This is a genomic window from Aliarcobacter skirrowii CCUG 10374 (assembly GCF_003544835.1).
Classification (GTDB): domain Bacteria; phylum Campylobacterota; class Campylobacteria; order Campylobacterales; family Arcobacteraceae; genus Aliarcobacter; species Aliarcobacter skirrowii.
This window is the reverse complement of record NZ_CP032099.1, coordinates 1,094,623-1,152,293: the sequence shown is the minus strand read 5'-3', so window position 1 is coordinate 1,152,293 and position 57,671 is coordinate 1,094,623. Positions and strand designations below refer to the sequence as shown.

Here is a 57,671-nt window from a genome sequence, read left to right as displayed (position 1 = left end):
TGACAAAAAATTAAATAGCTCACTAAATGCTCTTGGATTTAAAACTTTAGTTTATAAAACAGATAGTTTAGATGATATTAAATTTGCAATCAAAGATTTAGGAGATGTTTTTAATAGACAAAACGAAGCAAAGATTTTAAATACAAATATTGAAAATAGTTTAAAAAATATTGAAAATATAGTAGAAAATCAAAAAATTTTAATTGTAATTAGTCCTCAAGATACACTCTCTAATCAAATATATGTAACAAACAACTACATATATTTTGAAGATATTATAAAAAAAAGTGGAAATAAAAATGCCTATCAATCAAGCTTAAAATCGCAACCTGCAATAAATAGTGAGAAATTAATACTACTAAATCCAGATATTATTATACTTTTAGCTCCATATTTAAAAAGTGATAAACAAAAAGATGATATGTTAAATCTTTGGAAAAATTTGCCAGTAAATGCAAGTAAAAAAGATAATATCTATATAATAGATAAGACATACTCAGGAATTTCAAGCCATAGAGTACAATATTTAATAGATGATTTTAGAAAGATATTAGAAGATGTTAGAACTAAAAAATTACAGTAATTTTATTTTAAAAGATATAAGTTTTTTGCTAAAAAACAATGAAAACTTATTGATTTTAGGTGAAAATGGAGCTGGAAAATCAACTTTAGCAAAAGTTTTAAGCTCAATAATATCTTCAAATAATCTATTTTTTAATGAAAAAAATATCTCAAAACTATCTGGAATTCAAAGAGCAAAACTAATAAATTACATTCCAAGTAGTTTTGAGATATTTGATGATTATATGACTGTTTTGGAGTATTTAAAACTATCAATAGTTGAAAACAGAAGCGACGAGCAGATTGAAAATATTATAAATATTTTAAAGATAAATCATATAAAAAATAGCTCATGCTCTAGTTTAAGCTCTGGAGAAAAACAGCTTGTTTTATTAGCAAGTGCAATTTTACATGATGCAAAAATCACAATTTTTGATGAGCTTATGGCAAATTTGGATATAAAAAGATTAAGAGATGTTTTTTTGATTTTAAATTCAAACTATTTAAAACAAAAAATTATAATTACTCATAATCTTGATTTTGCTTATGCACTCAAAAACTATAAGGTGCTATATTTAGAAGCTGGAGTTTTAAAATTTTATGGAGATCATGAAGAGTTTTTTTGTAAAGAGAGATTAAAAGAGTTTTACAACGATAGCTTAAGATTTGAAAATAGTCATTTGGTAGTAGATTTATGAAAGTTTTTTTATATATTTTTTCACTGATTTTAATATTTATTTCACCTTTTTTGGGTGAAGTAAATATTGAAATATCTTCGATTTTTTCTTTAGAAAATAGTTTAAATATGGTTTTTTGGGATTTAAGAGTTCCTAGAATTATTTTGGCATTTTTTGTTGGTTCAATCTTGGCTCTTGGTGGACTTATTTTTCAAATTGTTTTTAAAAATGAGTTAATCACTCCATATACTTTGGGAATTGCAAGTGGAACTACACTTTTTACAAGTTTATCAATAGTTTTTTTACCTTTTGTACCACTCTTTTTTTCAAGTATATTTGGCTCAATTTTTACAATTTTAATTCTATTTTTAATTACAAAATCACTAAATAAAAAAAGAGCAATAAGCTCAACAAACTCTATTTTACTAATTGGAATTGCTTTATCATATTTTTATGGTTCAGCTTTAATGCTTGTTTTTTATCTAAGTAATCTTCAAGAGAACTACTCAATTGTAAGATTTACTCTTGGAAGCTTAGATGTTGTTGGTTATATGCCATCTTTAATAGTTTTTATTACAGCAACTATTTTTATTTTTATAATTTATAGCTTTAAACACAAAATCAATCTTTTGTTAATATCAAATGATGTTGCATTTTTAAAGGGATTAAATATAAATAAAACAGTTTTAACTCTTTTAGTAGTTGTTAGTTTAGCAGTTGGTGTTTGTATAAGTTTTACAGGACCAATTGGATTTGTGGGACTTGTGATTCCTCATATAGTAAAATTAATATATAAGAAAACATATACAAAGCTATTTTTTCCAATAATATTTTTTGGTGGAGTTTTTTTGGTATTTTGCGATTTAATCTCAAGAGTAATACCAACAGCTTCAAGCTTACCAATTGGCGTTGTAACTGCTTTTATTGGAGCTCCATTTTTTGTATATTTACTTATTAAAAAAAATAGTACAAAATAGATTATTTAAACATCTTTGGATATTTAAAAAAGATTAATTTTGAATTATCTTTTGAGATATTTTTCCAAGAGTTTGTATCAAAATCTATTTTTAAAACTCCACTTGTAGGAATATTATCTTCAAAACTTCCAAGTAGAAAATTTGCTAAATCATTAAGTCCTGGATTGTGACCTATTAAAAAAATAGTTTTATATTTATCATCAACATTTTTTATAACTTTTAGAAGATTTTCAAATGGTGCTTCATAAATTGATTTCTCAAAAATAACTTCACCTTTATACTCAAACTTTTTTAAAAAATATTCTAAAGTTAGTTTTGTTCTAAATGAAGGTGAAGAGATTATTAAATCTGGTTTTTGTATCTCTTTTTTTAATATTTTTGCCATAAAAGGAGCATTTTTTGAACCTCTTTTATTAAGTGGTCGTTCAAAATCATCTAAAAGAGGATTTGACCAGTCAGATTTTGCATGTCTTATTAAAATTAACTCTCTCATTTTATATCCTAAAAAATAAAAAATATTCTATCTAAAAACTACTGTAAAAGCCTTTTCTTAGCTAATTTTAGCTATTATAGATGCTTAATTAATTAATTGGATTTAAAAATGATAGTAAAAATAGAGCTTGGAAATAGTAACTCATATGAGATATTTATAGAGAGATTAAAAGATTTATACTTTGATAGAAAAGTTGTTGTTGTTACAAATCCAACTGTTAGTAGTTTTCACTTAGAGTATTTAAAAACAAAATTAAGTGCAAGAGAACTTACTATTTGTACAATTGCTGATGGTGAAGAGTATAAAAATATGCAGACCTTAGAGATGATTTTGGACTCTTGTTTTGAAGCAAAACTTGATAGAAAATCTTTGCTTGTAGCTTTTGGTGGTGGAGTTATTGGAGATATGACAGGATTTGCAGCTTCAATTTATCAAAGAGGAGTTGATTTTATTCAAATACCTACAACTTTGCTATCGCAAGTTGATGCTAGTGTTGGAGGAAAAACTGGAATAAATAATAAATATGGGAAAAACCTAGTAGGAACATTTCATCAGCCAAAAGCTGTTTATATTGATTCAGCTTTTCTAAAAACTTTACCAAAAAGAGAGTTCGGTGCTGGAGTTGCAGAGATTATTAAAATGGCTGTTTGCTTTAATAAAGATTTTTTTGAATGGTTAGAAAAAAATGATTTAAATGATGAAAAAAATATAGATCTATCAATTCAAAAATCTGTTCAAACTAAAGCTTGGGTTGTTTCGCAAGATGAAAAAGAGCAAGGATTAAGAGCTGCTTTAAATTATGGGCATACTTTTGGGCATGTAATAGAGAATCTTACAAAATACAAAACTTATCTTCATGGTGAAGCTGTTGGAATTGGTATGTGTATGGCAAACTCTTTGGCTGTAAAACTAGGAATTATGAGTAAAGAAAATGAACAAAGAGTAAAAAATTTACTAGAAAAATATAATATTCCAACAACTTTTAAAATAGATAATGTAGAAGATTTTTATGAGCATTTTTATTTGGATAAAAAATCAAGCAATAGTAAAATAAAGTTTATAGTTCCTATTGAAATAGGTGATTGCAAAATTACAGATGAGATAAAAAAAGAGGATGTAATTGAAGTTTTAAAGGAATTTAAGTGATTAATAGAGTAATTACACTAATAGTTTTTTTGTCAATAACTCTTTTTGCATCACAAGAGATTAAAAATGAAAAGAGTAGTGAGCCTATTTTAGAGATTGAAAGCTTGGTTGAGCAAAATATATTATTGGATAAGATATTAAAAATTCAAAATTCATACAAAGATAATATTCTTATAAAAAGATATTCAAACTATCTTTCATATAGTAAAATTGCAAATGAATTAGATATTTTAAAAGAGAGTTTAAAAACTAAAAAGAAGTTTAATGATGAGCAAGAGTATCAGTTATTAAATAAAATAAGAGTAAAAGAGAATGAACTTGAATTAATAGGTGAGTATAGAGGATCTCCTATTGGAGGATTAATAAATCCACCTGATATTGGAGCTATTGAAAAAATCACAAATCCATTTGGAATAATTGGAGCTTTGTCAAATATTAAAATAATAGAGAGCAATAGAGATCAATTTACAAAATTAGAGCTTCAATTAATTGATTTAATAAAGAGTTTAAAAGAGGAAGAAGAGCTTTATAATCAAATATATTTATTGGATTATAAACCTCAATATGAAGAAAAAATAAACTTTTTAACAAAACAAATAAGAGATTTTGAAATAGTTTTAGATATTGTTGGAACATCATCTGAGGTCTATGATAGAAAAGTTGAACAAGTTATTTTAGAGACAAAAAATCAAATATCTCAACAAGTTGAAAAGATATTAGATATTTTACTAATAATTTTTATATTTTTTGTTGTAACTTTTTTAGTAAAACTAGCTTTAAAAAAATACTTTTTACAAAGTGAAAATTACTATATTGTAAACAAAGTTATAAATTTTACTTTGTTTATATTGATTGTTATGGTTTTACTATTTTCATATATTGATAATGTTGCTTATCTAGTAACAATCCTTGGATTTGCATCTGCTGGTATTGCAATTGCACTAAAAGATTGGTTTATGTCAATTTTTGCTTGGATGGTTATTGTAACTTCTGGATTTATTCAAGTTGGAGATAGAATTAGAGTTACAAAAGGAGATGTTGAGACTGTTGGAGATGTTTTAGATATTTCACTATTTAAAATTACAGTTAAAGAGGATGTTACTTTAGTATCTTATATGAAAAATAGAAGAGCTGGAAGAATATTCTTTGTTCCAAATAACTATATTTTTTCAGAGTTAATTGCAAACTATAGTCATAGTGAATTAAAAACTGTTTGGGATGGTGTAGATATAACTTTAACCTTTGATTCAAACCATAAAAAAGCTCAAAAAATAATTAGAGAGATTTTAAAGCACTACTCAAAAGGTTATAGTGATATTACAAGAAAACAGCTATCAAAAATGAGAAATAAGTATCAATTAAGAGCAACAGGAGTAGAGCCAAGAGTATTTACATTTATAGAGCCTTATGGAGTTGTAATATCAGGTTGGTATCTTACAAACTCTTTTGCTGCTTTGGTTTTAAGAAGTACAATAAGCACAGAGATTTTAGATGCATTTATGAAAGAGGATGATATTAATATTGCATATCCAACGCAACAAATAAATATAAATCAAACAAATAAAGCTTATGGACCATCAAGATTAAAAGAGATTATTGAAGATGAAATTTAGTACAAATAGACCAAAGGTATTTTTTAAAACATTTGGTTGTAGAACAAATATTTTTGATACACAAGTTATGATTAGCAACTTAAAAGATTTTGATGTAACACAAGATGAGAGTGAAGCAAATATTGTTGTAATAAACTCATGTACTGTTACAAATAGTGCTGATACAACTGCAAGAAGCTACATAAATGGTCTAAAAAAGCTTTCAAATAATCCAAAAGTTGTATTTACAGGTTGTGGTACTAGAACTAAAGGTGAAAAACTATTTAGTGAGAATAAAATTGATGCTTTATTTGGAGCTAGTTTAAAAGAGAATATCAATGAACTACTTAAAAAAGATGATAGATTTTTTGAAGAGGGTGATTTAAAATCTTTGGATAAAACTATTGTTGAAGAGTTTGTTGGTAAAAGTAGAGCATTTATAAAAATTCAAGAGGGGTGTGATTTTAGATGCTCTTATTGTATTATCCCATTTGTTCGAGGTGATGCTAGAAGTTATGAAGAGAATGTTATTTTAAATCAAGTAGAAACTTTGGCACAAAATGGTTTTAGTGAGTTTATTTTAACTGGAACAAATGTAGGAAGTTATGGTAAAAAAATGCACACTTCACTAGCAAAACTTCTTAAAAAAATGGCACTTATAAAAGGTGTTAAGAGAATTAGAATGGGAAGTATTGAGCCAATTCAAATTGATGATGAGTTTAAGGAGCTTATAAATGAGCCTTTTATGGCAAAACATTTGCATATAGCACTTCAACACACTTCAAAAGAGATGTTAAAAATAATGAATAGAAGAAACAAAGTTTTAAGTGATTTAGAGCTTTTTGAGTTTTTAAGCCAAAATGGATATGCATTAGGAACTGATTTTATAGTTGGACATCCAGGAGAAACGCAAGAGATTTGGAGTGAAGCTATGAAAAATTTACATAACTTTCCACTTACTCATGTTCATGCATTTACATACTCAAAAAGAGATGGAACACCAAGTGCCTCTATGAAAGATATGATTAAAGGCGATATTGCAAAAGCTAGATATATTGAGCTTGTTGAGATAATTAAGAAAAAAAATTATGAGTTTAGAAAAAACAGTAAATCAAAACTTGAAGTTTTAGTTGAGCAGGAAAAAAATGGAAAATATTTAGGATTTGATCAATTTTTTAATCAAGTTGAAATTTCAAGTAGTGAAGATTTAGTTGGAGATTGGTTGTATTTAGATGATTATTTAGTAAAGGATAATAAAAATGAAGCAAGATTCAAATAATAAAAGTATTGATAAAAACTTTAAGCTTATGATTATGTCAGCAATTGCATTGCTTGTACTTTTTGTTTATACTATTTATAAAAGTAGCTCAAATATTCAAGGAATCTCATACTATGTTGGTTTGGGATTTTTATTTATTTTACTTATTTTATCTTTTATTCTAAGAGCAAATCAAGATAAAATAAGAGATTACTTTTTAAAGAAAAAAGGAAAAAGTGTAGAGAGTAGTTTTGATAGTGAACTTAAAAAAAGTTCTGAAAAAGCAAATGTTGAGCTTGGTATTGAACCTGTAAAATCAAATATTACTTTCAAAGATGTTGCTGGTATTAAAGAGATTAAAGAGGAGCTTGAAGAGATTGTTGATTTTTTAAACAATCCTAAAAAGTACCAAAAGTTTAAAGTAAAACTTCCAAAAGGTGTTCTTCTTGTAGGACCTCCAGGTGTTGGAAAAACTTTGATTGCAAGAGCAGTTGCAGGAGAGGCAAATGTTCCATTTTTCTATCAAAGTGGAGCTAGTTTTGTACACATTTATGTTGGAATGGGTGCGAAGAAGGTGCGAGAACTATTTACAAGTGCAAAATTAAATGCTCCATCAATTGTATTTATAGATGAGATTGATGCTGTTGGAAAGATGCGAAGTGGAAAATCAAATGATGAGAGAGAGTCAACTTTAAATGAACTTCTAACTCAAATGGATGGATTTGATGGAGAGAGTGGTGTAATTGTAATTGCTGCAACAAATAAAATTGAGGTTTTAGATGATGCACTTTTAAGAGCTGGAAGATTTGATAGAAGATTATATGTTGGGCTTCCAAATATTGAAGATAGAAGAAAGATTTTGGAGCTATATTTAAAAGATATAAAACACAATATCAATTTAGATAATCTGGTAAATCAAACAGCTGGATTTAACTCAGCATCGCTTTCAACACTTGTGAATGAAGCACTTTTAAGTATGATAAAAGATAGTAGAGTTGAGCTTCTTGAAGATGATATACAAATAGCTAAAAACAAACTAGAGTTTGGTAAAAAACAAATAAGAATATTAGATGATAGTCAAAAAGAGATTTTAGCAATCTATCAAGCCTGTAAGGCATTTATTGCAAATAAAAAACTAGCACTTTTAGATGAGGGTGTTTCAAAAGATAGTTCTGTTTTTCCATCGTTTCAAGAGTTAAAAAATAGCATTAAAATTGATTTAGCTGGAACTATTGGTTTAGAGTTGTTAAAAAATGAAAAATATTTTGTATCAAATGATGATTTGAAAAAAGCTTATGATTTAGCTTCTAAAATAGTTGAAGAGTATAAAATGGCTCTAAATGCAAATGAGTTAATAGTCTCAATTAAAGATGAACTAAGAGCAACATTATCTCAAAATATTGAAAAAATTGAGAAATTAAAAGATATTATGCTTAAAAATGAGGTAATTACACTTGAAGATTTACAATAATTTTTTTAGTGGATTTTGTTTTTTTAATGAATCTTCGCTTTTTGAAGAGTATTTACAAGATGGTGATTTTGTTGTAAGTGGATTTTCATATGGTGCTATTAAAGCATTTTTACATGTAAAAAATAGTCAAAAAAGAGTTGATAAACTTCAACTTTTTTCACCTGCATTTTTTCAAACAAAAGATGAGAAGTTTAAAAGAATGCAACTTATGTTTTTTAAAAAAGATGAAGATTCTTATATAAAAAATTTCTTAGAAAATCTGAAAGATAAATCAACAAAAAGTATAGAAAACTTCTTTAAAAAAGGAAGTTTTGAAGAGTTAAATGAGCTTTTAAATTTTAAATGGAGCAAAGAAGATTTAGAAGAGTTGATAAAAAAAGGTATTAAAATAGAGGTTTTTTTGGGACAAAACGATAAAATAATTGATAGTTTAGCTGCAAAAGATTTTTTTAAAGAGTTTGCAACTGTTTACTATTTTAAAGATAAAGGACATTTATTATGATTGCAAAAATTGGAATAATTACAACAAGTGATAGAGCTAGTGCTGGAATTTATGAGGATTTATCAGGAAAGGCTATTATGGATACTTTAAATAGTTATTTAAAATCTCCTTGGCAAGAGGTTTATAGATGTATTAGTGATGATAGAGCTACCATTGAAGAGACTTTAATAGATTTAATAGATAATCAAAAGTGTTGTTTGGTTGTTACAACAGGAGGAACAGGACCTTCTCTTAGAGATGTAACTCCAGAAGCAACAGAAGCTGTGTGTGATAGAATGATGCCAGGATTTGGAGAGCTTATGAGAAGTGTAAGTTTACAATATGTTCCAACAGCTATTTTATCAAGACAAACAGCAGGACTTAGAGGAAGCTCTTTAATAGTAAATCTTCCAGGAAAACCAAAATCAATAAAAGAGTGTTTAGATGCAGTTTTTCCAGCAATTCCATACTGTATTGATTTGATGGAAGGTCCATATTTAGAGACAAATGAAGAGATTATAAAAGCTTTTAGACCCAAAAAATAACTAATATAGAAAGATAGGAATATAATCTATTTTCATAAAAAAATTAAGAGCTTTAAGATATAATCCACCTCATGGAAAATTTAATTAAAAAACTAGATCTAAGCGACTATATAACAAGCTTTTCAAAACTTTTTGCAAGAGACAAATCTATAATTTTAGAAGGTGATATAAATATTCACTATAAACTAATAGATGAGTTAGGAAGATTTGATTTTAAAGCTCCTTTGAGTGTTGAAAATCTTGATTCTCAACTGATTCATTTGCAAAAGCAGGGTATTTTAAAAATTTATGAAATATTTGAGTTTGTAAAAATTGTAAACTATTTTTTATATCTAAAAAGATTCAATTTTGAAGGTAAACTTTTTGAGTGGATTGATAAGATTGTAATTCCAAATGATATTTTAAAAATTTGTCAATATTTTGATGATAAATCAAATCTAAAAGAGGGTGTAAATGAAGATTTTGACAATATCAAACACGCTATTTATAAAAATAAAGAGGATATTAAACAAAGTCTTTATAAAACAGTAAACTCTTCAAAACTAAGACCATATTTGGTTGATATGCAAGTTCACTACATAAATGAGCAGGAGTGTTTGCTTTTAAGAGGTGGTTTTAGTAATATTTTAAGTGGAAGCGTAATAGATAGATCAAATAGTGGATTTTTTTATGTAGTTCCTCATAGTATTAGTGAACTTAAACAAAAACAAAATGATTTAAGAAATAAGCAAGAGGAGATTTTATTTAAACTTTGTAAAGAGATATCATCAACTTTTGAAAAAAATCTTCTTTTTTTAAAGTTTATAAATAAAGAGTTTGATAGATTTGATCACTATCAAGCAAGAATATTTTTTGCAAAAATAGGGGATAAAAACTTTATTCTTCCTTCAAAAAGTAGTGTAAACAAACTTGTAGAGTTTTCTCATCCAGCACTAGCAAATGCCAAGCCAATATCAATTGATTTTCCAAAAAGTGTTGTAATGATAACAGGTGTTAATGCAGGTGGAAAAACTATGATGCTAAAATCTATTTTAAGTGCTGTTTTTCTATCAAAATATCTTCTTCCATATAAAGCTCATAAAGATACAAAAGTTAGCAATTTTAAATATATAAATGCTGTTTTAGATGACCCACAAAGTGTTAAAAATGATATCTCAACATTTGCAGGTCGTATGGTTGAGTTTTCGAAACTTTTTTCAAGCAAAAATGCTATTGTTGGAGTTGATGAGATTGAACTTGGAACAGATTCAGATGAAGCTGCTAGTTTGTTTAAAGTTATGATTGAAGATTTAATTCAAAAAGATATAAAAATAGTTATAACAACTCACCATAAAAGATTAGCAGCTCTTATGGCTTCAAATCCTGATGTTGAATTAATTGCAGCTTTATATGATGAGGAGAATCAAAGACCAACTTATGAGTTCTTGCAAGGAACAATAGGAAGATCCTATGCTTTTGAAACAGCTTTAAGATATGGAATTCCTTTAAATGTTGTTAAAAAAGCTAAAGAGGTTTATGGAGATGACAAAGATAGATTAAATGAGTTAATTGAAAGAAGTAGCGAGTTAGAGCGAGAGTATAAACAAAAGATTCAAAAATTAAATAGTGAAATTGAAAACTATCAAAGATTGTCAAATAATTTAAAAGAGCAAAAAGAGCAGCTAGATGAGCATATTTATGTTGAGAAATCAAAACTTCACAAAGAGTATAAAGATGCAAGGGAAGAGGCTAAAAAAGCTATTAAAACAAAGCTAATTGAAGATTCTCATAGACATTTAAATATCTCTCATAAAATTGTAAAAGAGATAGAAGTAGAAAAAGCTGAAGATGAAATTGTTGATTTTAAAGTAAATGATAGAGTTAAATATAGAAATACAAAAGGATCAATTTTATCAATTAAAGGAGCTAAAGCCTTTATTGAAACTGATGCTGGATTGAAGATGCAAGTTTTATTAAGCGAACTAAAAAGAAGTGGAAATCCACTTCCAAAACCTAAGAAAAAAGTATCTTTAAATGTTGCAAAACCTCAAAGTGGTGATATAAAATTAGATCTTCATGGACAAAGAGCAGAAGAGGCTATTGAAAATCTTGATAAATTTATAAGTGATGCACTTTTGGCTGGTTTTGAAGAGGTTTTAGTTTATCATGGAATTGGTACTGGTAAATTAGCATTTGCAGTTAAAGAGTTTTTGAAAAAGCATCCAAAAGTGAAATCTTTTGAAGATGCTCATCCAAGTAGTGGAGGATTTGGAGCTAAAGTAATTAAACTTTAGTCTCTTCCTCTTTTCTCTTTTTTTCACATAAAATTTTTGTAATTCTGTTGTTATTAACAGCTAAAATCTTATATGTACAATCTTTGTCATTAATAGTTTCACCCTCAATTGGTAATCTTCCAATAAGGTTTAAAATTCTTCCACCAATAGTTACAGCTGATAACTCATCTTTTTCAAACTCAATATCTAAAAGTTCTTCAACTTTTTCAATATTTACAATTCCATCAAACTCATAACGATTTTCATCTATTAATAAAATAGATTCATCTTTTGGATCGTGTTCATCAGTTGTTTCACCAATAATCTCTTCTAAAATATCATCCATAGTAATAAGACCAGAAGTTCCACCATACTCATCAACAACCAAAGCTAAATGAATTCTACTTTTATTCATTCTTGTAAGAATTGAAGATATTGAAGTGTTTTCAGGCACCATAATAATTGGTCTTACAAGTTTAGAGATATCAAGTTTTTTACTCTCTAAAACATCATTTAAAATATCTCGTGAGTGAATCATTCCTACAATATTATCTTTACCACCATTGCAGTATGGATATCTTGTATGTTTTGTTGAAATAACTCTTTTTATATTCTCTTCTAAAGATTTTTCAGAGTTCAAACATATCATATCTTTTCTTGGAGTCATAATCTCTTTTGCAACAGTCTCAGAAAAATCAACAGCATTTTTTATTATTTCGCTTTCAACTGAGTCAATATGACCACCTTTAAAACTCTCATTTACAATAATTCTAAGCTCCTCTTCTGAGTGAGCTAGTTCATGTTCTGTAGCTGGTCTAACATTAAGTGCTCTTAAAATAGATGCAGCAACAATATCAAAGAATCTAATTAGTGGATAAAAAACTAACCAAAAAATGTATAGAGGTCTTGCTATATATAAAACCATAACTTCAGCTTTTGCAATAGCAATCGATTTTGGAACAATCTCTCCAAAAACTACATGTAAAAAAGTAACAATAGAAAAAGCAATAATAAAGCTAATAGTATGTAATAAAACTGGGTTATTTGCCAAAAAAGTTACATTTGATTCTATAAGTCTTGCAAGTGCAGGTTCACCAATCCAACCAAGAGCAAGTGAAGAAAAAGTAATCCCAAGTTGAGTTGCACTTAAATAAGTGTCAAGAGAGTTAGACATTTTTAGTGCCAAAGATGCACTTCTTTTTCCTTGTTTTACAAACTCTTCTAACTTTGTTCGTCTGACTTTAACAATAGCAAACTCTGAAAGAACGAAAAATCCATTTAAAAGCACTAATATAAGTGCAACAAGAAGCATAATATAGGATTGTATATCAGGGTCCAATAATTTTCCTTTAATTAAAATTTATTTTAGCTTGAAAATATAAACAATATTGACTTAATTTAAGCTTTTTATTAAGTAACTATTTTGTAATGTTTATTTTAAAAGTTTTATATTTAAATCAATATTTGATTTTGTTTTTACGCTTTGATTATCTATTAAAATTTGTCTCTCATCTACACCTTTTTCTTTGATTAAATACTCTTTTATATTTAAAGCTCTTAAAATTGAGTGCTCCTCTTTCTCCTCTTTTTCATTAAAAGATGCAGAAAAATTGATACCTAACTCTTTTTTACTATTTAATATCATTGCGATTTTATCTAAAGTCTCTTTTTGAACAGGAGTAATCTCATTTTCATTTTTTGTAAAATGAACACTTTTTATCTCATCTTCACTAAAATTAAACATTGAAGCAACAACTGAAAAAGGAGCAGTTGCAACTTTTGTCATTAGATTTAAAAAAGATTTCCATATTATTTTAGCTAGTGAAAATTGTGGATCACTAATATTTCCAGAAACAGGAAGATTAATATCAATTGTTTTTGATAAATCTTCTAGAAGTACAACTGCCAAATCTAAAGGTAAAACTATTGCATTTTCACTAACTACACTATCTGTAAACTCTATGTTTTTTATTATTAGTTCATTTTTAGCTTTTAAATTTGAGTTTTTAATATCATAATCTAAATTCAAATCCAACCTTCCACCATCAAGTTTTCTACCAAGATATTTTGAGCTATAAGTTGAAAAATTACCTATATTGATATTTTTTAAAATAAGTTTAATATCTGAAAACTCTTTAAAATCATGAATATTTAAAAGATTTTTTGAATTTAAAACACCATATCTATCTACTATTGCATCTAAATCAAATTTGTACAATTTATCTTTTGGAGATATATTTGCTTTTATATTTGATATGTCAGTTTCAAATTTATCTGTAGTGCTATTGCTTTTTGTATGAAAAATTATATTTTCATTTGTAAAATTTAAGTTTAAAATATCAAAATCTAAATTTTTGAAATCAAAAGATGAGTTTATAAAATCTATATCTTTTGTATTTAAATTCAAAGAGTCAATTTTTAAACTTGATTTAGTGATATTATCGATTAAATTGTAATTTAAATTTTCAATATTTAAATTTGATATTTTAAAATCCCAAGATTTATCATTTTCATTTTTCTCTTCTTCTAAATTCTCTTGATTCTCCTCTTTTTTACTATTTATCAAATTTGAGAAGTTTGAACCATCTTTATTTAAAATCATATTTGTTGTTAAATCATCAAATTTGATTAAATTTATATCAATATTTTTTAAATCTAAATCTATATTTGTATCTTCAACTGCAAATTTATTTAAATATAAAATCTCATCATCATCTTTTATCACTTTTGTATTATTTATTTCAAATAGTTTACTAAATAACTTTAGTTTTAAATTATCTTCTAAGTTTACATTGTAGTTTAAAATAAGATTGATATTTGATTCATCATTTATTTTAAAATTGAAAAGTTTTTTATCAAAAGCTAAAAGATCATTTATTTTTAAATCATCTATTTTAATTTGACCATCAATATTTAGTGGATTTAATTTAATTCCAGCTTTAATACTAAGTTTGCTATTTTGATTTATAATAGCTTCAAGATTGTTTGATGATAGGTAGTTTTTATATGTTCCAAAGTCGTATATTGTGTAGTTTAAATCTTTTAGGTTTATATTAAACTTCTCATCATCTACAACTTTGCTATAGTCTATTTTTGAGTTTTTTAATGAAATTTTATATACAAAAAAATCAAAGCTATTTTCACTTTTTTTCTCAGTTTCTTTGGTTTCTAAACTCTTTTCATTCTCTTTTAATAAGTGTGCAAAATTTATCTCTGCATTATTATCAACAATATTTATGTATGCTTCATCTAAAGTTATATCTCTTACTCTTAAATGTCTCTCTTCTAGGGATTTTAAAGTTGCTATATCAATATATAGATTTTTTAATGAGAAAATAGTATCTTCTTCATATATTAAAGCAAAATTTTTAATATTTAGTTCAAAGCTAAGTGGATTGAAGTATATTTTATCAATTTTTGTTGTTGTAACTAAGGTTTTATCTAAATTTGAAATAATAAGTTTTTTGGCAATAAAAGGAACTAAAAAAAATCCCAATAATAGATAAAAAACTACTAAAGCACTTAGAATTTTGGCTATTTTTTTCATACTATCTCCTCAATAAAATATCTTTGGTTTTTACTTTTTACTACTAAATTTGTATCAAAAATTGTACTTAAATTTTCGCTAGTTAAAATCTCATCTTTTTTACCACACTTATAAATTGTTTGATTATAGATTAAAGCTACATTTTTTATTTGAGGAAAAATCTCTTCAAGGTGGTGTGTTACTAAAATTATAGTTGCATTTGAAGATAGCTTTTCTAACATTTTTATAAAATTTATTTGTGCTTTTATATCAAGCCCAACTGTTGGTTCATCTAGTACAAAAGCCTTTGGATTGTGAATTAAAGCTCTTGCAACTATACATTTTCGAAGTTGTCCAGTACTCATAGAAGATACTTTTTTATCTTTTAAATCAAAAATATCTAAGAAATTCATAACTTCAAGAGCTTTTTTTATCTGCTCTTTTGTAAAATCTTGATGAGTAAATACTCCTATTGAGCTATAAAATCCACTTAAAACTACCTCAAAACCAGTTAAATATCCAGCCTCTTTTTCAAAATAGTTGTGTAGGTCATTTGTGATTACTCCTAACTCTTTTTTTAAATCAAAAATTGAGTATATACTTTTTCCAAAAATCTCTTTTTTGAACTTTTTTGTATGTCTTGGATGAATTTGTGATTGAATTAGTTTCATTAAAGTAGATTTTCCACTTCCATTTGCACCTAAAATTGCAAAGTGTTCACCACTTTTTATTTTTAAATTAATATTCTTTAAAACAATATTTTCATCATATCCAACATCAATATTTTCAAAATCTATTATATACACAAAAATCTCCTAAATTTTAAAATGCTCATTCTATAATAAACAGACTAACTATTTTATTAAGTTTTTTAATTGTAAAATATTGTCGCAATTTTTTTTGCTAATATTTTTAGCAAAAAATTTACTACCAAAAAAGGAGCGTTTAGCATGAATAATCAAATTAAAGTTGCAATTGTTGGATATGGAAATTTAGGAAGAGGTGTTGAACTTTCTATTTCAAAAAATCCTGATATGAGTTTGGTGGCTGTTTTTTCAAGAAGAGACCCAAAAAGTGTAACTACAATAAACACTCCTGTTTATAGTGTAGAAAATATTTTAGATTTTAAAGATAAAGTTGATGTTTTAATTCTTTGTGGTGGTTCAAAAGATGATTTACCAATACAAGGACCTTTATATGCAGAGCATTTTAATATTGTTGATAGTTATGATAACCACGCAGAAATTCCAAGCTATTTTGCAAGTGTTGATAAAGTTGCAAAGCCTAATAAAAAAGTAGGAATGATATCAATTGGTTGGGATCCTGGAATGTTCTCAATAAATAGACTTTTTGGAGAAGCACTTTTACCAGATGGAGATACATACACTTTTTGGGGTAAAGGTTTAAGTCAAGGACACTCAGATGCTATTAGAAGAGTTGAGGGTGTAAAAGCTGGAGTTCAATATACAATTCCATCAAATAGTGCTATTGAAAAAGTAAGAAGTGGAACAAGACCAAGCTTGAGTACAAAAGATAAACACACAAGAGAGTGTTTTGTTGTTTTAAAAGATGGTGCTGATGCTAAAAAGGTTGAAAATGAGATAAAAACAATGCCAAACTACTTTGAGCCTTATGATACAACTGTAAATTTTATCTCTCAAGAAGAGTTTGATAAAAATCACAACACTATGCCTCATGGTGGATTTGTAATTAGAAGTGGAAATAGTAGCAATGGTATTAATCAAGTAATTGAGTACTCTTTAAAACTTGATAGTAATCCAGAGTTTACAGCTAGTGTTTTAGTTGCTTATGCAAGAGCTACTTATAAGTTGGCTTTAAAAGGTGATTTTGGAGCAAAAACTGCATTTGATGTAGCACCAAATTTACTATCTGCAAAATCTCCTGCTGATTTAGTAAAAGAGCTTTTATAATATTTTAAAATTGGGTAATTCCCAATTTTGAATATCTAACTCAATTGATTTTCAAGCTCTTTTAATAAAAACTCTCTCTCCTTTATTCTAACTTCAATCAAATTTAGTTGAGAATTTTTATCCACAATTTTTCTTTGTAAACTCTCAATTTCATCCTCTTTTGTCAAAATATGAGTAATCAAATCTTGAAACTCTCTATTCTTCTCATCTATTTTATTTGCAATTGAACTTAAAACTGTATGTTTTGATGTAAGTTCTTGATTTAGCTCTTCAAGAAGATGCTCTTTTGCTAAGATTTTATTATTAAGATCAAAAATTAATTGCTTTTTAGAGTCTATTTTAAACTCTAAAGATTTTAAATCTTGCTCTTTAGCTCCAATAATATCCATATTGCTATCCAAAATTTTATATATTTTTTGTGGAGCATATTCAAGTTTTAAAATATCTGCAACTATTTTAAGTCTCTCAACCATATCTTTTTTTTGCATTCTAGCATTTCTTCCAAGTTTAAAGTCAAACATAGAAAAAACAGCATGAGCATGAGGATTTGAAACTTTTACATAAGTTTGAATATCAACAATTTGTGAGAACTCTTCTGGTTTTTCACTTGGATTATCAATACTACAAATATACCAGTTGTCATCTTTTTTTATAATATTTTTATATGGTTTATAAGTTACACCATCTTTTAAAAAATATCCCTCATCTTTATGAATTGTAAGATTTATAAGTTCATGTCCACCAAATTTCTGCTTTAAATCAAAAAATAGATTTACCAAATCATTTTGCGTGTGAGTATCATCTATAGTTATAATTGCCTCTTGAAACATATTTGAAATAGCACTTTGTTGCATTTTTTGTTTTACTGTTTGTTCATACTTTTGTTTTGCAAGTTCTAGAAAATTGTCGTAGTCATAAAAACTTTTGTAGCTGTTGTAGTTGCTATTTTCAAAAATAGCACTATTGTGTCCGTTTAATCTTTGTGTGTGTATATCTGTAAATTCGTCTCTTCTATTTACAGAAAAAGATGCTTTTCTCATTTTACTCTCCCCTAAGTGGTGCTTTAGCACCTACTAATGGGTAAAATTGTTATATGTTTTTTATTAAAATTTGATTAAATTGTCTTAGAAAATCTTCTTTTATCTTCAGGAATTTTGTTTAAATAAGCATCAAAAGGCATACATATATTTCTAATTAGCATAGTTCCTGTGGCAAATACCTCTATTTTGTCATCAAATATTTTAAGAAGTTGTGCATCTTCAAACTCTTTTAAAGCTTTTAGTGCATCATCAAAATACTCTTTAAAGTTAATTTTAAATTGCTCTTCTACTTTTTTGATATTTAAAGAGAAGTTACTCATAAGTTCCATAATTACAAATTGTCTTAAAATATCATCATCTGATAGTTTATAACCTTTAAATACTGGTAAATCTTCATTATCAATAGCCTTTTCCCAAAGTTCCAAATCCTTGTAGTTTTGTGCATAATAATCAACACCATTTCCAATTGATGTAACACCAATTCCAATTAAATCAGCACCACCTTTTGTAGTATATCCTTGGAAATTTCTATGAAGTTCACCTTTTAAAATAGCTTTAAAAAGTTCATCATCTGGTTTTGCAAAGTGGTCCATTCCAACCATTTTATAGCCATTTGATGTGAAAAAATCTATTGTAAATTTTAGCATCTCAAGTTTTTCATCTGGTTTTGGAAAAGTTGTTTCATCAAATTTTCTCATAGTTTTCATAAGCCAAGGAACATGCGCATAATTAAATACAGCAAATCTATCTACATCTAAAGTTAACATCTTCTCTAAAGTAGTTTTAAAACTCTCTTTTGTTTGGTGTGGTAAACCATAGATTAAATCTGTATTAATAGATTTAATTCCAGCATCTCTAGCTATTTTTATAACATTTTGTGTAAGCTCAAATGGTTGAACTCTATGAATTGTTTTTTGTACATTCTCATCTAAATCTTGAACTCCAAAGCTAAGTCTATTAAATCCACCAGCTTTTAAAACATCCATATGCTCTTTTGTGAAATATCTTGGATCTACTTCACAAGATATCTCTGCATCAAGGCTAAAATTTGGAAAAATATCTTTGATTTTTTTTATTAAATCTTCTAGCTGTGATGGTGAAAAATATGTTGGAGTTCCTCCCCCAAAGTGCATTTGAGTTACAACTCTTGAAGTATCTAAATGTTTTTTTAAAATATCAAGCTCTTTTTTAATATACTCAATATATCTTACTTTCTTATCCTCTTTTGATGTAAAAATAGTATTACAACCACAAAAATAACAGGCACTTCTACAAAAAGGAAGGTGAAAATATAGAGATAAATTTCTATTTTTATCTTGATTTTTAAAATACTTTTTTAAATCATCTTGTGTAAAACTTTCACTAAACTCAGGTGCAGTTGGATATGAAGTATATCTTGGTCCTGGTTTTGAGTATTTTACGAATTTGGCGAAATCTATCATCTATTTATTGTCTCTTTTTTTGCTTTTTTTATCTTTTTGTTTTTCATCTCTTTTTTTATCTAACCAAACCATAATACCTTTTTGAGCATGAAGTCTATTTTCAGCCTCTTGGAAAACTCTACTTTGCTCTCCTTCAAGTACAGCTTCACTAACTTCATAATCTCTATAAGCTGGAAGACAGTGTAAAAATATAGCTTTTTTACTAGCAAGTTTCATAATATTCTCATCAACTATAAAACCACTAAAATCTTTTATTCGCATATTTTTTTCAGCCTCTTGACCCATTGAAATCCAAGTATCAGTTGTAACAACAGTTGCTCCAGCAGCTGCCTCTTTTGGATCAAAACAAGTAGAGATTTTTGCACCACTTTTTTTAGCCTCTTTTAAAGCCTCTTTTAAAATATCTTGATCTACTTGATAATTTTTTGGAGTTGCAATTCTTAACTCAAATCCTAATTTTGAAGCCATATTTAGCCATGAGTGAGCCATATTGTTTCCATCACCAATATATGCAACAACTAGATTTTTATCAAGTCCCTCTTCCATTATTGTTAGATAATCTGCCATTAATTGAACAGGGTGAAGTTTATCTGTAAGTCCATTTATAACAGGAACTTTTGAGTATCTTGCAAACTCTTCAAGTTTCTCTTGCTCAAAAGTTCTAATAGTAACCATATCAACCATTCTTGAAATTACTCTAGCAGTATCTTTCATAGGTTCACCTCGACCTAGTTGTATATCATTTGATGATAAAAATAGTCCAACTCCACCCAACTCATAAATACCAGCTTCAAATGAAACTCTTGTTCTTGTAGAGCTCTTTTCAAAAATCATACCTAAAATCTTTTTAGGCATATAATCTTTGTGTTTACCAGATTTTGCATCATTTTTTATCTTTTTTGCTAGATTTAAAATCTCTAAAATCTCCTCTTTTGAGAAGTCCATTAAGCTTAAGAAGTGTCTCATACTATATTCCTTAAATTATTAAAAGTTATTATTTTAGTTAATTTAACTTTATAAACACTTAATATAAAGGAAAAATTGATAAAAAAGTCAAAACCACAAAATAAGCAAGAAATTGATAAAATAACACATTAGAAAAAGGATTATTATTTGAATAAACTATATTATAGTTATGAAATGTGCAAAAATGATACTACAAAACTTGTAAATTTGGTAAAAGATTTTAAAGCAGAAGCTTTTATAAGTGTTGCAAGAGGGGGATTGACTCTATCTCATCTTATGGCACAAGCACTTAATCAAAGAGATATATTTTCTATAAACTCAATATCTTATGATAGAAAAAATCAAAAAGATAGTGTAGAGATTTTTAATATTCCCAATTTATCATCTTATAAAAAGGTTTTAATAATTGATGATATAGTTGATAGTGGGAAAACAATGGTTGAAATATTAAAGCTATTAAATAATAGATTTCCAAATTGTGAATTCAAGCTAGCAACACTTTTTTACAAACCAACGGCTTTGATTAAACCTGATTTTTATATAAATAAAACAGATATTTGGATTGAATTTTTTTGGGAAGTTGATATAAAAGGAGATTAAATGGTATATGATAGTAGGGCTAGAAAATATCTAGCATTTTGTTTTATTCTATTTGCAAGTGCTATTGCACTTGGAGCTTTTGGAGCTCATGGATTAAAAAAAGTATTAACACCTGAAATGCTAAAAGTTTTTCACACAGGTGTAGAGTATCAGTTTTACAACACTTTAGCACTTTTTGTTATAACTTTTTTAACAATGTTAAGAGCTTATAATAGTAAGCTAAAATTGGCACAAAATTTACTTATAATTGGAACTTTGATTTTTAGTGTTTCTTTATATATTTTAACAATTTTCAATATTCCAAAACTTGGAATGATTACACCAATTGGTGGGACTTTACAAATTATTGCTTACATAATTGCTGCTTATGCAGTTTTAAAAGATAATAAATAAAAGGAGAAGATAAAATGGCAGTAAAAGAGCACGCATTTGATATTTCAGCAAAACTTGATATGCAAGAGATGAAAAACGCTGTTATTCAAGCACAAAAAGAGATAGATAATAGATACGATTTTAAAGGAATTAGTAAAGAGATTGATTTAAATATTGGAGCAAAGACTTTAACTCTTATCTCTTCAAGCGATAACAAAATTGATGCAATGCTTGATATTATGATTTCAAAAATGAATAAAAGAGGAATTAGTATAAACTCACTTGAAGAGCTTAAAAAAGAGGATAGTAGTGGTGGGAATAGAAAATATAGTTACAAAATAATTGATAGTATTGAAAAAGATGAAGCAAAAAGAATTCAAACAGAGATAAAAAATCTAAAATTAAAAGTAACTGCTGTAAATCAAGGCGACACAATACGAGTTACAGGAAAAAACATAGATGATTTACAAGCTATTATGAAGCATCTAAAAAGTTTGGATTTAAAAGCTCCTTTGGTATTTGATAATTTTAAATAAAAAGAAAAAAAATGAAAAACCTAATTACAGATTTAAAAGTAAGTGAGTTAAAAGAGTCTAACTATATAAAACCACTCAAAGTAAACTTTACTTTAAATGGAGCAAAAAAGAGTTGGGAAGCTGTAAGAAGCCACGATAGTGTATCTGTGTTACTCTATCATAAAGAGAAAGAGTCATTTTTACTTGTAAAACAGTTTAGAGTTCCTGTCTATTTAAATGATAAAAATATAACTTATACTTATGAACTTTGTGCTGGTCTTGTAGATAAGAATATGACTCTTGAAGAGATTGTAAGTGAAGAGATTGATGAGGAGTGTGGTTATAAAGTAGATAAAAAAGATATCAAAAAAATCACCTCTTTTTTTACAAATGTAGGAATTAGTGGAGCAAAACAGCATCTATATTTTGCAAATATTTGTGAAGAACAAAAGATACATAGTGGTGGTGGAATAAATGATGAGCAAATAGAGCTATATTTTTTGGCTAAAAAAGATGTTGATGATTTTTTATTTGATGAGAATAAGGCAAAAACTCCAGGTCTTATGTTTAGCATATATTGGTTTTTAAAAAATGAGAAAAATTTAGGAATTTAATGAAATTTTTTACTATTTTTTTACTTCTTTTTGCTTTTTTAAAAGCACAAAATGATGACTCTTTGTTTATCACAAAACTTGAATATGGGAAGATGTTATATGAGAATCCAAGAGGAATAGGGTGTAACAGTTGTCATTCAAATAGTGCAAAGGGTAAGCAAATAGTTCAATTTAAACACACTTTTAGAGGTGAAGAGTATTTGTGTACTTTGTATGCTCCAAATATAAAAGATGTCTCTTTCGAAGTTTTTAAAACAAAAGTAAACTCAAAAAGAAATCCAAATAAAAAGTTTAAAGATGATCAAATTTGCGAAAAATTAATTTATAAAGCAAATATAATGCCAACATACTACTTAACACAAGAGGAGATAGAGTCAATCTACTTTTATATACAAAGTTTAAATTAGATTATCTTGAAAATGCTATTCCAAATCCAATATTTGTTATATCTTTGTCATAATCAATAAAACTTTGTCCATATCCTGAAAATATTTGAACCATTCCAAAACTATTTTTAGATTTTAAAAACTCTGGAAGTGGGAATTTCCAATTAAATTCAACAGCACCTTTATTTTGGTCGTTTAATCTTAAATTATTTCTTAATAAAAGTTCAAAAGAGTGTTTTTTATACAAATACATCATATTTAACTCTCCATATCCATAATATTTTGAGTAATCAGGATTATCATCGCTTGAGCTTTTTTCTGGAACTCTATACCAAACTTTTGGACTTATAAAAAAGTTATCAAATTGAAAAATTGATTGTAAATATACTCTATTTGCTGATCTTGATTCGTCTTCTGCTTTTCCATTTGAGAAGTGATTTAAAGATACTTTTAGAAGTTTTAAATGTTTATTATTGATATAAAAATTTGCAAAAATCTCTGGTTCGTAGTTTGTTTCACGAAAAGGAGCCGATGAACTAGCTGTTTGCCAAAAAGATTTTTGTGTATATGCTATATTTATTGAGTCACTATCTGTAAAAACATTGTAAAAAATAGGTTTTTGAGCACTTATTTGAAAAGATGTTTCAAATTTTTTTCTATCATCATCAAAGTTATTAAAACTATATGTTGCTGGTAAAATATATGTTGATTTATAAGTTACTATTCCAAAATCTTTTTTTACCAACTGTTGTAATGACTCATTTGTCTCTTTATCATCAAGTTTTTGAATATAGTTTTCAAAAATATGTTCTCTTTTTTCTCTCTCATCACTTGAATAAGAGAAACAAAATATAATTGCTAATAAAATTAATCTCATTTTTTTACTTTTTTTAAAATTTGAAGATTCTACTTAAATTCTTATTTATAGTTTATAAAAGCGATAAAGTTGTATAATCCTTGCTAATTTTTATAAAAAAGGTATTAAATGTTAGTAGCACCATCTATTTTATCAGCTGATTTTGGGAATTTAGAAAAAGAGATTAAAGCTATTTGTGAAGCTGGTTGTGATTTAGTTCATGTTGATGTTATGGATGGGCACTTCGTACCAAATTTAACAATAGGCCCTGTTGTTGTTGAGCCTGTTAGTAAGCTTAGCTCAAAACCTCTTGATATTCATTTGATGGTTGAAAACAACAATTTTTTTGTTGATCTGTTTGCTTCATTAAAGCCAAAATATCTATCATTTCATATTGAGAGCGAAAAACATCCTCATAGACTTATTCAAAAAATTAGAAGTCTTGGAATAAGCCCAGCAATTACACTAAATCCTCACACAAAGGTTGAAGATATAGAGTATTTATTACAAGATTTGGATATGGTACTTTTAATGTCTGTAAATCCAGGATTTGGTGGTCAAAAATTTATTCCAACAATTTTAGAAAAAGTAAAAACTTTAAAAGAGTTGATAAATAAAAGAAACCCAAACTGCTTAATAGAGGTTGATGGTGGAGTTAGCGATAAAAACATCAAAGAGCTAAAAGATGCTGGAGTTGATATTGTTGTTGCTGGTAGTTTCATTTTTGGAAGTGATGATTATAAAAAAGCTATTAATAGCTTAAAAATATAAGATTAGAGTTTAATTTTATGAGAGTAAAAATTTGTGGAATTACAAATAAAGAAGATGCACATAATGCAACAAAAGCAGGTGCGAGTGCTTTGGGATTTGTATTTTATAAAGACTCCCCTAGATATATAGAACCAAAAGAGGCTTTAAAGATTGTAAACTCTTTGCCACCTTTTATTCAAAGTGTTGCTCTTTTTGTAAATGAAACAACAGATTTTATAAACCAAGTTTGCAAAGATAGCAAGATGCAATTAGCACAAATTATTGATGATGAAAATATTGTAGATTATGAAAATCTTGAAGTAAAGTATCTAAAAGTTTTAAGAGTTAAAACTAAAGAGGATTTAATAAATTTAGAAAACAACTACTATTTAGTTGATGCTTTTGTAGAGGAGTTTGGTGGGGCTGGAAAGAGATTAGCTCTTGAGTGGTTTAAAGATATAGATTGTTCAAAATTTATACTTGCAGGTGGATTAAGTAGTGAAAATTTAAAAGAGTTAAATGGTTTTAATTTTTTTGCTGTTGATGTAAGTAGTGCTGTTGAGAAGCAAAAAGGGATTAAAGATAGAGAAAAAATGGTTGAATTTGTGAAAGCTGCAAATGAAATCATTTAAAAAAAAGTATATTTTAAAACCAACAAAACCAAACTTTATTGATATTATTAGAAGATTAAAAAAAGAGCCAATAGAGTTTAATGAGTTTTTATCTCTGCTTGAAATATATAGTGATAAGTTTTATGAAAGCAGTGAATTAGAGTTTGAACTGCTTTTAATAAATGGGTTTCCACTTGATATAAAAGATAATTTTGTCTATTTAAGAACTACAAACACTTTAATAGAGGATCAAACTTTTTGTTTTGTTGATATAGAGACAAATGGTGGAAGCCCAAATAAAGGTCATCAAGTTATTGAGCTTGGTGCTGTGAAGTATAAAAATGGGCAAATTATAGATAAGTTTGACTCTTTGGTCTATGCAAAAGAGATACCATCTTTTATACAAGAGGTTACAAATATATCTCCAAATATGCTTTTAAATGCACCAAGAGTTGAAAAAGTGTTAAAAGAGTTTAAAGAGTTTTTAAAAGATGATGTATTTGTGGCTCATGATATAAAATTTGATTATAACTTTATATCACAGAGTTTTGAAAAGTATAGTTTAGGAAAACTTTTAAATAGAAAACTTTGCACAATAGATTTGTCAAAAAGAACTATAAAATCAGATAAATATGGACTTAGTACACTAAAAGAGATTTTAAAAATTGATGTCCAAAATCATCACAGAGCTTATTATGATGCCCTAACAACTTCAAAAATTTTTGAAGAGTGTTTAAAAAATATAGATAAAAATTTGATAAAAACAACAGAAGATTTAATAGCTTTTAGTAAATCAAATAATATTTTAAAAAACTAGCTTCAATTGGGCTTCTTTGTTAATTGTTTATTAATAGCAAAAAGATAGAATTTTGCGAAAAACTTAGGAAAAAGGATTAGTTTGTATTTGAAAAATATTTTATTCTCTTTTAAAACAACAATTGTTTTATTGTCTATTTTAGCAATAGCAGCAGGAGTTGCCACATTTATTGAAAATGATTTTGGTACATCTTCAGCTCTATTTTTGGTGTACAACAGTGTTTGGTACGAAACTATATTGGTACTTACAACAATTAATCTAGTTGCAATTATTTATAAAACAAAAATGTGGAATAAAATGCCTAGATTTTTATTTCACTTCTCATTTGTAGTTATATTAATTGGTGCAATTACAACAAGATATGTTGGATATGAGGGAATTATGCAAATTCCTGAAGGTGTTACAACAAATGAGATGATCTCACTTGAGCCATATTTACAAGTAAAAGTTGAAAAAGATGGTGAAGTTCTTGCATCAAATATCTATCAAGAAAATTTTACATCTTTATTTAAAAACTTCAATAACTTCTCTCATAAAATAGAGTTTGACAACAACACTTTAGTAGTTAGTTATGTTGATTTTAATTTTGTAAAAGAGCAACAAGCATCTATGGGACTTTTAACTTTGAATGTTGATTTAAATGGTAAAGAACAACAAACAAGAATTGCTGGTTTAAGAGGACAATTGGGTGTTCCTAAAGAGATTTTAATAGATGATTATAAAATTACTTTAGAGTATGGTTCAAAATTTATTGAACTTCCATTTGCTATTAGATTAAATGAGTTTCAACTAGATAGATATCCTGGAAGTATGGCTCCATCATCATATGCAAGTGAAATTACAGTTATAAAAGATGATAAAACTTATGATTATAGAATATTTATGAATAGAACACTTAGTGAAGGAAACTATCTATTTTTCCAAAGTTCATATTTCCCAGATGAGAGTGGTACGGTTTTATCTGTAAATAATGATCCAGGAAAGTGGCCTACATATTTAGGATACTTTTTATTAACGCTTGGACTATTTTTAAACTTCTTTGATAAAAATTCAAGATTTATGAAATTGGTTAAATTTGTTTCAAATAAAAATATAGCTTCATTTATTTTAGCAACTCTTTTCTTATCAAATACAAACCTTTATGCAAATGAACAAACTAAAGCTACACAATCAGTTGATAAAGTTCAAGAAGCAGTTTTATATTTAAATACTTATAAAGATAACTCTTTAAAAACAGCTGATAATTTTGGTCATTTGGTAGTTCAAACAGCTGGTGGAAGAATGCAACCACTTGCTACTTTAAATAGACAAATTGTTCAAAAATTAAGTGGTAGAAGCACATTTTTAGGTATGAATTCAGATCAAATAATTTTAGGAATGCTATCAAGACCTGATTTTTGGAAAGATGTAAAAATTTTAAAAATAAATACTCCAAAACTTAAAAAACTTTTAAATATTTCAGTTGAAGAGAAATATATCTCATTTTCGGAAGTTTTTAATCAAAAAGGTGAGTATATAATTGCAAAAGAGGCAGAAGCTGCACTTCTTACAAAACCAATTGAAAGAGGTACATTTGAGAAAGATATTATCAAACTTGATGAGAAATTAAATATTATTTATAGCGTATTTAATGGATCACTTCTAAATATTTTCCCTAAATTTTATGAAAATGAGACTATTGATGATAACTTTAAATGGTACTCACCACTTGAAGCAATTCAAAACTTTAGTGGTCAAAATCAAGTTGCCATAAGTCAGCTTGTAAGAGGGCTTTTAAACTCAGTTGCTGAGTATGACTGGGTTGAGAGTGATAAGTATGTTGAACTTATTGCTATGTATCAAGAAAAAGCTGGAGCATCTGTAATTCCTAGCAGTTCAAAAATAAGTGCAGAGATTTTATTTAATAAGCTTGATCTATTTTTTAATTTAACTTTAGTTTATCTACTTTTAGGTTTTGTGATGTTAGTTATCTCATTTGTGCTTATATTTAATCCAAACTTTAAAGCGCAAAAAACTACAAAAACACTATTTATTATTTTAGCTGCTATATTTGCAGTTCAAACATTTGCAATGGGATATAGATGGTATATTTCAGGTCATGCACCATGGAGTGATACTTATGAATCAATGCTTTATATCTCTTGGTCAGCTATTTTTGCAGGAGTAATGTTCTTTAGAAGATCACTTTTAGCATTAAGTTCAGCTGTTATTATGGCTGCAATTTTTATGTTTACAGCTCACTTAACAGAGATTGATCCACAAATTACAAACTTGGTACCAGTTTTAAAATCTTACTGGCTAACAATTCACGTATCAATTTTAACGGCATCTTATGGTTTCTTTGGTCTTAGTGCAATATTAGGATTCTTGACTTTAATTATGTTTATTTTTAGAAAAAATAGACCTCATTTAGATGATATTATAAAACATGTAAGTGCTATAAATGAGATATCTTTAATTGTTGGATTAGTATTTATTACAGTTGGAAACTTCCTTGGTGGAGTTTGGGCAAATGAGTCTTGGGGAAGATATTGGGGATGGGATCCAAAAGAGACATGGTCTTATGTTTCAATTATAGTTTACGCAATAGTTGTTCACTTAAGATTTATTAAACCTTTAAATAATCCTTATACTCTAGCAACTGCTTCACTGTTGGCATTTAGTTCAATTATGATGACATATTTAGGAGTTAACTACTACTTATCTGGACTTCACTCTTATGCAACAGGTGATCCAGTTCCAGTTCCAACTTGGGCTTATGTAACAGTTGCAACAGCATTTGCAGCTATTATATTTGCTTACAGAAACAGAGATTTAAAATCTGATATCTAAAATCAAAGCTAGAAGGACTCTTCTAGCTTTTTTCATTTAATAAAAGCTACTCTTAACACAATAATAAATAAAATTCCACCTTTAAAAGGATATAAAATGTCAACAGTTTTAGAAATATTTAAAGAGATTACAAAAATTCCAAGATGCTCAGGAGTGCATAAAGAGTTTATAACTTATATGCAAGATTTATCTAAAAAGCTAAATTATTTATGTTTAGTTGATGAAAAAAATAATATTTTATGTAAAAAACAGAATAGTAGTGCAAATATAGTTTTACAATCACACTATGATATTGTATGTTTAGAAAAAAACACAATTCCACAAATTATTGAAGATGATACAACTTTAAAAGCATCTTGTTCAACTTTGGGAGCTGATAATGGAATAGGGTGCTCATATATGATAGCTTTAATGTATGAAAACTATGATTTAGAGTTTTTATTTACAAGTGATGAAGAGATTGGACTTATTGGTGCAAATGATTTAAATCTTCCTATAAATGCAAAATATATGCTAAATCTTGATAGTGAAGAAGAGGGTGAAATATGTATTGGATGTGCTGGAGGAGTTGATATAAAAGCTATTTTTGAAGATAAAAAGATAGTTTCAAATGAGCAAAATTTGGACCTTTATGAGATATCAATTTCAAACTTAGCAGGTGGTCATAGTGGAGTTGATATAGATAAAAATATTCCAAATGCTATTAAACTTTTAATTGATTCAATTAAACAAAGCAATGCAAAAATTTTAGATATAAATGGTGGTGAGAGAATCAACTCAATTGCAGCAAATGCTAAAGCAATTGTTGCATCAAAAAAAGAGCCAATTAAAACAGATGAAAATATGAAAATAGAGAAAATTGATACAAAAAGTGAACATTTAGTTGTTTATAGCGATAAATTAGTAGATTTTTTATATAAGTTTGAAAATGGAGTAAGATCTTTTAATAGTGAGTTAAATGTTGTTCAAGACTCTATAAATTTAGCTTTAATATCTACAAATATTGACTCGATTACAGTTGAGTTTAGTGCAAGATCAATGAGTAATGATGGATTAAAAAACTTAAAAGATAGTACAAAAAAAGCTTTAGAAGAGTCAAAGTTTAAAGTAGAGACTTATGGAAAATATCCAGCTTGGAGTCCTGATATAAATGATTTTACAAACACAGTTTTAGATGTTTATAAAAAATTTAACAACAAAGCATTATTAAGAGCAATTCATGCTGGTTTAGAGTGTGCAATATTTAAAGAAAAATATCCAAACTTAAAAATTGCATCTATTGGACCAACAATAAAATATCCTCACTCAAAAAGAGAGTTTGTATATAAAGATTCTATAGAGAATCTATTTAAAATTTTAAAAGAGATTATAAAGAGTATAAAGTGAATATTGAAGAGTTAAAAAAGAAAAAAGATGAGTGTAGAGCTTGGAAAAATGTAGCTCCTTGGTATAATCAACTACAAGAGGCTTCTAAAATTGAAAAAAGTAATTTAGCTATTGATTATGGTGATTGGTTTAGTGTTGGAAAAAAAGATGATTTAAGCAATGAAGAGTATGAAACTATTATTAAAACTGCAAAAGCTTTAATACCTTGGAGAAAAGGTCCATTTAAAATATTTGACCTTGAAATTGATAGTGAGTGGCAAAGTAATCTTAAATATAATCTAATAAGACCTCACTTTAATCTAAAAGATAAAGTAGTTGCAGATATTGGCTGCAACAATGGATACTATATGTTTAGAATGCTTGAAGATAAACCTAAAAGATTAGTAGGGTTTGATCCTTCACCTTTAACGCTTCATCAATTTGAGTTTATAAATCACTTTGTAAAATCCAATATTGTTTATGAGATGCTTGGAGTTGAGCATTTAGAGTACTATAATCATAAATTTGATTTTATCTTTATGTTAGGAGTTTTATATCATAGAGCTGATCCTGTTGGGACTTTAAAAGCACTAAACAAAGGATTAAATAGTAAAGGTGAGATTATAATTGATACTTTTATGATAGATGGAGAGGATGAGATATGTTTAACTCCAAATCAAAGATACTCAAAAATTCCAAATATATACTTTATTCCAACAATTCCAGCTTTAAAAAATTGGCTTGTTCGTGCTGGATTTGAAAATATTGAAGTATTATCAACAGTTGTTACAACAAAAGATGAACAAAGAGCTACGAAGTGGTCATTTGATGAGAGTTTAGAAGATTTTTTAGATCCAAATGATAGTAGTAAAACAGTTGAGGGTTATCCAGCTCCAAAAAGAGTATATATAAAAGCTAGAAAAATATTATAGAGTTTTTTAAAAAAGCTCTATTTTAGATGTCTCTTCTTCGCTAAATATAAAAGCTCTACTTCTTCCACTATTTTTAGCCTCTCTTACAGCAATATCTGCTTTTTTAACGATAGTTGCTATATCTTTACCATCTTTTGGGAAAAAAGAGATTCCTACGCATATTGTTTTCATTAAAACTTGACCTGTTGTCTCATTTACAACAACTTTTTCATCTTTAAATTTATTTATAATTTTATTTGCAACAAATAAAGCATTCTCTTCATCTGCAATATTTTGAAGAACTACCAAAAAAGCATCATTTGACATTCTTATTACAAAATCAGACTCTCTTACGCTTTTTTTAAGTAAACTTGCTAGTTTTTTTATAACTTTATCTCCTATGTTATAATCAAACTCATCTAAAACAGCCTTGAAGTGGTCAATTCCAATTTTTAAAAAAGCTATTTTTTTATTCTCTCTATTTGCAAGACTAAATATAGGTTTAACTATATTATTTAAATAGGCTCTATTATAGCAACCTGTTAATTTGTCTATAATCACTGAGTTATTTAAATCTTTTTCTAAATGTTTTATATAAATAATATTTGATAAATTATTTAAAACTAAATCAATATTTATTGATTCAGATTTTGCATTTTTTAGGCTATCTTGATTATTGAAAATTAATCCAAATATAATCTCATATTCACCATTTATCCTTACTTTTTTTGTATAAAAAAGCCAAGAAGAGTCTTGTGAATTATCAAAAACCATATTTGCTATGGTTCTTTTTCTAATTAAAACCTTCATTGCATCAACATTATAGTGATTTTTTAAATATTCAAAAAAAGATTCAAATAGTTTTTTATTGTTACTATTTAAAACAGTATGATTTAGTAATAAAAGAGCTTTTATTCTATCATCTGTCATATATGTCTTTCCCACTGTTTTATAGTGTTTAACTCATTTTTTAAAGTTGTTTTATCTCCATGTCCTGGGTATATTATAAAATCTTTTTCCCATAAAGAGATTTTTTGAAGAGATTTTTTCATATCATCTTTATTTGACATTGGAAAATCAAATCTTCCAATAGTACCTTTGAATATAAAATCCCCACTAAATAAAGTATCATTTATCTCAATAACACTACATCCAGGAGTGTGACCAGCAAAATGGTGAAACTTTATTTTTATATCTTCAATTATTAGTTCCTCATCAGGATTTACCAAAACATCAGGATATGAAGGTGGCATTCCAAGATTATAAGGGTTTAAAGTTAACATAAATTCATCATCTTTAGGAGTATAAAGTTTGATATTATAAAACTCTTTTAGCTCTTGATTTGACCAAATATGGTCAAAATGTCCATGAGTATTAAGTATTGCAATAGGATTTTTAACATTTTGTTTAACCCATGAAGTTGCACCAACACCTGGGTCTATTATGATATCTTTGTTGTTTATTGTTATTATGTAGCAATTTGTAGCATAATCACCCATAGGATGAACTTTAACCTGCATTTCAACCCTTAATTGATAAAATTTTTCCATTTTATTATAAAAAGGCTTAAAAAATGTTTTTTTACCAAGAGTTAGAGGCTATATTAGATACTTCAAATGTTGAAGAGAAGATTAATAGATTTAATATTTTTTACAAAGAATTTTTAGAAAATAGAGTAAAGTTTGATAATAGTCATATTGCAAAAGATTTAAAAGAGCCTTCATATAGCTCTTTTTTAAAAATAGTAAAACCAACATCACTTCCACCTATTAAAAACTTTAAAGATATAAATGGCAAAAAATATTTAGTTCATACAATTTTACATATTGAGTATAGTGCTATTGATTTAGCAATAGATGCAGCTCTTAGATTTAAAAATTTACCAATAAGCTATTATAAAGATTGGTTAGAAGTTGCAGATGATGAGATTAGGCACTTTATAATGCTTGAAAAGTTATTAAAAGAGCTAGGTGGTTATTATGGAGAGTTTGAAGTTCATAAAAATCTATTTGAAGCTATGCAAAAAACTCCAGATTTTTTAAGTAGAATGGCTTGTGTTCCAAGATATTTAGAAGCAAATGGATTAGATCAAAATCCAAAAATTATGGAGAAGTTAAATTCAAATAAAGATAGCTTTAATACAAAACTAATAGAGGCTTTAAAAGTTATTTTAAAAGAGGAAGTAGATCATGTTAAAAAAGGTGATATTTGGTTTAAATATGAGTGTGAAAGATTAAATTTAGATCCAAAAACTACATACTTAGAAGCTATAGAGAGAGTTTTTCCAGGTAGTACAAAAAGAAAGATGGATATAAATTTTGCTATGAGAAAAGAGGCAGGATTCTCTTGTGATGAGTTAAAATTTTTATCTAAAAAGGATGATTGTAAATAGAGTTTAGTTTTAAAAACTAAACTTTTTTTATTTTATCTTCATTTTTCTTTATAAAAATAGCTGATTTTGCCATTAAGTGAGCACCTATTGGTGCTGTTATAAATAAAAACATAGTTATTAAAATCTCATGAAGACTAAGAATATCTATTTTAAAGTTAAAATATATAAAAGATGCTAATAAAATAGACCCAACTCCTAAAGTTGTAGCCTTTGTTGGTGCATGAAGTCTTGTGAAAAAATCAGGTAGTTTTACAAGTCCAATAGAACCAATAAGATTAAAAATGGCTCCAGTTAATATAAGTATTGATACAATAATTTCCAACATTTAAACTCCTTAATCCATAATATCGCCACGAAGTAAATATTTACTAAGTGCAACAGTTCCAACAAATCCCATAACAGCAATTAATAAAGCAGCCTCAAAATATAGATTGTTATTAAGATAGATACTTAAAATTATAAGTAAAGCAATAGCATTTACATAAATTGTATCTAAAGATAAAATTCTATCTGCAACACTAGGACCTGCAACTAATCTATAAATATTTAAAATAATTGAAATAGCAATCATTACAAAGGCTATTTGTATTACTAACTCTAACATTCTTTAAATACCTCCATAAGTGGTGCTTCATATCTTTGTTTAATCTCTTTTATAGTCTCATTCTCATCATCTATTACAAGTCCGTGAATGATTAAATAGGTTTTATCTTCACTTAAATCACAGCTAACAGTTCCTGGAGTTAAAGAGATTGTACTTGCAAGTGTACTAATTGCTAAAGGGTGTTTAATATCTAAAGGGAGATTAAAAAACTTAGGTTTTAATTTATCATTTGAATCCATAACTTGTCTAGCAACAGTTATATTAGCAACTATAATATCATAAGCTACAATAATCACAAATTTAAAAAGAGTAAAAAAAGAGCCTATATAAACCATTCTTTGCCAAAAACTTGATGTAAACCAAGGTATTAAAATTGCTAATACAATTCCCAAAACAATATGTCCAGCAGCTACTGTATTATTTAGTAGTAACCAAATAATAACAAGCATAAAAGATAAAATTGGATGAGGCAAAAAACTATTTGTATCTTTCATATTAAAGCTCCCCATTTGGATTTAAAACAGTCGATATATAACTATTTGTATCAACTAAATTTGAAGCTATATTTTCTGTTATTTGTGTAATATTATTTGCAAAAAGTACCAAAATAATAGTAAATGAAAATAGATAAAGAATAGATGATAGAGTTGATTTTGATAATTTATAATTTGACTCTTCTTCATTTGCTCTTGTATCATAAAATATATTTGTTCCACTTCTTGCTAAAGATACAATAACCAATAGACTACTTAATAAAACAGTAGTTAATATTAAAGCTGTTTGTGTATGATTTATTGAAGATTTTAGAATCATGATTTTCCCAAAAAAGCCACTAAAAGGTGGAAGTCCAGCTATGGCAATAGCAAATATAAAAAATATACTTCCTATTAGTATTGCATTTTTAAAAATAGGCATTTTAGGTCTTAAAGATGTGCTATTTCTTGCTTTTAAAATAACATCAGCAATTAAGAAAAATCCACCTGCAACAAAAGTTGAGTGAATCATATAAAAAATTGCTCCACTTAATGCCTCTTTTGAATTTATTCCAATAGCTATTAAAATAGTACTAACAGATAATAAAACTAAATAAGATATTTGAGTTTTAAGCTCTTTTGAACTTAAAACTCCAAAAGTTGCTAAAACTAAAGTTATAAGTCCGATATATAAAACCCAAGGAGTGTAGTAAAATGCTAATTCATTTGCATTTTGCCCAAAAATAGTTCCATGAACTCTTATGATTGAATAAATTCCAACTTTTGTCATAATAGCAAATAAAGCAGCAACTGGAGCGCTTGTTTTTCCATATGCATTTGGTAGCCAAAAATATAGAGGGAACATAGCAGCTTTTAATCCAAAAACAATCAAAAGTAGAAGTCCAGCAGATGCTACAACACTAACATTTTCAGGACTTAATTGAGCTACTTTTTGAGATAAATCAGCAATATTTAAAGTTCCTAATATTCCATATAAAGTTCCAACTGCAAATAAAAAGAGAGTTGAACCAACAAGATTGATTACAACATAATGAAGTCCAGCTTTTACTCTCCCTTCACCTTTTGCATGAAGAAGTAGGCTATAACTAGCAAGAAGTAAAATTTCAAAGAAAACAAAAAGATTAAATAGATCTCCTGTTAAAAAAGCACCATTTAATCCAAAAAGTTGCAATTGAAAAAGTGGATGAAAGTGAGCACCTTTTTTATCAATACCTTCACTAATTGCATACCAAAGTGCTCCAAAAGCTAAAAGAGAAGTTACAAGTACCATTAAAATTGAGAATTGATCAAGCACTAAAACAATTCCAAATGGAGCTTTCCAATTTCCTAAACTATATACAAAAATATCATTTGATAAAGTTTTTGTAAATGCAAAAATTGAGACTAAAATTATTATAAAAACAGATATTAAAGAGAAAATCTCTTGAGTTTTAAGTCCAAATCTTTTAATTAAAAGTAGTGAAAATCCAGCAATTAAAGGAATAATTACAGGTAAAATAGGAGTATGAATCATATTCTTTCTCCTTTATTTAAGCTCTTTTTTCCATCTACATGATCACTTTTTAACTCACCATAAGCTTTTAGTGATAATACAATTACAAAAGCTGTCATTCCAAAGCTAATTACAATTGCTGTTAGAACTAAAGCTTGAGGAAGAGGGTCTGCATAGCTTGAAGCACCATCTTGAATAATTGCAGGAACATTCAAACTTAATCTTCCCATAGCAAACAAAAATAGATTAACAGCATAAGCTAATAAAGTTAGACCTAAAACTACAGGATATGTTCTAGCTCTTAGTGTTAAAAAAACACCAACTCCACATAAAACTGCTATTATTAAAGCTAGTAATATTTCCATTAGTTTTTATCCTTTTTCTCTTCTAATTTTTTAGTAATATTGTGAGAATTTTTGCTTAGTTGTCCCAATTGAACCAATATTAAAACAGTAGAACCAACAACAACTAAAAATACTCCTAAATCAAAAGCAATAGCACTTGCTACTTCAAACTCTCCAACTATTGGCCAATTTAAGTGAGAGAATGCTGATGTTAAAAATGGATAATCTATAAACATTGATATAACACCTGTTAAAGTTGCTATTAATAATCCATATGCAATTAAACTATCATTTTGAAATTTTAATCTACTTTTTGTCCACTCAATTCCATTTGCTAAGTATTGAACAATTAATGCAACTGCTGCTATAAGTCCTGCAATAAACCCACCACCTGGAAGATTATGCCCTCTTAGAAATATATAAACAGATACCATTAACATTAAAGGTAGAACCATTCTTGTAAGAGTTTGCATCATAAGTGGATGTTTATCTTCACTCCAAACAAAACCTTCTTGATTGTTATTTTGTGTATTTAGATTTAAACCTTGAATCATTGCAAAGATTCCAATACCAGCAAGTGCTAAAACTGTAATCTCTCCTAATGTATCAAAGCCTCTAAAATCAACTAAAATAACATTTACAACATTTGTTCCACCACCGCCACTTACAGAGTTTTCTAGGAAAAAGTCTGCAATAGTTAAGTACTCTTTGCTTAAAACTGCTAAAGTTAAGATAAATACAGCAACTGCTACTAAAATTGATATTATTAAATCCCTTGAAATTCTAAGATTTGAAGACTCTCTTGGAGTTGTTTGAGGAAGATAGTATAGTGCTAAAAGAATTAAAACAATAGTTACAACTTCAACGCTTAGTTGTGTTAAAGCTAAATCAGGAGCTGAAAACTTAATAAAAATTAGTGAAACTATTAATCCAACAACTCCAATTATAATCAGTGCTAAAAGCCTTTTATGATGTAAAAATGCAGTTGCAAAAGTTGCAAAAATTAAAATAGCAGTCATAATTAAACTTATAGTATCAATTTCTAAAAACTCTTTGTTTCCAAATAAAGGTGAGTCTCCATAAGTAAATCCAGCAACTCCAATTATTAAAGAGGCTACAATAAACCAAGCAATCATACCTTGAAGAGAGCTTTTATCAAAAATAGATGTAACTTTATTTGATAGTTTAAAAATAGATTCAACTAATAGATAAAAAGGGACTCTTGCATCAATTTTTTCAAAATATTTTTCAAAAATAGCTGTTGTTTTCTCTCTTTTTGTATATAGTAAAATTCCCAAAATAAATGCAATTATACTCATAATAAGTGGAGCGTTAAAACCATGCCAAATAGCTAAAGAGTACTCTGGAAGAGTAGTTTGAAGAGAACCCATAACAGCAGTTGCTAAAAGAGGAGCAATAGTCAAAGCTGGAACTGTTCCAACTAAAAAACATATAATTACCAATAAATCAATAGGAATTTTCATAAATCTTGGTGGTTCATGAGGAGTTTTTGGTAATTTTTTTGTTTTTCCATTGAAAAATATATTATGAACAAATTTTAAAGAGTAAGCAACAGAAAATATTCCAGCAATTGTTGCTAAAATTGGAATTAAAATTCCAATACTTAGTGTATTTATATCTAAAGCTCTCTCAAAAAACATCTCTTTTGATAAAAATCCATTTAAAAGTGGAACTCCAGCCATTGAAGCTGCTGCTATCATAGCCAAAGTTGCAGTATGAGGCATAAATGCCCAAAGACCACTTAATTTTCTTAAATCTCTAGTTCCTGTTTCATGATCAACAATACCAGCAACCATAAAAAGTGATGCTTTAAATGTTGCGTGATTCATAATATGAAATATAGCTGCAACAACGCTAAGTGGAGTAGAAAATCCAAATAAAAGAGTTATTAATCCAAGATGACTTATTGTTGAATATGCCAATAAACCTTTAATATCATGTTTAAACATTGCTGTAAATGCACCAATTAAAAGTGTGGCAAGACCTGCAAATGTAACTAAAAATATCCATTCTGTTGTACCACTTAAAGATGGATATAATCTTGCTAATAAAAATATTCCAGCTTTTACCATTGTTGCTGAGTGTAAATATGCAGAAACTGGTGTTGGAGCTGCCATTGCGTGAGGTAACCAAAAATGAAATGGAAATTGCGCTGATTTTGTAAAAACTCCAAGTAAAATAAGAATAATTATAGGAGTATATAAAGGGCTACTTTTTATTAAATCACCACTTACTAAAATATCACTTAGATTGTAACTGCCAACAATATGTCCAAGTAGCAATACACCAGCAAGCATAGCTAAACCACCAGCTCCTGTTATTGTAAGTGCCATTTTAGCACCTTCTCGCCCCTCTTCTTTATGTTGCCAATAGCTAATTAATAAAAAAGATGATAAAGATGTTAACTCCCAAAATACAACCATTTGGATGATATTTTCAGATAGAACAATTCCAAGCATTGAACCCATAAAAAGAAGTAAATAAGAGTAGAATCTTCCCATACAATCTTTTGTGCTTATATAGTATCTTGCATAAATTATTATTAAAAGTCCAATTCCAAGAATTAAGCATGAAAATAGAAGGCTAAGACCATCTAATCTAAAAGCAAAATCCAAACCAATTGACTCTATCCAAGACCATGATTGAATAGTTGTAATACCAGCAAATGGAAGTTTTATATAAAAAAGAAGAACTAAAAAAGCCATAATAGTAGCAGCTGCAGAACTCCAAGCAGCCGCAAGGCGATTATATTTTGCCAAGTATGCAACTATTGGAGCTGCTAAAAATGGTAAAAGGGCAACTATGGCTAAGCCAAATGTTTCAATCATTTTGTACCTTTCAAAAACTTAAATAAGTTTTTTATTACAAAATCCTATAAAGATGTTGTAATTTTTAGTCTTAGATTTGTGTCCTTGTATTCAACTTTTATATCGCTATTTATTTTTTCTCTACTTAAAACCCCTTGTAGTGTCTTTAATACATGCCAAAATTTTTCATTAAAAGGTAGTTCAATCTCTTTTAATTTTTTATCTTTTATAACTTTTGCTATTGTATAAACACCGTAGTAGTAAAAAATTTTATTTTTCGCTCTTTTTAATTGATAATCTTTCATTAAATTTAAGTTTGAAATATATGTATTTTTATCAACTTCATTTAATTGAGTATTATTTAATATCTCATCTTGTTCATGATCTAAAAAAGCTTTAAACTCTTCTAATCTTTTATTTATATCATCTTCTAAATTTGGATAAACAAGTGAAACTTTATTGAATAGTTTATCAACATTTGAGTTATCTATTTTTGCAGAAAATGAGTGATTTTTATTTGCACCATAATCGTAAGAGATAGCTTCTAAAATCTCATAAGCATAAGGCAAATATATATATTTATCATCTTTCCCGCTCTTAAAAGATACACCGTGTTGGCTAATTACAGGTTTAAAACCTACATATTCAAATTTCACTTTTTACTCCTTGTATAATAAAAAAATTATAATTTTTAGAACCAATTTTTGATTTTATCAAACATTGATTCAAATTTAGCTTCAGAAGGAGAGCTTTCAACTCCAAAACTATTTTGAAGCTTCTCTAAAAGCTCTTTTTGTTCAGTTGTTAAAGATTTTGGATACTCAATTTTTACTTGAACAATTAAATTTCCTTTTCCATAGCCTTGAACATTTTTAACACCTTCACCTCTAAAAGTAAATTGTTGTTTATCTTTTACATTTTTTGGAATTTCAAGCTCTAATTCCCCTCTTAAGCTTGGAATTTTAATTTTAGCACCAAGTGCAACTTGAGTAAAAAACACAGGAGCTTCAACATAAATATCATCATCATGTCTTACAAAATGTGCATCCTCTTTTACTTTAGTTTGGATATACAAATCGCCTCTTTGACCATTTGGTGCAATATTTCCACGACCACTAACTCTAATTCTCATTCCATCATTTACACCCTCTGGAATATCAACTTTAAAGCTATCTTTTTTCTCTTCGTATCCTTTGCCTTTACAATCTTTACATAAAGTAGCCTTTGCTTTTCCACTACCTTCGCAGTTTGGACAAGTTTGTGCATAAGTCATAAAACCATGTCTTGAGTGAACTTGACCATGTCCACCACAAGTTTTACAAGTTTCTAGTTTTCCATCTTTTGCACCTGTTCCACTACAAGAGTTACAAGCTGTTTTATATGTATAGTTTATCTCTTTTTTACATCCAAAAATAGCTTCATTAAACTCTAAAACTACCTCAATAGCACTATCAAGGTTGTAGTTATATGTTTTTCTCTCTCTTCTTCTGTTGCTAGAATTTGAGAATCCAAACATCTCTTCAAAAATTGAACCTAAATCATCAAAACCACCAAAACCACCTTGGCTTCTGTGCCCTTGACCCTCTAAACCAGCTTTACCGTATCTATCATAAATAGCTCTTTTCTCATCATCACTTAAAACTTGATAAGCTTCATTTATGGCTTTAAATTTCTCTTCAGCCTCTTTATTGTCTGGATTTTTATCTGGATGATACTGCATTGCTAGTTTTCTGTAAGCTTTTTTAATTGTAGTTTTATCTGAAGTTTTTTCAACTTCTAATAATTCATAATAATCAATCTCTACCAATTTTTAATCTCCAAAATATATTTTTAAATTTTTTTAAAGCGATTATTCTAACCAAAAAATAATAAAATAAGCTTTATTATAAAATTTATTTTAAATTGGATACAATCCCAAAATGAACAGAGGATTAGAAAAATTTTATGAATTGGTTGAGGCTTTTGAGTCTTTACCAACAATTGGTAAAAAATCAGCACTTAGACTTGCATATCATATAGTTATGAACGACAACTACTGCGGTGTTAAACTATCTCATAGTATTGAAAGTGCATTAAAAACTATAAAAAGATGTAAAAAATGCTCTTGCATGAGTGAAAATGAGATATGTGAATATTGTCTTGATGATAGCAGAGACGATAGTAAGCTTTGTATTGTTCAAAGTGCAAAAGATATTTTTATAATTGAAGATTCAAAAGAGTTTGATGGAAGATATTTTGTAATTGATGAGTTAGAGCAAAGTTATATATTAAAACTTCAAGAGTATATAAAAAATAGTAAGGTAAAAAATATACTTTTTGCAATAACTCCTTCAATTGCAAATGACGCTTTTATACTTTATATTGAAGATAAATTAAAAGATTTTGATATAAAATTCACAAAAATAGCTCAAGGTGTACCAACAGGAGTTAGTTTGGAAAATGTTGATCTGTTATCACTTTCAAAAGCAATACAAAGTAAGGTAGAGATTTAAAGATGCAAAAAAGAGTAGTGTGTCAAAGGTGTATCCACTATTTTGTAACTTGGGAACCAAATAAACCACACGGTTGTAAAGCCTATGGTTTTAAGTCACAACTTCTTCCAAGTATTGTTGTAAAAAATAGTAGTGGTGATAGTTGTAATCTATTTATAGAGAAAAAATTTGAAAATAGGAGTTAGGTTTGTTGTATAAAGAGTTTAAATTAGCTATAAAAAATATTGGTTTTGCTTCCTTAGAGGAGTTTTTAAAGTTTACAAAAATTGATTCAAAAGATGTTTTAGTTTGGGAAGAGAAAGATGAAGTTCCTTATGTAATATCACTTCTTCTTCATACAATAAAAGGTGATAAAAAACTTCTTCCTTCAAGTGTTGTTTTAGATAGCTTAATAGATGAGTGTTTACCTTTGGCAAACTTGCTTGAAGAGGCTTCATCTTTTCCTTCAAAATTAGAAGAGATGTTTTTGCTTCAAAAAGAGTTAAATGACTCAACAAATGGTAAAAACTGGGAGCTTGGAATCAATAAATTCAACAAAGAGATAAATTGGCTTAGATGTATTCATATGGAAGCAGCAGAGCTAATTGACTCAACTCCTTGGAAACATTGGAAAAATATAAATTCAGAGCCTGATATGAATAATATTCATGTAGAGCTTGTAGATATTTGGCACTTTTTAATGAGTTATATACTTCAAGAAACAAATGTACCAAGAGCAGTTTCACTTGTAAATACTCACTGTATTTATGAAGCAAATACAAATATTGATATAAAACTTGTTGTAAAAGATGCTGAAAAGTTATCTTATTTGGCTTTGGCAATTGATACAAAAAATATGCCAAGTTTTAGTGGAATTGAAAGATTTATTGAGCAATTTTTTAGAACTTGTAAAACAGCAGGATTATCTTTTACTTGGCTTCAAAAACTATATATTGGTAAAAATTGTTTAAATAAATTTAGACAAGATCACGGATATAAAGAGGGAACTTATAAAAAAGTTTGGAGTGGACAAGAGGACAATGTAGTTATGGTTGATCTTCTTGAAAAAATAGAGGATGTAAATTTTGAAGATTTTTACAAAAAACTTGAAATAGAGTATAAAAAGAACTAATTAAACTTATATAATAAAAACTTATGTTAAAATCAAAACTTAGGATTAAGTTTTGATTTTAGTTTTTTTGGCAAATGTGCAAAAACCATTTTGCTATTTTTTATAAAAATTTCATTTTTAAAAATGGCAATATCTAAACTCATTGAATTTTGATTAAAGTTTAAAAGTTTTATAGTCTCATCTTTTTGAGTAAATGATAGATTTAAAGCTTTTAAATCTACTGTTTTTTTATCTTTTGCCAAAACTAAACTCCTAAAACTTAAATTAAAAAATATTTTACAAAAATAGGATTTAAGAATGCAACAAGAGAGTATAAAAGCAATCCCATCAAATAGATTGCAATTTTTCCCAATTATGATGTTTGCTGTGATTATGGGGCTTGGTGGTTTGACTTTAGTTTTTGAAAAACTAAATCATACTTTTGGATTTTCAAATATCTTTTCTATATCTTTAATATCTCTTACAACTTTACTTTTCATAGCAGTTGTTTTTACATATATTTTAAAGATTTTTAAATATAAACAAGAGGTTAAAAAAGAGCTAAATCATCCAATAAGAATAAACTTCTTTGCAGCCTCATCAATATCTATGCTTATTTTATCAATCTGTTTTAAAGAGTTTAGTATTGAGATATCTAAACTATTTTTCTACTTTGGAGCTATTTTACATCTATTTTTAACTTTCTACACAATAAGATTTTGGATAAATAACAATCTTGAGATAGTTCACTCAAATCCAGCTTGGTTTATTCCAATTGTTGGAAACTTGATAGTTCCTATTGCTGGAGTTTCATTTGTAGATAATCAAATATTGATTTTCTATTTTGCAATAGGTCTGTTTTTTTGGATAATACTATTTTCTATAATTTTAAATAGAATTATATTTCACAATCCATTTGCACCAAAATTTTTGCCAACTATGTTTATTTTGATAGCTCCTCCATCAATTGGATTTATCTCATATATAAAATTGACTTCTAGTTTAGATTTTTTTGCTCAAATACTATTCTCTTTGGCACTATTTTTTACTATTTTGGTGGCATTTATGTATAAAAACTTTTTAAAAATAAAATTTTTTATATCATGGTGGGCATTTACATTTCCTATGGCTGCTGTTACTTTAAGTGTGATTACTATGTATGAATTAACTTCTAAACCTTTTTATGAGATTTTGGCATATATTTTGAGTTTTATTACAACTATTATTGTGCTTTTGGTTGCTATTTTTACATTTAAACATATTCTGAAAAAAGAGATTTGTATCATAGAGTAGGGTAGTTTTATTCTATTTTGATATAATTTTTGCTTAATAATTTTTTGCAAAAAGGCTTTAATATGGAATTTAGATATATAGGAAAAAGTGGACTTAGAGTTAGTTCTATTTGTATGGGAACTATGACTTTTGGAAGTAGTACAGATGAAAAAGAGGCTTTTAAGATTCTTGATATGGCTTATGATAGAGGAATAAACTTCTATGATACAGCTGAACTTTATCCTGTAAGTCCAAAAAAAGAGACAATAGGTCTAACTGAAGCAATCTTGGCAAAATGGCTTAAAACAAAAGCAAGAGATAGTATTATTTTAGCTACAAAAATAGCAGGTGCTGCTTCAGGTTGGTTTGTACCACCTGTGCGACATGGATTAACAGCAATTGATAGTTTTCATATAAAAAGAGCAATAGAGGGAAGCTTAAAAAGATTGCAAGTAGATTATATTGATTTGTATCAGATGCATTGGCCTGATACTATTGTGCCAATAGAAGAGAGTTTAAAAGCTTTTGATGCTTTGGTAAAAGAGGGAAAGGTGCGATATATTGGAACTTCAAATGATAGTGCTTATGGACTTACAAAAGCAAATGAGATAAGCAAAAATAGAAATCTAGCAAGATTTGAGTCTATTCAAAACAACTTTTCACTTTTAAATCCAAGATTTCATGATGAGTTAGCAAATGTTTGCCGAAGAGAAAATATATCTTTATTGCCATATTCACCAATGGCAGGTGGAGTTTTAAGTGGAAAATATAATAAAGAGTTTGTAGATCCAGATGTTAGATTTGCTGTTTATTTAAAAGATAAAAACAAAAGAGTTCAAGCTATGGCACATAGATTTGTAAATGAGAAAACTCTTGAAGCAACTGCAAAATATATGAGTCTTGCAAATGATTATGGAGTTTCACCTTTGACTTTGGCAGTAGCTTATTCAAAGCATTTTGATTTTGTAGCATCTACTATTATAGGTGCAAGAAAAAGTGAGCAACTAGAAGATAGTTTCAAAGCCTTTGATTTTAAGATTACTCCTGAGATATTGACAAAAATTGAAGATATTCAAAAAGAGATTTTGTACCCTATGGGATGATAATTAAATTTATGATACAATGCCCGTAAAATATTACGCATAATTTAAAGGAGTATATTGTGGTAACATATTCTACAAATGAACTTATTCCATCATCAGAATTTGCAAAAAAGTTCGGTACATACTTAGCACAAATAAAAGATAACACTGTAGAAAAATTTGCAATTTTAAAAAATAATAAGGTTGAAGCAGTAATTATCTCTAAAGATGAGTATGAAAATATGAAAGAAGCTTTAAAACAGATTGAAGCAAAAAAAATCATAGACTCTATTCAAATTGGTTTAGATGATGTTAAAAATGGAAAAACTAAAAAAATTGATAAGTTATGGGATGAACTTTGAATATTGAATATTTAGAGTTATTATATATTATCAAGTTGAAAATAGTATTGTATTAATCTCAATTTACTCGAAAACTCAAAAAGATAGTATTAGTGATGAAGAAATAGAAGATATTATAAAAAACTACCTAAAAAAATAAAAAACTTACAATTTACGATATAACCGAAGAATAATAATGGCTGCTCAATGTATTAAAATAGGTTATATTCCTCCTTTGATTAATAAAAAAAATAAAGCTTTGTATCTTGTTTTTCTAAAACATGCTCAGGTTAATTCTGAATATGGACATTTATCATATTTTTTAGGAAATTCTATATTGAATATGCACAAAAAAGTATTTAAGATTTAACAGATACTATATTTGTGTAGTATAATGCAATTAAATATAAATATACTCTAATAATGTATATTATCATAAAAATATGATAGAATATACATTCTAAATGTATAAAAGGATTTCAATGATTACTATAAAAGCTTGGAAAAAAGATATAGCACAGTTAGTAGAGTATAAAGGTGTAATAAAGTTTAAATATTTAGATTCAAACAATCTTGATTTCTCACCAATTAAAATGCCTATAAAAAATAGACAAGTCTATAATTTTTCCCATATTGATTTTCAATATGGACTCCCAGGCTTGATAAGTGATTGTTTACCTGGAAGTTATGGTATGAATTATTTAGATCGTTTTATGTTTCAATATCTAAAAAGAAAACCCACTATTTTTGAAAGATTACAATTTTTAGGAACTCATACTTTAGGTGCTTTAGAATTTCATCCTTCTTTAGAAGCAGAAGAGTATAAAGAAGTTTTAAATATATCAAAAGTTTATGAAGAGTCTAAAAAAATTTTAAATCAAGAAAATGAAAAAGAAAATAACTCTATACTTACTCTTAAAACACTTATTGCTGTTTCAAACTCTGCTGGTGGAGGTGCTAGATCAAAAGCAATTGTTGGATTTAATCCTAAAGACAAGACAATAAGTTTAACTAGAAAACAAGGAGATTTTCCAAAAGATTACTATCCTGTGATTATAAAATATGATGACCAAGATATATCAATGTATCCAACTTTGTCAAATAAATACAAAGATGCTTCTATTGCTACAAAATTGGAGTATTTGTATTACTTATTTGCAAAAGAGTCTGGTGTTAATATAAGTCCTTGTGAGTTGCTAGAACAAGAAGGACGAACCCATTTTTTAACTTATAGATTTGATTTGAAAGATAATGAAAGATTTCATATTCACTCTTTATCTGGCATGATGCACTATAATCCAGCTGAAACATATAATGATTTTATTGATATGTTTAGAATATCTTTAAAGCTTAATTTATCACAAAAAGATAAAGAAGATATTGTAAAAGTAATCTTATTTAATGCAATTTTTGGAAACAAAGATGATCATTCAAAAAACTTTTCGTTTTTAATGAATAGCAAAGGGAAATGGAGTTTTGCACCTGCTTATGATTTGACATATACAAGCAATGGATACCATCAAATGCTGCTTGGAAATAAAGTTTTAAATAGAGCTTTATTTGAAGATTTAAAAAATGCTTTTGAACCATACAATATTAAAGAGTCATTTTTAAAAGAAAATATAGAAAAAATGATAGATATAAAGCATAAAAAATTAGTTCAAGAATTTATAAATTATGATATACCTAAAAATTTAGCAAATCATATTTTAAATGAAACAAAAATAATAGATGATAACTTTAGTAAGGAAATAAAAAAGTGAGAGATATAGATTTTAGTTTATCAACAACTCAAGAGATAATCAAAGAGTTCGCTTCTAGAGCAAAAAGAAAAAGAAAACAAAATATAGAAACATACGGTACTCAAAAAGAGTTTGCACAACATATAGGAATGAGTTTTAGAAGTTATCAAGAGTTTGAGATTAGTGGGAAAATAAGTTTAGAAAAATTTATTGATGTTTTAAGAGGGCTTGATTGTATTGAAGATATTCAAGATATTTTAAAAATCAAGGATGAAGAACTATTTAAATAGATAAAAAATTAAAAAAATATAATTAAATTTTAAGAGTGTTCAAAGATTAAACACTGTATATTTCAAACTCAATTTTTAAAGGGGAATTAAGATTTTGAATCAAGAAGAGATAGAACTAAAGATTCTAAGAAGTGTAGATAAAGTCACAAGCCAAAGAACAATAGCAGATGAGATAGGCTATAGCTTGGGGAAAGTGAATTATGTACTTAAAAACTTAATTGATAAAGGTCTTATAAAAACTCAAAGATTTGTAAACTCAGAAAATAAAATCCAATATAAATATCTACTTACGCCAAAAGGTATCAAAGAGAAAATAGAGATTACAGAGAAGTTTATTGCTATAAAAAAAGCTGAGTATGATGAGCTTCAAAAAGAGCTTGAAATTTTAAAAAAAGTAGGGAGTGAAATAGTATGAAAGGGATAATATTAGCAGGGGGAAGTGGAACAAGACTTTATCCAATCACAAAAGGAGTTAGTAAACAACTAGTTCCAATCTATGATAAACCTATGATATATTATCCTTTGTCTGTTTTAATGCTTGCTGGTATTAAAGAGGTTCTTATTATTACAACTCCTCAAGATCAAGCTAGTTTTATAAATCTTCTAGGAGATGGAAAAGATTTAGGAATGAGGTTTGAATATGTAGTTCAACCAAGCCCTGATGGTTTAGCTCAAGCATTTATCTTAGGTGAAGAGTTTTTAGCTGGTGATGATGCTTGTTTAGTTCTAGGTGATAATATTTTTTATGGTCATGGATTAACTGAACTTTTAGCCAAAAGCATAAAAAATATTAAAGATGAAAATAAAGCAACTGTATTTGGTTATTATGTAAGTGATCCACAAAGGTATGGAGTTGCAGAGTTTAATGAAAATGGTGATGTAATCTCTATTGAAGAGAAACCAAAAGAGCCAAAATCAAACTATGCTGTTGTAGGACTATACTTTTATCCAAATGATGTAGTAAAAAAAGCTAAAGATGTAAAACCAAGTGACAGAGGTGAGCTAGAAATCACAACTTTAAATCAAGATTATCTAAATGAAAATAGATTAAAAGTAGAACTAATGGGAAGAGGGTACGCTTGGCTTGATACTGGAACTCATGAATCACTACTTGAAGCATCATCATTTATTCAAACTATTGAAAATAGACAAAGCCTAAAAGTAGCCTGTCTTGAAGAGATAGCATATGAAATGGGATATATAAGTAAAGAAAAACTTCTTGAACTTGCAGAACCACTAAAGAAAAACCAATATGGTCAATATTTAATCTCTAGAGCAAATCAACCAAGAAGGATGAAATAGTTATGACATTTACAAGAACAGCTATTCCTGATGTTGTAATTATTGAACCAAAAGTTCATGGTGATAGTAGAGGTTACTTTGTTGAAACTTTTGTGAGCAATAAGCTAGAAGAGTTTTTAGGATATAAAATAAACTTCTGCCAAGATAATGAATCAAAATCTAGCAAAGGAGTTCTTCGAGGACTTCATTATCAATTACCTCCTCATGCACAAACAAAACTAGTGCGAGTAATTCACGGAAGAGTTCTTGATGTTGCTGTTGATATACGAAAAAATTCTCCAACTTTTGGAAAATATGTAGCAGTAGAGTTAAGTGGTGAAAATAAAAAACAACTACTAATTCCTAGAGGATTTGCTCATGGATTTGTAGTACTTGAAGATGATACAATTTTTGCTTATAAAGTAGATAATTACTACAGCCCTGAATGTGATAGAGGAATAGCATTTGATGATAAAAATCTAAATATAGATTGGATTTTAAATCATGATGAATTAAACCTATCTGCTAAAGATACAACACAACCAAAACTAAATGAAACAAATGATTTATTTGAATTTGGAGTAGATTATTATGCCTAATTCAAACTCTTTAACTACTACTTACAATATACTTGTAACAGGTTCAATGGGTCAACTTGGAAGTGAAATAAAAGAGCTTTCTTCAAACTATAATTATAATTTCTTTTTTACTACAAGAGATGATATAGATATTACTTCAAAAGATAGTATCAAAGAATTTTGTCAAACAAACAGTATAAATGTAATTATAAACTGTGCAGCATATACAGCTGTGGATAAAGCTGAATCTGATGAAATAAATGCAGATTTAGTAAATAGAAAAGCTGTTAAAAAATTATCAATCGTTGCCAAAGAGTTAAATATAAAACTAATTCATATTTCAACTGACTATGTATTTGATGGAAAAAACTTTAAACCGTATGTTGAAGAGTTTCAAACAAATCCACAATCAGTTTATGGTAAAACAAAACTTGATGGTGAAAATGAACTTTTAGATATAAATCCATTAAACTCTATAATTATAAGAACTTCTTGGGTTTATTCATATTACGGTAATAACTTTGTAAAAACAATGCTTCGATTAGGAAAAGAAAAAGAAGAATTAGGTGTAATATTTGATCAAGTTGGAACTCCTACTTATGCAAAAGATTTAGCACTTACAATTCTAAATATCATTCCACAAATAGAAAACTCAAAAGTAGAAATCTATAATTACTCAAATGAAGGAGTTCTATCTTGGTATGATTTTGCCAAAGAGATAATGAAAATGGCAAAATTAAATTGTAAAATAAACCCAATAGAGACATATCAATACCCAACTCCTGCAAAACGACCACATTTCTCACTTTTAAATAAAAGTAAGATAAAATCAAAATTCAATTTAGAAATACCATACTGGAAAGATGGATTAGACGATTGTTTAAAGAGATTAGGTGAAAGAAGATGAATAACAAACTCATTGTTCAAGAAACTTTAATCTCTATTCGTCAGCATGAAAAAGAGGATTTTATATCTCTTACAGATATTGCAAGAGCAAAAAATTCTGATGAACCAAAAGATGTGGTAAAAAATTGGTTAAGAAATAAAAATACAATAGAGTTTTTAGGGCTTTGGGAACAAATAAATAATCCAGATTTTAAAGGGGTCGAATTCGACGGGTTTAAAAATTCTGCAGGTCTTAATAGTTTTACAATGTCACCTGTGAAATGGATTGAAACAACGAATGCAATAGGAATTATTAGTAAATCTGGAAGATATGGTGGAACTTTTGCTCATAAAGATATAGCGTTTGAGTTTGCTAGTTGGATTAGTGCTGAATTTAAACTATTTTTAATTAAAGAGTTTCAAAGACTCAAAAATGAAGAGATAGAAAATAAATCATTAGAATGGAACTTGAGTAGAAGCCTTTCTAAAATAAATTATAAAATCCACACAGATGCTATAAAAGAGCATCTTATCCCAAGTATACTTTCAAAACCAAAAGATGGATTTGTATATGCAACTGAAGCTGATGTATTAAATATTGCACTATTTGGACAAACAGCAAAAGAGTGGCGAGAAAATAATCCAAAGCAAGATGGAAATATAAGAGATTATGCAAGTGTAGAACAGCTTATCGTGCTTTCAAATATGGAAAGTGTAAATGCAGAACTTATAAAGCAAGGTATGCAACAAGCTGATAGATTGCTAGTGCTAAATAGTATGGCAATATCTCAGATGAAATCTTTAATAAATAATCCAACTATAAAAAAATTAGGAAAATAAAATGTTCAACAATAATAATAAAACAATACTTGTAACTGGATGTGCAGGGTTTATTGGTAGTAACTTTGTGCCATATTTTTTAGAAAAATACCCAAACTATAATTTGGTAAACCTAGACCTTTTAACATATGCAGGAGATTTGGAAAATCTAAAAGAGTGTGAAACAAATCCTTGTTATAAATTTATAAAAGGTGATATCTGTAATAGAGAATTAGTTGAATTTATATTTAGTGAATATGATATACAAGGTGTTATTCACTTTGCAGCTGAATCACATGTAGATAATAGTATTAAAAATCCAGGTGTATTTGTACAAACAAATGTAAATGGAACATTTACTTTGATTGATGTAGCTTATAAATATTGGATGACTAAACCATTTACTTATAAATCAGAATATCAAGAGTGTAGATTTCATCATATCTCAACAGATGAAGTATATGGAACACTTACTCTTGATCCAAATGATCTGTTCACTGAAAAAACTCCTTATGCTCCAAACTCTCCATACTCAGCCTCAAAAGCTTCAAGTGATATGATAATAAGAGCATATAATGAAACATATGGATTAAATACAGTTATTACAAACTGCTCAAATAACTATGGTCCAAAACAACATGATGAAAAACTAATTCCTACGATTATAAGAAATGCTCTTTTAGGAAATCCAATTCCAATTTATGGAGATGGGAAAAATATAAGAGATTGGTTGTATGTACTTGATCACTGTAAAGGTATAGATTTAGTTTATCATAATGGAAAAACAGGACAAACATATAATATTGGTGGAAGAAATGAGAGAACAAATCTTCAAATAGTTGATAGAATTACAACTATTTTAGACCAACAAGTTCCAAAACAAGATAAATCTTCTTACAAAGAACAAATTACTTTCGTTGAAGATAGAGCTGGACATGATAGAAGATATGCAATAGATGCAACAAAGTTAGAGCAAGAACTTGGATGGAAAGCAGATGAGAACTTTGACACAGGAATAGTTAAGACTATTGAGTGGTATTTAGATAAATATGGGATAAATAAATGACTAGTTATAAGCTGGTAGATTTTAAAACATTAGGTGATGAAAGAGGCTCTTTGATAGCTATAGAAGAGGGATACAATGCTCCATTTGAGATAAAAAGAGTTTATTACATTTTTGATACAAAAGAAGGTGTTGAAAGAGGCTTCCATGCTCATATAAATCTTAAACAAATTGCTATAGCTGTAAAAGGTAGTTGTACTTTTGTACTGGATGATGGGGAAAGAAGAGAAGAGATAAAATTGGATAATCCAAACCAAGGACTTTTTATAGAGGGGCTTATTTGGAGAGAAATGAAAGATTTTAGTTCGGATTGTGTTTTGGTTGTTCTTGCAAGTGAACACTATGATGAGAGTGATTATATACGAGATTATAATAAGTTTTTAAAAGAAGTTAAAAATGATTCATAATTTAGCAGATGTTCAATCTCAAAATATTGGTGAAAATACTAATATTTGGCAGTTTTGTGTTGTTTTAAAAAATGCACAAATAGGAAGTAATTGTAATATTAATGCTCAAGTTCTTATAGAAAATGATGTGATTATTGGAGATAATGTAACTATAAAAAGTGGTGTACAGATTTGGGATGGAATAACATTAGAAGATAATGTTTTTATTGGTCCAAATGTAACTTTTACAAATGATTTTCTACCTAGAAGTAAACAATATCCTAAAGAATTTTTAAAAACAACTATCAAAAAATCAGCTTCAATTGGTGCAAATAGCACTATTATTGGAGGAATTACAATAGATGAATATGCAATGATTGGTGCAGGAAGTGTTGTAACAAAAAATGTAGGGACTCAAGAACTTTGGTATGGAAATCCAGCAAAGTTTAAAGGCTATGTTTGTAAATGTGGACAAAAATGTGATAGAACATTAATTTGTGATGAATGTAAGGAAAATAAATAATGATCCCATTTTTAGATTTAAAAGGTTTAAACGCTCAATATAAAGCTGAATTAATTGAAGCTTGTACAAAAGTGATGGATAGTGGTTGGTATATTCAAGGTAATGAATGCAAAGAGTTTGAAAAAGAGTTTACCAAGTATTGTGGAACTAAATATGCTATTGGTGTGGCAAATGGTTTGGATGCACTAATCTTAATATTAAGAGCTTATAAAGAGCTGGGAATTATGAAAGATGGCGATGAAGTAATAGTTCCATCAAATACATATATAGCTTCAATTTTGGCGATTTCACAAAATAATTTAGTGCCTATTTTAGTTGAACCAGATATAAATACATATTTGATTGACCCAAATAAAATAGAAGAAAAGATTACTTCAAAAACAAAAGCTATTTTACCAGTGCATCTTTATGGACAAACATGTGAAATGGATGCTATAAATGAGATAGCAAAAAAATATAATCTAAAAGTGATAGAAGATTCAGCTCAATCGCATGGAGCGTATTTTCAAGATAAAAGAAGTGGAAACTTAGGAGATGCTAGTGGATTTAGCTTTTATCCAGGAAAAAATCTAGGAGCATTAGGTGATGGTGGAGCAGTTACTACAAATGATGAAGAGCTAGCAAATGCTATAAAAGCACTAGGAAACTATGGAAGCCATAAAAAGTATGAAAATCTTTACAAAGGGATAAACAGCAGACTTGATGAAATACAAGCAGCGATGCTTAGAGTAAAACTAAGATACCTTGATGAAGAATCAAATAAAAGAAGAGAAATAGCAAACTACTATCTACAAAATATTAAAAATGAAAACATTATTTTACCAACACTAAGAGCTGAGGATAATCATGTATGGCATTTGTTTGTAATAAGAACTTATAAAAGAGATGAACTACAAAAATATTTAAGAGAAAATGGTGTACAAACACTAATTCATTATCCAATTCCTCCTCATAAACAAAATGCTTATAAAGAGTGGAACAATGAAAGTTATCCAATAAGTGAGCAAATACATAATGAAGTATTGAGTTTGCCTATAAGTGGTGTTCAGAGTTTGGAAGATACGAAGAAAATTGTAGAAGCTATTAATGGATTTAAAATATAGATGAAAACAAAAATAAAAAAACTCATACCACAACCTATAAAAAATATATTAAGACCTTTAAAGAAAAAATTCTATGATGATGCAAAAAAAAGAGTTTTATTCAAAAAAATGCAAAAAAAACATAAGCAACTAATAGAACAGATAAAAGGCAAAGAGAAAATAAAAGTAGTTTTCCTAGCTATTCACAAAAGTGTGTGGAAAGTAGATCCTGTATTTAAAAAGATGCTTGATGATTCATATTTTGAGCCACTTGTTTTGGTTTGTCCATATATTGCTTATGGAGAAGAGCGAATGTGGGAAGATATGAAAGATACTTATGAGTATTTTGAAGAAAAAGGTTATCCTATAATCTCTTCATACAATAAAGATGAAGATAGATGGATAAGTTTAGAAGAGATAAAACCTGATATTGTGTTTTTCACAAATCCTCACAATCTAACTAGAAAAGAGTATTACGAAGATGCTTATATGAATTATTTGAGTTGTTATGTGCCGTATTATACAGATATAGCTTCAAATTATGATATACAATCAGTTTATAATCAAACATTTCATAATGTAGTTTGGAAAATATTTTTACAATCAGAATATTCTGTAAATAGAGCAAAAGAAATATCATTAAATAAGGGATATAATATTGAATTATCTGGTAATCTAATACATGAGATGTTTCAAAATTCATTAGAAAAAAATATAAAAAATCCTTGGAAACAACAAACTAAGACAAAAAAAAGAATAATTTATGCTCCACATCAAAGTATTTTATTGGAAAATAATTTACATTTAGGGACATTTTTAAAAAATGGTGAAGCAATTAAGAATTTAGCTATAAAATATCGTGATGTAATTCAATGGGCATTTAAACCACATCCTATTTTAAAATCAAAGCTATATATACATCCAGAATGGGGGAAAAAAAGAACAGATGGATATTATGAATTTTGGCAAAATAGTGAATACACACAATTGGAACTAGGAGAATATATTGAACTTTTTGCAACTTCAGATGCAATAATACATGACTGTGGAAGCTTTATAGATGAGTATTTATTGGTAGAGAAACCTTGTGGTTATTTATACTTCAATGGTGAAAATCAATTAAAAGCTATAAATTCTTATGGTAAAGAATTGTTAAAAAAATATAATATTCTTTCTAGCGAAAAAGATATAGAAAATTTTATTGAGAATATTATAAAAGATGATATAAAGGGACATGAATTTATAAAAAATAAAATAAATCCTTCTTCTTTTATATTAACTCATCTAAAAGAGGCTACAAAGATTGAATGAAATACAGATACTACAAATATTATTTAGATAATTAAACCATGAAAACACTATTTATTAAATTATTTATTTTAATTATTCTACTTCTATTTATAAAAGAAACAATAAATTATTTTCTTAATAATCCATTTTATATAAAAGAGATAATAATTTATTCTTCAATATTTTCAATTATTATTTATTTTATATATAAATTTTTGTGTAGTGGAAATGAAAATATTAAAAATAAAACTAATGATAGTGAAATGTTAGATGATGAAGAATATTATGACCTACAAAAAGATAAAATCGAACCTATTTTACAAATACTAGATAGTCATAAATCAGATAAGTTTTTCTCTATTGCATTAACAGCACCTTGGGGAGCTGGTAAAAGTTCAACTCTCAAAGCTATCAAAAAAGAACTAGAACAAAAATATCACACAATATATTTAAATACTTGGCAACTAGAAAATAGTAATAATCTTTTAAATGAGATAAAAAAAGAGATAGACAATATTCTATTCAAAGAAAACAAGATTTTATGGTTTAAAAATCTATTTGAATCTTTATTGTTTTCAAACTATTTTAGATTATCTTCAAAATATATATCAAAAAGTGATTTTGTTATTACACTTCCTTTTGAACAAACAATAAAAAACTCACAAGATAGATTTAATATTTTGTTGAAAAAAACTCTTAAAGATAAAAAAATACTACTGCTAATCGATGAAGTAGATAGACTTCACGACAGCAAAGAGATTGTAGATATATTTAAAATTATTCGATATACAGCATCGTTTGATAATATTGTTACAATAACAGCACTTGATTTAGAACAAATAGAAAAAATAGAAAATCTGGACATTGAGTATATACATAAAATTTTTAATATGAAATATCAGTTAGCCCCAATAGACAAAAACGATATTTTAAGATATTTTAAAAATTATATTTTCCCAAAAACTAAAAATTTTATTTCAAATGAAGAATTTACAAATTTACTTTTAAATCAAGGTTCTTTTGCAAATCATTATGAAAAAAATATTTTGGAAATAGTGCCTACATTTAGAGTTATTAAAAGTAGTTTCAATGAAACATACAATTTTGTAAAACACCTAAAAAATACACATGGAGATGATTGGAAAGTATTTATATCTTTTAGATTTATATATATTATAAATATTATAAAGTCTATGAATTTTAAAGATTATAATTACTTAATCACTCAAAATAATTTGTTGGGTATTTTACAACTAATCAATATAAAAGATGAAAAATACTTAGAAAATATTTCAAAAGAAACTGAAAATTTACTAAAACTGCTAAAATCTCATTTATCAACTTTTGATGAACTTTATCTAGAGATATACAAAAACTACAAAATAAATGATTATGATATAAGCAATAAGATATTTGAAAATATATTAGAAGATTTTACAATTATCCATAATTATCTAAAAAAACTAGAATTAAAAGAGCATAAATCAAAATTTTTAGATAATTTCTTAACATATGTTTATAATTATAATGAAAAAAAGCAAGAGCTTCTAGGCAAAGTTATTGAGATAATAATAAAAAATAAAAATAACCTAAACTATGAAGAAATACTAGAAAAAATTGTAATAAAAAGATACTATCTTGATACATTAGTAAAAGATGAAAATATAGATAAACTTTTAAATCTAAAAGAAGATGATGATATATTTAAAGTATTTATAAATAAAATATTTCAAGAGTTTAACCCATTTCCAAGAGTAGAATTACTTATAAATAAAAATACTATTAAAGTATTATTAGAAAAATATTTTGACTATTTGTTAGAGAAAAAAGAAAAAGATGATATTGTAAATATCTTAAATGAACTGTTTGATGATAGATTTTTCTTTCAAAATATTGTTTTGAAAAATAAAGATTTAGCAGATGATATTAGAAAATTAATTTATGATAAATTTTATGAAAAATTAAAAATAGATTTAGGAAAAGTATTGATAGAAATATTATATTTTGAAGAGATAAATGAATTTTTAAAAAAATATAGTATAGAAATAGATAATATTATAGATGATAGTACAGAATATAAACTTCAAAAAGAAGATTATTCTTTACACAATTACTTTGGAAAAGAGTTGAAATTAGTATTAAAAGAGGAAAGTAAAAGTGAATAAAATACAAATATTAGACTGTACTCTAAGAGATGGTGGGTATATAAACAGTGCGAAACTTACTTATAAAATACAAGGAGTAATAATTGTATAATTTAGAAAAAAATCTTTATGAACAACTTTGTTTTCTTAAAGATAATTATGATTTACAA

Annotated in this window: 62 protein-coding genes (2 of these 62 only partly in view); 43 read left to right on the top strand and 19 right to left on the bottom strand. The window is 27.4% G+C overall.

Annotated elements, in window-relative coordinates; all coding sequences use genetic code 11:
* The 3 genes in view from ASKIR_RS06045 to ASKIR_RS06035 are tightly spaced (each overlapping or abutting the next) and all read left to right on the top strand, a layout consistent with a single transcriptional unit that may run on beyond the window.
* A protein-coding gene (locus ASKIR_RS06045; RefSeq protein WP_066350853.1) for an ABC transporter substrate-binding protein crosses the window boundary here: on the top strand, positions 1–583 show its 3' portion. 263 nt of this gene lie to the left of the window's left edge; 583 of the gene's 846 nt are visible here — the last part of the coding sequence; its start codon lies beyond the left edge, outside the window; the stop codon is at positions 581–583.
* Positions 558–1,259 carry an ATP-binding cassette domain-containing protein gene (locus tag ASKIR_RS06040; protein WP_066350852.1) on the top strand — a complete coding sequence of 234 codons (702 nt, stop codon included), beginning with the start codon at positions 558–560 and terminating at the stop codon, positions 1,257–1,259. The genes ASKIR_RS06045 and ASKIR_RS06040 overlap by 26 nt, the downstream gene beginning before the upstream one ends.
* The gene (locus ASKIR_RS06035; RefSeq protein ID WP_115588303.1) at positions 1,256–2,215 is read left to right on the top strand and encodes a FecCD family ABC transporter permease; all 960 of its coding nucleotides are present in this window, start codon (positions 1,256–1,258) and stop codon (positions 2,213–2,215) included. The genes ASKIR_RS06040 and ASKIR_RS06035 overlap by 4 nt, the downstream gene beginning before the upstream one ends.
* Position 2,216: 1 nt before the next feature.
* On the opposite strand, the gene ASKIR_RS06030 is transcribed toward ASKIR_RS06035, so the two are convergent.
* Positions 2,217–2,708, bottom strand: coding sequence for a SixA phosphatase family protein (locus ASKIR_RS06030; protein ID WP_066350851.1), 492 nt, complete (start codon positions 2,706–2,708; stop codon positions 2,217–2,219).
* Positions 2,709–2,816: 108 nt separating this feature from the next.
* Here ASKIR_RS06030 and aroB point away from each other — a divergent pair, with 108 nt between their 5' ends.
* From aroB to ASKIR_RS05995, 7 genes are all read left to right on the top strand, one after another.
* Positions 2,817–3,854 carry a 3-dehydroquinate synthase gene (gene aroB / locus ASKIR_RS06025; RefSeq protein WP_066350844.1) on the top strand — a complete coding sequence of 346 codons (1,038 nt, stop codon included), beginning with the start codon at positions 2,817–2,819 and terminating at the stop codon, positions 3,852–3,854.
* Positions 3,851–5,467, top strand: a complete 1,617-nt coding sequence (locus ASKIR_RS06020) for a mechanosensitive ion channel family protein (RefSeq protein WP_082946375.1) — start codon at positions 3,851–3,853, stop codon at positions 5,465–5,467. Before aroB ends, ASKIR_RS06020 begins: the two co-directional genes overlap by 4 nt.
* Positions 5,457–6,725, top strand: a complete 1,269-nt coding sequence (gene mtaB, locus ASKIR_RS06015) for a tRNA (N(6)-L-threonylcarbamoyladenosine(37)-C(2))-methylthiotransferase MtaB (RefSeq protein WP_066350842.1) — start codon at positions 5,457–5,459, stop codon at positions 6,723–6,725. The genes ASKIR_RS06020 and mtaB overlap by 11 nt, the downstream gene beginning before the upstream one ends.
* Positions 6,706–8,175, top strand: coding sequence for an AAA family ATPase (locus ASKIR_RS06010; protein WP_066161481.1), 1,470 nt, complete (start codon positions 6,706–6,708; stop codon positions 8,173–8,175). The genes mtaB and ASKIR_RS06010 overlap by 20 nt, the downstream gene beginning before the upstream one ends.
* On the top strand, positions 8,159–8,677 hold the full coding sequence (gene bioV, locus ASKIR_RS06005; protein WP_066350840.1) for a pimelyl-ACP methyl ester esterase BioV: 519 nt from the start codon (positions 8,159–8,161) through the stop codon (positions 8,675–8,677). The genes ASKIR_RS06010 and bioV overlap by 17 nt, the downstream gene beginning before the upstream one ends.
* Complete coding sequence (gene mog, locus ASKIR_RS06000) at positions 8,674–9,201, top strand: molybdopterin adenylyltransferase (RefSeq protein ID WP_066350837.1); 528 nt, start codon at positions 8,674–8,676, stop codon at positions 9,199–9,201. Before bioV ends, mog begins: the two co-directional genes overlap by 4 nt.
* 71 nt (positions 9,202–9,272) lie before the next feature.
* Positions 9,273–11,474 carry an endonuclease MutS2 gene (locus ASKIR_RS05995; protein ID WP_115588305.1) on the top strand — a complete coding sequence of 734 codons (2,202 nt, stop codon included), beginning with the start codon at positions 9,273–9,275 and terminating at the stop codon, positions 11,472–11,474.
* Here the strand turns inward: ASKIR_RS05995 and ASKIR_RS05990 are convergent.
* The 3 genes from ASKIR_RS05990 to ASKIR_RS05980 all read right to left on the bottom strand — a co-directional run bounded on the left by ASKIR_RS05990 (position 11,464) and on the right by ASKIR_RS05980 (position 15,785).
* Positions 11,464–12,792 carry a hemolysin family protein gene (locus ASKIR_RS05990; protein WP_322896906.1) on the bottom strand — a complete coding sequence of 443 codons (1,329 nt, stop codon included), beginning with the start codon at positions 12,790–12,792 and terminating at the stop codon, positions 11,464–11,466. The two genes, ASKIR_RS05995 and ASKIR_RS05990, sit on opposite strands and share 11 nt — an antisense overlap.
* 93 nt (positions 12,793–12,885) lie before the next feature.
* Positions 12,886–15,000, bottom strand: coding sequence for a DUF748 domain-containing protein (locus ASKIR_RS05985; RefSeq protein WP_115588306.1), 2,115 nt, complete (start codon positions 14,998–15,000; stop codon positions 12,886–12,888).
* Positions 14,997–15,785 (bottom strand): ABC transporter ATP-binding protein, encoded by a 789-nt coding sequence (locus ASKIR_RS05980; RefSeq protein ID WP_066350823.1) that lies wholly within the window; start codon positions 15,783–15,785, stop codon positions 14,997–14,999. Before ASKIR_RS05980 ends, ASKIR_RS05985 begins: the two co-directional genes overlap by 4 nt.
* Before the next feature lie 144 nt (positions 15,786–15,929).
* Between ASKIR_RS05980 and ASKIR_RS05975 the strand changes: the two genes are divergently transcribed.
* Positions 15,930–16,910, top strand: coding sequence for a diaminopimelate dehydrogenase (locus ASKIR_RS05975; protein WP_066350821.1), 981 nt, complete (start codon positions 15,930–15,932; stop codon positions 16,908–16,910).
* Between the two features lie 35 nt (positions 16,911–16,945).
* On the opposite strand, the gene ASKIR_RS05970 is transcribed toward ASKIR_RS05975, so the two are convergent.
* From ASKIR_RS05970 to argF, 3 genes are all read right to left on the bottom strand, one after another.
* A complete protein-coding gene (locus ASKIR_RS05970) occupies positions 16,946–17,950 on the bottom strand; it encodes a hypothetical protein (protein ID WP_066350820.1) in 1,005 nt (334 codons plus the stop codon).
* 74 nt (positions 17,951–18,024) lie between these two features.
* Positions 18,025–19,392, bottom strand: coding sequence for an oxygen-independent coproporphyrinogen III oxidase (gene hemN, locus ASKIR_RS05965; RefSeq protein WP_066350819.1), 1,368 nt, complete (start codon positions 19,390–19,392; stop codon positions 18,025–18,027).
* On the bottom strand, positions 19,393–20,358 hold the full coding sequence (gene argF, locus ASKIR_RS05960; RefSeq protein WP_066161472.1) for an ornithine carbamoyltransferase: 966 nt from the start codon (positions 20,356–20,358) through the stop codon (positions 19,393–19,395). It abuts the gene before it with no gap.
* A gap of 147 nt (positions 20,359–20,505) precedes the next feature.
* Between argF and ASKIR_RS05955 the strand changes: the two genes are divergently transcribed.
* From ASKIR_RS05955 to ASKIR_RS05935, 5 genes are read left to right on the top strand one after another with little or no spacing between them, the layout of a single operon-like run.
* A complete protein-coding gene (locus tag ASKIR_RS05955) occupies positions 20,506–20,958 on the top strand; it encodes a phosphoribosyltransferase (RefSeq protein WP_066350817.1) in 453 nt (150 codons plus the stop codon).
* On the top strand, positions 20,959–21,351 hold the full coding sequence (locus ASKIR_RS05950; protein WP_066350815.1) for a DUF423 domain-containing protein: 393 nt from the start codon (positions 20,959–20,961) through the stop codon (positions 21,349–21,351). It begins immediately after the preceding gene.
* Between the two features lie 14 nt (positions 21,352–21,365).
* On the top strand, positions 21,366–21,866 hold the full coding sequence (locus ASKIR_RS05945; RefSeq protein WP_066350813.1) for a YajQ family cyclic di-GMP-binding protein: 501 nt from the start codon (positions 21,366–21,368) through the stop codon (positions 21,864–21,866).
* An 11-nt stretch (positions 21,867–21,877) separates the two neighbouring features.
* On the top strand, positions 21,878–22,459 hold the full coding sequence (locus ASKIR_RS05940; protein ID WP_066161468.1) for an NUDIX hydrolase: 582 nt from the start codon (positions 21,878–21,880) through the stop codon (positions 22,457–22,459).
* A complete protein-coding gene (locus tag ASKIR_RS05935) occupies positions 22,459–22,866 on the top strand; it encodes a c-type cytochrome (protein ID WP_066407998.1) in 408 nt (135 codons plus the stop codon). Before ASKIR_RS05940 ends, ASKIR_RS05935 begins: the two co-directional genes overlap by 1 nt.
* Position 22,867: 1 nt before the next feature.
* Here the strand turns inward: ASKIR_RS05935 and ASKIR_RS05930 are convergent, their stop codons facing one another.
* Positions 22,868–23,722 (bottom strand): phospholipase A, encoded by an 855-nt coding sequence (locus ASKIR_RS05930; RefSeq protein ID WP_066161466.1) that lies wholly within the window; start codon positions 23,720–23,722, stop codon positions 22,868–22,870.
* Positions 23,723–23,830: 108 nt separating this feature from the next.
* Here ASKIR_RS05930 and rpe point away from each other — a divergent pair, with 108 nt between their 5' ends.
* The 6 genes from rpe to cmoB all read left to right on the top strand — a co-directional run bounded on the left by rpe (position 23,831) and on the right by cmoB (position 31,008).
* On the top strand, positions 23,831–24,472 hold the full coding sequence (rpe, locus tag ASKIR_RS05925) for a ribulose-phosphate 3-epimerase (protein WP_066350803.1): 642 nt from the start codon (positions 23,831–23,833) through the stop codon (positions 24,470–24,472).
* Between the two features lie 17 nt (positions 24,473–24,489).
* Positions 24,490–25,083 (top strand): phosphoribosylanthranilate isomerase, encoded by a 594-nt coding sequence (locus ASKIR_RS05920; RefSeq protein ID WP_066161464.1) that lies wholly within the window; start codon positions 24,490–24,492, stop codon positions 25,081–25,083.
* Positions 25,070–25,879, top strand: a complete 810-nt coding sequence (locus tag ASKIR_RS05915; protein WP_066350802.1) for a 3'-5' exonuclease — start codon at positions 25,070–25,072, stop codon at positions 25,877–25,879. Before ASKIR_RS05920 ends, ASKIR_RS05915 begins: the two co-directional genes overlap by 14 nt.
* Before the next feature lie 87 nt (positions 25,880–25,966).
* A complete protein-coding gene (ccsA, locus tag ASKIR_RS05910) occupies positions 25,967–28,711 on the top strand; it encodes a cytochrome c biogenesis protein CcsA (RefSeq protein ID WP_228254662.1) in 2,745 nt (914 codons plus the stop codon).
* A gap of 96 nt (positions 28,712–28,807) precedes the next feature.
* Positions 28,808–30,097, top strand: coding sequence for a M20/M25/M40 family metallo-hydrolase (locus ASKIR_RS05905; protein WP_115588308.1), 1,290 nt, complete (start codon positions 28,808–28,810; stop codon positions 30,095–30,097).
* Positions 30,094–31,008, top strand: coding sequence for a tRNA 5-methoxyuridine(34)/uridine 5-oxyacetic acid(34) synthase CmoB (gene cmoB / locus ASKIR_RS05900; RefSeq protein ID WP_115588309.1), 915 nt, complete (start codon positions 30,094–30,096; stop codon positions 31,006–31,008). Before ASKIR_RS05905 ends, cmoB begins: the two co-directional genes overlap by 4 nt.
* 6 nt (positions 31,009–31,014) lie before the next feature.
* Here cmoB and ASKIR_RS05895 read toward each other — a convergent pair whose 3' ends face one another.
* On the bottom strand, positions 31,015–31,917 hold the full coding sequence (locus ASKIR_RS05895; RefSeq protein WP_066161459.1) for a GGDEF domain-containing protein: 903 nt from the start codon (positions 31,915–31,917) through the stop codon (positions 31,015–31,017).
* Complete coding sequence (locus ASKIR_RS05890) at positions 31,914–32,507, bottom strand: MBL fold metallo-hydrolase (protein WP_066161458.1); 594 nt, start codon at positions 32,505–32,507, stop codon at positions 31,914–31,916. The genes ASKIR_RS05895 and ASKIR_RS05890 overlap by 4 nt, the downstream gene beginning before the upstream one ends.
* 53 nt (positions 32,508–32,560) lie before the next feature.
* Between ASKIR_RS05890 and ASKIR_RS05885 the strand changes: the two genes are divergently transcribed.
* The gene (locus tag ASKIR_RS05885) at positions 32,561–33,379 is read left to right on the top strand and encodes a ferritin-like domain-containing protein (RefSeq protein ID WP_115588310.1); all 819 of its coding nucleotides are present in this window, start codon (positions 32,561–32,563) and stop codon (positions 33,377–33,379) included.
* A 16-nt stretch (positions 33,380–33,395) separates the two neighbouring features.
* Here ASKIR_RS05885 and ASKIR_RS05880 read toward each other — a convergent pair whose 3' ends face one another.
* Genes ASKIR_RS05880 through dnaJ form a run of 8 tightly spaced genes read right to left on the bottom strand, consistent with a single transcriptional unit; the run spans position 33,396 to position 40,948 of the window.
* On the bottom strand, positions 33,396–33,704 hold the full coding sequence (locus ASKIR_RS05880; protein WP_066161456.1) for a Na+/H+ antiporter subunit G: 309 nt from the start codon (positions 33,702–33,704) through the stop codon (positions 33,396–33,398).
* 9 nt (positions 33,705–33,713) lie between these two features.
* Positions 33,714–33,983 carry a K+/H+ antiporter subunit F gene (locus tag ASKIR_RS05875; RefSeq protein WP_081560284.1) on the bottom strand — a complete coding sequence of 90 codons (270 nt, stop codon included), beginning with the start codon at positions 33,981–33,983 and terminating at the stop codon, positions 33,714–33,716.
* Positions 33,977–34,477, bottom strand: a complete 501-nt coding sequence (locus ASKIR_RS05870; protein WP_115588311.1) for a Na+/H+ antiporter subunit E — start codon at positions 34,475–34,477, stop codon at positions 33,977–33,979. Before ASKIR_RS05870 ends, ASKIR_RS05875 begins: the two co-directional genes overlap by 7 nt.
* Before the next feature lies 1 nt (position 34,478).
* Positions 34,479–35,990 (bottom strand): monovalent cation/H+ antiporter subunit D, encoded by a 1,512-nt coding sequence (locus tag ASKIR_RS05865; RefSeq protein WP_115588312.1) that lies wholly within the window; start codon positions 35,988–35,990, stop codon positions 34,479–34,481.
* On the bottom strand, positions 35,987–36,334 hold the full coding sequence (locus ASKIR_RS05860) for a Na+/H+ antiporter subunit C (protein ID WP_066350775.1): 348 nt from the start codon (positions 36,332–36,334) through the stop codon (positions 35,987–35,989). Before ASKIR_RS05860 ends, ASKIR_RS05865 begins: the two co-directional genes overlap by 4 nt.
* Entirely contained in the window at positions 36,334–39,162 is a 2,829-nt protein-coding gene (locus ASKIR_RS05855) for a monovalent cation/H+ antiporter subunit A (protein WP_115588313.1), read from the bottom strand. Before ASKIR_RS05855 ends, ASKIR_RS05860 begins: the two co-directional genes overlap by 1 nt.
* Before the next feature lie 44 nt (positions 39,163–39,206).
* A complete protein-coding gene (locus ASKIR_RS05850; RefSeq protein WP_066350769.1) occupies positions 39,207–39,797 on the bottom strand; it encodes a hypothetical protein in 591 nt (196 codons plus the stop codon).
* Positions 39,798–39,832: 35 nt separating this feature from the next.
* The gene (gene dnaJ, locus ASKIR_RS05845) at positions 39,833–40,948 is read right to left on the bottom strand and encodes a molecular chaperone DnaJ (RefSeq protein WP_066350766.1); all 1,116 of its coding nucleotides are present in this window, start codon (positions 40,946–40,948) and stop codon (positions 39,833–39,835) included.
* Between the two features lie 112 nt (positions 40,949–41,060).
* Here dnaJ and recR point away from each other — a divergent pair, with 112 nt between their 5' ends.
* Genes recR through ASKIR_RS05830 form a run of 3 tightly spaced genes read left to right on the top strand, consistent with a single transcriptional unit; the run spans position 41,061 to position 42,744 of the window.
* Positions 41,061–41,633 carry a recombination mediator RecR gene (recR, locus tag ASKIR_RS05840; RefSeq protein ID WP_066350761.1) on the top strand — a complete coding sequence of 191 codons (573 nt, stop codon included), beginning with the start codon at positions 41,061–41,063 and terminating at the stop codon, positions 41,631–41,633.
* 2 nt (positions 41,634–41,635) lie between these two features.
* A complete protein-coding gene (locus ASKIR_RS05835) occupies positions 41,636–41,818 on the top strand; it encodes a uracil-DNA glycosylase (RefSeq protein WP_066161447.1) in 183 nt (60 codons plus the stop codon).
* Between the two features lie 2 nt (positions 41,819–41,820).
* On the top strand, positions 41,821–42,744 hold the full coding sequence (locus ASKIR_RS05830; protein ID WP_115588314.1) for a dUTP diphosphatase: 924 nt from the start codon (positions 41,821–41,823) through the stop codon (positions 42,742–42,744).
* A gap of 32 nt (positions 42,745–42,776) precedes the next feature.
* On the opposite strand, the gene ASKIR_RS05825 is transcribed toward ASKIR_RS05830, so the two are convergent.
* Positions 42,777–42,986, bottom strand: a complete 210-nt coding sequence (locus tag ASKIR_RS05825; protein WP_066350759.1) for a malate dehydrogenase — start codon at positions 42,984–42,986, stop codon at positions 42,777–42,779.
* 55 nt (positions 42,987–43,041) lie between these two features.
* Here ASKIR_RS05825 and ASKIR_RS05820 point away from each other — a divergent pair, with 55 nt between their 5' ends.
* The 17 genes from ASKIR_RS05820 to ASKIR_RS05740 form a co-directional block, all read left to right on the top strand.
* Positions 43,042–44,016 carry an SLAC1 anion channel family protein gene (locus ASKIR_RS05820; RefSeq protein WP_115588315.1) on the top strand — a complete coding sequence of 325 codons (975 nt, stop codon included), beginning with the start codon at positions 43,042–43,044 and terminating at the stop codon, positions 44,014–44,016.
* A 62-nt stretch (positions 44,017–44,078) separates the two neighbouring features.
* Positions 44,079–45,098, top strand: a complete 1,020-nt coding sequence (locus ASKIR_RS05815; protein WP_115588316.1) for an aldo/keto reductase — start codon at positions 44,079–44,081, stop codon at positions 45,096–45,098.
* 59 nt (positions 45,099–45,157) lie between these two features.
* The gene (locus tag ASKIR_RS05810; RefSeq protein ID WP_066350755.1) at positions 45,158–45,439 is read left to right on the top strand and encodes a type II toxin-antitoxin system Phd/YefM family antitoxin; all 282 of its coding nucleotides are present in this window, start codon (positions 45,158–45,160) and stop codon (positions 45,437–45,439) included.
* Between the two features lie 461 nt (positions 45,440–45,900).
* Positions 45,901–47,181: a type II toxin-antitoxin system HipA family toxin gene (locus ASKIR_RS05805; protein WP_164966861.1), complete on the top strand. Its 1,281-nt coding sequence runs from the start codon at positions 45,901–45,903 to the stop codon at positions 47,179–47,181.
* Complete coding sequence (locus tag ASKIR_RS05800) at positions 47,178–47,450, top strand: hypothetical protein (protein WP_066161439.1); 273 nt, start codon at positions 47,178–47,180, stop codon at positions 47,448–47,450. Before ASKIR_RS05805 ends, ASKIR_RS05800 begins: the two co-directional genes overlap by 4 nt.
* Before the next feature lie 94 nt (positions 47,451–47,544).
* Positions 47,545–47,865, top strand: a complete 321-nt coding sequence (locus ASKIR_RS05795) for a MarR family EPS-associated transcriptional regulator (RefSeq protein WP_115588318.1) — start codon at positions 47,545–47,547, stop codon at positions 47,863–47,865.
* Complete coding sequence (rfbA, locus tag ASKIR_RS05790) at positions 47,862–48,752, top strand: glucose-1-phosphate thymidylyltransferase RfbA (protein ID WP_115588319.1); 891 nt, start codon at positions 47,862–47,864, stop codon at positions 48,750–48,752. Before ASKIR_RS05795 ends, rfbA begins: the two co-directional genes overlap by 4 nt.
* A gap of 2 nt (positions 48,753–48,754) precedes the next feature.
* Positions 48,755–49,330: a dTDP-4-dehydrorhamnose 3,5-epimerase gene (gene rfbC, locus ASKIR_RS05785; protein WP_115588320.1), complete on the top strand. Its 576-nt coding sequence runs from the start codon at positions 48,755–48,757 to the stop codon at positions 49,328–49,330.
* Positions 49,323–50,216 (top strand): dTDP-4-dehydrorhamnose reductase, encoded by an 894-nt coding sequence (gene rfbD / locus ASKIR_RS05780; RefSeq protein ID WP_115588321.1) that lies wholly within the window; start codon positions 49,323–49,325, stop codon positions 50,214–50,216. The genes rfbC and rfbD overlap by 8 nt, the downstream gene beginning before the upstream one ends.
* Positions 50,213–51,034: a KilA-N domain-containing protein gene (locus ASKIR_RS05775; protein WP_115588322.1), complete on the top strand. Its 822-nt coding sequence runs from the start codon at positions 50,213–50,215 to the stop codon at positions 51,032–51,034. The genes rfbD and ASKIR_RS05775 overlap by 4 nt, the downstream gene beginning before the upstream one ends.
* A 1-nt stretch (position 51,035) precedes the next feature.
* The gene (gene rfbB / locus ASKIR_RS05770) at positions 51,036–52,079 is read left to right on the top strand and encodes a dTDP-glucose 4,6-dehydratase (RefSeq protein ID WP_115588323.1); all 1,044 of its coding nucleotides are present in this window, start codon (positions 51,036–51,038) and stop codon (positions 52,077–52,079) included.
* Positions 52,076–52,483, top strand: a complete 408-nt coding sequence (locus ASKIR_RS05765) for a sugar 3,4-ketoisomerase (RefSeq protein ID WP_115588324.1) — start codon at positions 52,076–52,078, stop codon at positions 52,481–52,483. Before rfbB ends, ASKIR_RS05765 begins: the two co-directional genes overlap by 4 nt.
* Positions 52,473–52,985, top strand: coding sequence for an acyltransferase (locus ASKIR_RS05760; RefSeq protein ID WP_115588325.1), 513 nt, complete (start codon positions 52,473–52,475; stop codon positions 52,983–52,985). Before ASKIR_RS05765 ends, ASKIR_RS05760 begins: the two co-directional genes overlap by 11 nt.
* On the top strand, positions 52,985–54,088 hold the full coding sequence (locus tag ASKIR_RS05755; RefSeq protein WP_115588326.1) for a DegT/DnrJ/EryC1/StrS family aminotransferase: 1,104 nt from the start codon (positions 52,985–52,987) through the stop codon (positions 54,086–54,088). Before ASKIR_RS05760 ends, ASKIR_RS05755 begins: the two co-directional genes overlap by 1 nt.
* Entirely contained in the window at positions 54,089–55,378 is a 1,290-nt protein-coding gene (locus ASKIR_RS05750) for a hypothetical protein (RefSeq protein WP_115588327.1), read from the top strand.
* 38 nt (positions 55,379–55,416) lie between these two features.
* Positions 55,417–57,522 (top strand): P-loop NTPase fold protein, encoded by a 2,106-nt coding sequence (locus ASKIR_RS05745; RefSeq protein WP_115588328.1) that lies wholly within the window; start codon positions 55,417–55,419, stop codon positions 57,520–57,522.
* A gap of 83 nt (positions 57,523–57,605) precedes the next feature.
* Positions 57,606–57,671, top strand: the 5' end (the start) of a protein-coding gene (locus ASKIR_RS05740) for an aldolase/citrate lyase family protein (RefSeq protein ID WP_115588329.1). The gene runs 705 nt beyond the window's last position; the window shows 66 of its 771 coding nt (coding positions 1–66); the start codon lies at positions 57,606–57,608; its stop codon lies off the right edge, out of view.

What these genes read in the sequence shown, in the direction of transcription:
- ASKIR_RS05975 (WP_066350821.1), top strand. Translation starts at nt 15,930, where the DNA reads ATGAATAATCAAATTAAAGTTGCAATTGTTGGATATGGAAATTTAGGA.
- rfbC (WP_115588320.1), top strand. Translation starts at nt 48,755, where the DNA reads ATGACATTTACAAGAACAGCTATTCCTGATGTTGTAATTATTGAACCA.
- ASKIR_RS05750 (WP_115588327.1), top strand. Translation starts at nt 54,089, where the DNA reads ATGAAAACAAAAATAAAAAAACTCATACCACAACCTATAAAAAATATA.
- rpe (WP_066350803.1), top strand. Translation starts at nt 23,831, where the DNA reads ATGTTAGTAGCACCATCTATTTTATCAGCTGATTTTGGGAATTTAGAA.
- ASKIR_RS05855 (WP_115588313.1), bottom strand. Translation starts at nt 39,162, where the DNA reads ATGATTGAAACATTTGGCTTAGCCATAGTTGCCCTTTTACCATTTTTA.
- hemN (WP_066350819.1), bottom strand. Translation starts at nt 19,392, where the DNA reads ATGATAGATTTCGCCAAATTCGTAAAATACTCAAAACCAGGACCAAGA.
- ASKIR_RS05915 (WP_066350802.1), top strand. Translation starts at nt 25,070, where the DNA reads ATGAAATCATTTAAAAAAAAGTATATTTTAAAACCAACAAAACCAAAC.
- rfbD (WP_115588321.1), top strand. Translation starts at nt 49,323, where the DNA reads ATGCCTAATTCAAACTCTTTAACTACTACTTACAATATACTTGTAACA.
- ASKIR_RS05870 (WP_115588311.1), bottom strand. Translation starts at nt 34,477, where the DNA reads ATGAAAGATACAAATAGTTTTTTGCCTCATCCAATTTTATCTTTTATG.
- ASKIR_RS05760 (WP_115588325.1), top strand. Translation starts at nt 52,473, where the DNA reads ATGATTCATAATTTAGCAGATGTTCAATCTCAAAATATTGGTGAAAAT.
- ASKIR_RS06010 (WP_066161481.1), top strand. Translation starts at nt 6,706, where the DNA reads ATGAAGCAAGATTCAAATAATAAAAGTATTGATAAAAACTTTAAGCTT.
- ASKIR_RS05985 (WP_115588306.1), bottom strand. Translation starts at nt 15,000, where the DNA reads ATGAAAAAAATAGCCAAAATTCTAAGTGCTTTAGTAGTTTTTTATCTA.
- ASKIR_RS05950 (WP_066350815.1), top strand. Translation starts at nt 20,959, where the DNA reads ATGGTATATGATAGTAGGGCTAGAAAATATCTAGCATTTTGTTTTATT.
- mtaB (WP_066350842.1), top strand. Translation starts at nt 5,457, where the DNA reads ATGAAATTTAGTACAAATAGACCAAAGGTATTTTTTAAAACATTTGGT.
- ASKIR_RS05755 (WP_115588326.1), top strand. Translation starts at nt 52,985, where the DNA reads ATGATCCCATTTTTAGATTTAAAAGGTTTAAACGCTCAATATAAAGCT.
- ASKIR_RS05875 (WP_081560284.1), bottom strand. Translation starts at nt 33,983, where the DNA reads ATGTTAGAGTTAGTAATACAAATAGCCTTTGTAATGATTGCTATTTCA.
- ASKIR_RS05835 (WP_066161447.1), top strand. Translation starts at nt 41,636, where the DNA reads ATGCAAAAAAGAGTAGTGTGTCAAAGGTGTATCCACTATTTTGTAACT.
- ASKIR_RS05820 (WP_115588315.1), top strand. Translation starts at nt 43,042, where the DNA reads ATGCAACAAGAGAGTATAAAAGCAATCCCATCAAATAGATTGCAATTT.
- ASKIR_RS05945 (WP_066350813.1), top strand. Translation starts at nt 21,366, where the DNA reads ATGGCAGTAAAAGAGCACGCATTTGATATTTCAGCAAAACTTGATATG.
- ASKIR_RS05890 (WP_066161458.1), bottom strand. Translation starts at nt 32,507, where the DNA reads ATGCAGGTTAAAGTTCATCCTATGGGTGATTATGCTACAAATTGCTAC.
- ASKIR_RS05860 (WP_066350775.1), bottom strand. Translation starts at nt 36,334, where the DNA reads ATGGAAATATTACTAGCTTTAATAATAGCAGTTTTATGTGGAGTTGGT.
- ASKIR_RS05865 (WP_115588312.1), bottom strand. Translation starts at nt 35,990, where the DNA reads ATGATTCATACTCCTATTTTACCTGTAATTATTCCTTTAATTGCTGGA.
- ASKIR_RS05995 (WP_115588305.1), top strand. Translation starts at nt 9,273, where the DNA reads ATGGAAAATTTAATTAAAAAACTAGATCTAAGCGACTATATAACAAGC.
- rfbA (WP_115588319.1), top strand. Translation starts at nt 47,862, where the DNA reads ATGAAAGGGATAATATTAGCAGGGGGAAGTGGAACAAGACTTTATCCA.
- argF (WP_066161472.1), bottom strand. Translation starts at nt 20,358, where the DNA reads ATGAGACACTTCTTAAGCTTAATGGACTTCTCAAAAGAGGAGATTTTA.
- recR (WP_066350761.1), top strand. Translation starts at nt 41,061, where the DNA reads ATGAACAGAGGATTAGAAAAATTTTATGAATTGGTTGAGGCTTTTGAG.
- aroB (WP_066350844.1), top strand. Translation starts at nt 2,817, where the DNA reads ATGATAGTAAAAATAGAGCTTGGAAATAGTAACTCATATGAGATATTT.
- ASKIR_RS05880 (WP_066161456.1), bottom strand. Translation starts at nt 33,704, where the DNA reads ATGTTGGAAATTATTGTATCAATACTTATATTAACTGGAGCCATTTTT.
- ASKIR_RS05920 (WP_066161464.1), top strand. Translation starts at nt 24,490, where the DNA reads ATGAGAGTAAAAATTTGTGGAATTACAAATAAAGAAGATGCACATAAT.
- rfbB (WP_115588323.1), top strand. Translation starts at nt 51,036, where the DNA reads ATGTTCAACAATAATAATAAAACAATACTTGTAACTGGATGTGCAGGG.
- ASKIR_RS05885 (WP_115588310.1), top strand. Translation starts at nt 32,561, where the DNA reads ATGTTTTTTTACCAAGAGTTAGAGGCTATATTAGATACTTCAAATGTT.
- ASKIR_RS06035 (WP_115588303.1), top strand. Translation starts at nt 1,256, where the DNA reads ATGAAAGTTTTTTTATATATTTTTTCACTGATTTTAATATTTATTTCA.
- ASKIR_RS06040 (WP_066350852.1), top strand. Translation starts at nt 558, where the DNA reads ATGTTAGAACTAAAAAATTACAGTAATTTTATTTTAAAAGATATAAGT.
- ASKIR_RS05940 (WP_066161468.1), top strand. Translation starts at nt 21,878, where the DNA reads ATGAAAAACCTAATTACAGATTTAAAAGTAAGTGAGTTAAAAGAGTCT.
- ASKIR_RS05775 (WP_115588322.1), top strand. Translation starts at nt 50,213, where the DNA reads ATGAATAACAAACTCATTGTTCAAGAAACTTTAATCTCTATTCGTCAG.
- mog (WP_066350837.1), top strand. Translation starts at nt 8,674, where the DNA reads ATGATTGCAAAAATTGGAATAATTACAACAAGTGATAGAGCTAGTGCT.
- ASKIR_RS05765 (WP_115588324.1), top strand. Translation starts at nt 52,076, where the DNA reads ATGACTAGTTATAAGCTGGTAGATTTTAAAACATTAGGTGATGAAAGA.
- ASKIR_RS05905 (WP_115588308.1), top strand. Translation starts at nt 28,808, where the DNA reads ATGTCAACAGTTTTAGAAATATTTAAAGAGATTACAAAAATTCCAAGA.
- ASKIR_RS05895 (WP_066161459.1), bottom strand. Translation starts at nt 31,917, where the DNA reads ATGACAGATGATAGAATAAAAGCTCTTTTATTACTAAATCATACTGTT.
- ASKIR_RS05935 (WP_066407998.1), top strand. Translation starts at nt 22,459, where the DNA reads ATGAAATTTTTTACTATTTTTTTACTTCTTTTTGCTTTTTTAAAAGCA.
- ASKIR_RS05805 (WP_164966861.1), top strand. Translation starts at nt 45,901, where the DNA reads ATGATTACTATAAAAGCTTGGAAAAAAGATATAGCACAGTTAGTAGAG.
- ASKIR_RS05815 (WP_115588316.1), top strand. Translation starts at nt 44,079, where the DNA reads ATGGAATTTAGATATATAGGAAAAAGTGGACTTAGAGTTAGTTCTATT.
- ASKIR_RS06030 (WP_066350851.1), bottom strand. Translation starts at nt 2,708, where the DNA reads ATGAGAGAGTTAATTTTAATAAGACATGCAAAATCTGACTGGTCAAAT.
- ASKIR_RS05970 (WP_066350820.1), bottom strand. Translation starts at nt 17,950, where the DNA reads ATGAGAAAAGCATCTTTTTCTGTAAATAGAAGAGACGAATTTACAGAT.
- ASKIR_RS05745 (WP_115588328.1), top strand. Translation starts at nt 55,417, where the DNA reads ATGAAAACACTATTTATTAAATTATTTATTTTAATTATTCTACTTCTA.
- ASKIR_RS05930 (WP_066161466.1), bottom strand. Translation starts at nt 23,722, where the DNA reads ATGAGATTAATTTTATTAGCAATTATATTTTGTTTCTCTTATTCAAGT.